At 40.9% G+C, this 57,671-nt stretch carries 56 protein-coding genes and 1 tRNA gene (2 of these 57 running past the window's edge); 6 read left to right on the plus strand and 51 right to left on the minus strand.

All coding sequences use genetic code 11. The features are described from left to right. Nucleotides 1–283: the 5' portion of an endo-beta-N-acetylglucosaminidase gene (locus tag QM419_RS05890; protein WP_414278198.1), read on the minus strand. Its footprint begins 4,718 nt before the window's first position; only the first 283 of its 5,001 coding nucleotides appear in the window; its start codon is at nucleotides 281–283; the stop codon falls past the left edge of the window. A gap of 299 nt (nucleotides 284–582) precedes the next feature. Here QM419_RS05890 and QM419_RS05895 point away from each other — a divergent pair, with 299 nt between their 5' ends. After that, a complete protein-coding gene (locus tag QM419_RS05895) occupies nucleotides 583–2,214 on the plus strand; it encodes a Na/Pi cotransporter family protein (RefSeq protein WP_414278199.1) in 1,632 nt (543 codons plus the stop codon). 28 nt (nucleotides 2,215–2,242) lie between these two features. Here the strand turns inward: QM419_RS05895 and QM419_RS05900 are convergent, their stop codons facing one another. The 12 genes from QM419_RS05900 to QM419_RS05955 form a co-directional block, all read right to left on the minus strand. After that, the gene (locus QM419_RS05900) at nucleotides 2,243–2,539 is read right to left on the minus strand and encodes a bacteriocin immunity protein (protein WP_414278200.1); all 297 of its coding nucleotides are present in this window, start codon (nucleotides 2,537–2,539) and stop codon (nucleotides 2,243–2,245) included. Nucleotides 2,540–2,563: 24 nt separating this feature from the next. Next, nucleotides 2,564–3,628: a glutamyl aminopeptidase gene (gene pepA / locus QM419_RS05905; RefSeq protein ID WP_414278201.1), complete on the minus strand. Its 1,065-nt coding sequence runs from the start codon at nucleotides 3,626–3,628 to the stop codon at nucleotides 2,564–2,566. Nucleotides 3,629–3,742: 114 nt separating this feature from the next. Then, on the minus strand, nucleotides 3,743–3,979 hold the full coding sequence (yidD, locus tag QM419_RS05910; protein ID WP_414254294.1) for a membrane protein insertion efficiency factor YidD: 237 nt from the start codon (nucleotides 3,977–3,979) through the stop codon (nucleotides 3,743–3,745). Beyond that, nucleotides 3,979–4,704, minus strand: a complete 726-nt coding sequence (locus QM419_RS05915) for a pseudouridine synthase (protein ID WP_414278202.1) — start codon at nucleotides 4,702–4,704, stop codon at nucleotides 3,979–3,981. Before QM419_RS05915 ends, yidD begins: the two co-directional genes overlap by 1 nt. Beyond that, entirely contained in the window at nucleotides 4,691–5,260 is a 570-nt protein-coding gene (scpB, locus tag QM419_RS05920) for an SMC-Scp complex subunit ScpB (protein WP_414278203.1), read from the minus strand. The genes QM419_RS05915 and scpB overlap by 14 nt, the downstream gene beginning before the upstream one ends. 12 nt (nucleotides 5,261–5,272) lie before the next feature. Beyond that, nucleotides 5,273–6,007, minus strand: a complete 735-nt coding sequence (locus QM419_RS05925; RefSeq protein ID WP_414278204.1) for a segregation/condensation protein A — start codon at nucleotides 6,005–6,007, stop codon at nucleotides 5,273–5,275. Beyond that, nucleotides 6,007–6,741, minus strand: coding sequence for a site-specific tyrosine recombinase XerD (xerD, locus tag QM419_RS05930; protein ID WP_414278205.1), 735 nt, complete (start codon nucleotides 6,739–6,741; stop codon nucleotides 6,007–6,009). The genes QM419_RS05925 and xerD overlap by 1 nt, the downstream gene beginning before the upstream one ends. Beyond that, nucleotides 6,738–7,199, minus strand: coding sequence for a cyclic-di-AMP-binding protein CbpB (gene cbpB, locus QM419_RS05935; protein WP_414278206.1), 462 nt, complete (start codon nucleotides 7,197–7,199; stop codon nucleotides 6,738–6,740). Before cbpB ends, xerD begins: the two co-directional genes overlap by 4 nt. Continuing rightward, entirely contained in the window at nucleotides 7,196–7,717 is a 522-nt protein-coding gene (locus QM419_RS05940; protein ID WP_414278207.1) for a metallophosphoesterase, read from the minus strand. Before QM419_RS05940 ends, cbpB begins: the two co-directional genes overlap by 4 nt. Continuing rightward, a complete protein-coding gene (locus QM419_RS05945) occupies nucleotides 7,693–8,703 on the minus strand; it encodes a nucleoside-triphosphate diphosphatase (RefSeq protein WP_414278208.1) in 1,011 nt (336 codons plus the stop codon). Before QM419_RS05945 ends, QM419_RS05940 begins: the two co-directional genes overlap by 25 nt. Further along, nucleotides 8,661–9,455: a glutamate racemase gene (gene racE, locus QM419_RS05950; RefSeq protein ID WP_414278209.1), complete on the minus strand. Its 795-nt coding sequence runs from the start codon at nucleotides 9,453–9,455 to the stop codon at nucleotides 8,661–8,663. Before racE ends, QM419_RS05945 begins: the two co-directional genes overlap by 43 nt. Before the next feature lie 208 nt (nucleotides 9,456–9,663). Beyond that, on the minus strand, nucleotides 9,664–9,909 hold the full coding sequence (locus QM419_RS05955) for a YneF family protein (RefSeq protein ID WP_004251708.1): 246 nt from the start codon (nucleotides 9,907–9,909) through the stop codon (nucleotides 9,664–9,666). 313 nt (nucleotides 9,910–10,222) lie between these two features. Between QM419_RS05955 and QM419_RS05960 the strand changes: the two genes are divergently transcribed. Continuing rightward, nucleotides 10,223–15,499 carry an SIALI-17 repeat-containing surface protein gene (locus tag QM419_RS05960; protein ID WP_414278210.1) on the plus strand — a complete coding sequence of 1,759 codons (5,277 nt, stop codon included), beginning with the start codon at nucleotides 10,223–10,225 and terminating at the stop codon, nucleotides 15,497–15,499. Between the two features lie 242 nt (nucleotides 15,500–15,741). Here QM419_RS05960 and QM419_RS05965 read toward each other — a convergent pair whose 3' ends face one another. From QM419_RS05965 to QM419_RS05990, 6 genes are all read right to left on the minus strand, one after another. Beyond that, entirely contained in the window at nucleotides 15,742–15,942 is a 201-nt protein-coding gene (locus tag QM419_RS05965) for a mechanosensitive ion channel protein MscL (RefSeq protein WP_414278211.1), read from the minus strand. A 153-nt stretch (nucleotides 15,943–16,095) separates the two neighbouring features. Then, nucleotides 16,096–17,022 carry an ATP-binding cassette domain-containing protein gene (locus QM419_RS05970; protein WP_414278212.1) on the minus strand — a complete coding sequence of 309 codons (927 nt, stop codon included), beginning with the start codon at nucleotides 17,020–17,022 and terminating at the stop codon, nucleotides 16,096–16,098. Between the two features lie 10 nt (nucleotides 17,023–17,032). Then, nucleotides 17,033–18,100, minus strand: coding sequence for an ABC transporter ATP-binding protein (locus tag QM419_RS05975; protein WP_414278213.1), 1,068 nt, complete (start codon nucleotides 18,098–18,100; stop codon nucleotides 17,033–17,035). A gap of 8 nt (nucleotides 18,101–18,108) precedes the next feature. Next, nucleotides 18,109–19,035 (minus strand): oligopeptide ABC transporter permease OppC, encoded by a 927-nt coding sequence (gene oppC / locus QM419_RS05980; RefSeq protein WP_006150281.1) that lies wholly within the window; start codon nucleotides 19,033–19,035, stop codon nucleotides 18,109–18,111. Continuing rightward, on the minus strand, nucleotides 19,035–20,531 hold the full coding sequence (locus QM419_RS05985) for an ABC transporter permease (protein ID WP_178895474.1): 1,497 nt from the start codon (nucleotides 20,529–20,531) through the stop codon (nucleotides 19,035–19,037). Before QM419_RS05985 ends, oppC begins: the two co-directional genes overlap by 1 nt. Before the next feature lie 65 nt (nucleotides 20,532–20,596). Further along, nucleotides 20,597–22,576, minus strand: coding sequence for a peptide ABC transporter substrate-binding protein (locus QM419_RS05990; protein WP_414278214.1), 1,980 nt, complete (start codon nucleotides 22,574–22,576; stop codon nucleotides 20,597–20,599). A gap of 179 nt (nucleotides 22,577–22,755) precedes the next feature. Between QM419_RS05990 and QM419_RS05995 the strand changes: the two genes are divergently transcribed. Then, nucleotides 22,756–22,826: transfer RNA gene (locus QM419_RS05995), tRNA-Cys, on the plus strand. Nucleotides 22,827–22,911: 85 nt separating this feature from the next. Here the strand turns inward: QM419_RS05995 and QM419_RS06000 are convergent. From QM419_RS06000 to QM419_RS06050, 11 genes are all read right to left on the minus strand, one after another. Next, nucleotides 22,912–24,243 (minus strand): hemolysin family protein, encoded by a 1,332-nt coding sequence (locus QM419_RS06000; RefSeq protein WP_178895475.1) that lies wholly within the window; start codon nucleotides 24,241–24,243, stop codon nucleotides 22,912–22,914. Between the two features lie 118 nt (nucleotides 24,244–24,361). Beyond that, nucleotides 24,362–25,189, minus strand: coding sequence for a DNA/RNA non-specific endonuclease (locus QM419_RS06005; RefSeq protein WP_414278215.1), 828 nt, complete (start codon nucleotides 25,187–25,189; stop codon nucleotides 24,362–24,364). Between the two features lie 46 nt (nucleotides 25,190–25,235). Further along, nucleotides 25,236–25,430 carry a DNA-directed RNA polymerase subunit beta gene (locus QM419_RS06010; RefSeq protein WP_414278216.1) on the minus strand — a complete coding sequence of 65 codons (195 nt, stop codon included), beginning with the start codon at nucleotides 25,428–25,430 and terminating at the stop codon, nucleotides 25,236–25,238. Further along, nucleotides 25,417–26,703, minus strand: coding sequence for a UDP-N-acetylglucosamine 1-carboxyvinyltransferase (gene murA / locus QM419_RS06015; protein ID WP_414254281.1), 1,287 nt, complete (start codon nucleotides 26,701–26,703; stop codon nucleotides 25,417–25,419). The genes QM419_RS06010 and murA overlap by 14 nt, the downstream gene beginning before the upstream one ends. Nucleotides 26,704–26,727: 24 nt before the next feature. Next, nucleotides 26,728–26,958, minus strand: coding sequence for a DUF1146 family protein (locus tag QM419_RS06020; RefSeq protein ID WP_033587493.1), 231 nt, complete (start codon nucleotides 26,956–26,958; stop codon nucleotides 26,728–26,730). A gap of 57 nt (nucleotides 26,959–27,015) precedes the next feature. Further along, complete coding sequence (locus tag QM419_RS06025) at nucleotides 27,016–28,053, minus strand: SepM family pheromone-processing serine protease (RefSeq protein WP_414278217.1); 1,038 nt, start codon at nucleotides 28,051–28,053, stop codon at nucleotides 27,016–27,018. Then, nucleotides 28,037–28,525: a pantetheine-phosphate adenylyltransferase gene (gene coaD / locus QM419_RS06030; RefSeq protein WP_414278218.1), complete on the minus strand. Its 489-nt coding sequence runs from the start codon at nucleotides 28,523–28,525 to the stop codon at nucleotides 28,037–28,039. Before coaD ends, QM419_RS06025 begins: the two co-directional genes overlap by 17 nt. Then, a complete protein-coding gene (gene rsmD / locus QM419_RS06035) occupies nucleotides 28,515–29,054 on the minus strand; it encodes a 16S rRNA (guanine(966)-N(2))-methyltransferase RsmD (RefSeq protein ID WP_414278219.1) in 540 nt (179 codons plus the stop codon). Before rsmD ends, coaD begins: the two co-directional genes overlap by 11 nt. 59 nt (nucleotides 29,055–29,113) lie before the next feature. Further along, complete coding sequence (asnA, locus tag QM419_RS06040) at nucleotides 29,114–30,106, minus strand: aspartate--ammonia ligase (protein WP_414278220.1); 993 nt, start codon at nucleotides 30,104–30,106, stop codon at nucleotides 29,114–29,116. A gap of 85 nt (nucleotides 30,107–30,191) precedes the next feature. Then, on the minus strand, nucleotides 30,192–30,875 hold the full coding sequence (locus tag QM419_RS06045; protein WP_178895485.1) for a Bax inhibitor-1 family protein: 684 nt from the start codon (nucleotides 30,873–30,875) through the stop codon (nucleotides 30,192–30,194). Between the two features lie 52 nt (nucleotides 30,876–30,927). Then, complete coding sequence (locus tag QM419_RS06050) at nucleotides 30,928–31,668, minus strand: TrmH family RNA methyltransferase (RefSeq protein ID WP_414278221.1); 741 nt, start codon at nucleotides 31,666–31,668, stop codon at nucleotides 30,928–30,930. 33 nt (nucleotides 31,669–31,701) lie between these two features. On the opposite strand from QM419_RS06050, the gene QM419_RS06055 reads away from it, so the two are divergent. Together QM419_RS06055 and yidC are read left to right on the plus strand one after the other, a co-directional pair. After that, entirely contained in the window at nucleotides 31,702–31,980 is a 279-nt protein-coding gene (locus tag QM419_RS06055) for an acylphosphatase (protein WP_001174501.1), read from the plus strand. A 77-nt stretch (nucleotides 31,981–32,057) separates the two neighbouring features. Beyond that, nucleotides 32,058–32,984, plus strand: coding sequence for a membrane protein insertase YidC (gene yidC / locus QM419_RS06060; protein WP_414278222.1), 927 nt, complete (start codon nucleotides 32,058–32,060; stop codon nucleotides 32,982–32,984). A gap of 75 nt (nucleotides 32,985–33,059) precedes the next feature. Here the strand turns inward: yidC and pflA are convergent, their stop codons facing one another. The 13 genes from pflA to QM419_RS06125 form a co-directional block, all read right to left on the minus strand. Then, the gene (gene pflA / locus QM419_RS06065) at nucleotides 33,060–33,854 is read right to left on the minus strand and encodes a pyruvate formate-lyase-activating protein (protein WP_004251620.1); all 795 of its coding nucleotides are present in this window, start codon (nucleotides 33,852–33,854) and stop codon (nucleotides 33,060–33,062) included. Between the two features lie 131 nt (nucleotides 33,855–33,985). Next, nucleotides 33,986–35,239 carry a diaminopimelate decarboxylase gene (locus QM419_RS06070; protein ID WP_414278223.1) on the minus strand — a complete coding sequence of 418 codons (1,254 nt, stop codon included), beginning with the start codon at nucleotides 35,237–35,239 and terminating at the stop codon, nucleotides 33,986–33,988. Between the two features lie 72 nt (nucleotides 35,240–35,311). After that, the gene (gene purR, locus QM419_RS06075) at nucleotides 35,312–36,136 is read right to left on the minus strand and encodes a pur operon repressor (RefSeq protein WP_006152187.1); all 825 of its coding nucleotides are present in this window, start codon (nucleotides 36,134–36,136) and stop codon (nucleotides 35,312–35,314) included. A gap of 101 nt (nucleotides 36,137–36,237) precedes the next feature. Beyond that, the gene (locus tag QM419_RS06080) at nucleotides 36,238–37,179 is read right to left on the minus strand and encodes a 3'-5' exoribonuclease YhaM family protein (RefSeq protein ID WP_006152067.1); all 942 of its coding nucleotides are present in this window, start codon (nucleotides 37,177–37,179) and stop codon (nucleotides 36,238–36,240) included. Further along, nucleotides 37,169–38,425: a DNA recombination protein RmuC gene (gene rmuC / locus QM419_RS06085; RefSeq protein ID WP_414278224.1), complete on the minus strand. Its 1,257-nt coding sequence runs from the start codon at nucleotides 38,423–38,425 to the stop codon at nucleotides 37,169–37,171. The genes QM419_RS06080 and rmuC overlap by 11 nt, the downstream gene beginning before the upstream one ends. Before the next feature lies 1 nt (nucleotide 38,426). Further along, nucleotides 38,427–39,089, minus strand: coding sequence for a thiamine diphosphokinase (locus QM419_RS06090; RefSeq protein ID WP_303407231.1), 663 nt, complete (start codon nucleotides 39,087–39,089; stop codon nucleotides 38,427–38,429). Continuing rightward, entirely contained in the window at nucleotides 39,052–39,708 is a 657-nt protein-coding gene (gene rpe, locus QM419_RS06095) for a ribulose-phosphate 3-epimerase (RefSeq protein WP_414278225.1), read from the minus strand. The genes QM419_RS06090 and rpe overlap by 38 nt, the downstream gene beginning before the upstream one ends. 10 nt (nucleotides 39,709–39,718) lie before the next feature. After that, nucleotides 39,719–40,597, minus strand: a complete 879-nt coding sequence (rsgA, locus tag QM419_RS06100) for a ribosome small subunit-dependent GTPase A (protein ID WP_414278244.1) — start codon at nucleotides 40,595–40,597, stop codon at nucleotides 39,719–39,721. A 1-nt stretch (nucleotide 40,598) separates the two neighbouring features. After that, nucleotides 40,599–41,471: a 16S rRNA (adenine(1518)-N(6)/adenine(1519)-N(6))-dimethyltransferase RsmA gene (gene rsmA / locus QM419_RS06105; protein ID WP_414278226.1), complete on the minus strand. Its 873-nt coding sequence runs from the start codon at nucleotides 41,469–41,471 to the stop codon at nucleotides 40,599–40,601. 12 nt (nucleotides 41,472–41,483) lie between these two features. Further along, nucleotides 41,484–42,200, minus strand: a complete 717-nt coding sequence (locus tag QM419_RS06110; protein ID WP_414278227.1) for a dimethyladenosine transferase — start codon at nucleotides 42,198–42,200, stop codon at nucleotides 41,484–41,486. A gap of 89 nt (nucleotides 42,201–42,289) precedes the next feature. Next, nucleotides 42,290–43,717 (minus strand): SseB family protein, encoded by a 1,428-nt coding sequence (locus QM419_RS06115; RefSeq protein ID WP_414278228.1) that lies wholly within the window; start codon nucleotides 43,715–43,717, stop codon nucleotides 42,290–42,292. Between the two features lie 133 nt (nucleotides 43,718–43,850). Further along, the gene (rnmV, locus tag QM419_RS06120; RefSeq protein ID WP_414278229.1) at nucleotides 43,851–44,414 is read right to left on the minus strand and encodes a ribonuclease M5; all 564 of its coding nucleotides are present in this window, start codon (nucleotides 44,412–44,414) and stop codon (nucleotides 43,851–43,853) included. Beyond that, the gene (locus tag QM419_RS06125; protein WP_414278230.1) at nucleotides 44,411–45,187 is read right to left on the minus strand and encodes a TatD family hydrolase; all 777 of its coding nucleotides are present in this window, start codon (nucleotides 45,185–45,187) and stop codon (nucleotides 44,411–44,413) included. Before QM419_RS06125 ends, rnmV begins: the two co-directional genes overlap by 4 nt. Before the next feature lie 155 nt (nucleotides 45,188–45,342). On the opposite strand from QM419_RS06125, the gene QM419_RS06130 reads away from it, so the two are divergent. Next, nucleotides 45,343–47,187: an APC family permease gene (locus QM419_RS06130; RefSeq protein ID WP_414278231.1), complete on the plus strand. Its 1,845-nt coding sequence runs from the start codon at nucleotides 45,343–45,345 to the stop codon at nucleotides 47,185–47,187. A 181-nt stretch (nucleotides 47,188–47,368) separates the two neighbouring features. Here the strand turns inward: QM419_RS06130 and rpmH are convergent, their stop codons facing one another. The 8 genes from rpmH to QM419_RS06170 form a co-directional block, all read right to left on the minus strand. Further along, nucleotides 47,369–47,503 carry a 50S ribosomal protein L34 gene (gene rpmH / locus QM419_RS06135; RefSeq protein ID WP_000831905.1) on the minus strand — a complete coding sequence of 45 codons (135 nt, stop codon included), beginning with the start codon at nucleotides 47,501–47,503 and terminating at the stop codon, nucleotides 47,369–47,371. A gap of 144 nt (nucleotides 47,504–47,647) precedes the next feature. Further along, nucleotides 47,648–48,862 (minus strand): pyridoxal phosphate-dependent aminotransferase, encoded by a 1,215-nt coding sequence (locus QM419_RS06140; protein WP_214262499.1) that lies wholly within the window; start codon nucleotides 48,860–48,862, stop codon nucleotides 47,648–47,650. A 473-nt stretch (nucleotides 48,863–49,335) separates the two neighbouring features. After that, entirely contained in the window at nucleotides 49,336–50,796 is a 1,461-nt protein-coding gene (gene gltX / locus QM419_RS06145; protein ID WP_414278232.1) for a glutamate--tRNA ligase, read from the minus strand. 131 nt (nucleotides 50,797–50,927) lie between these two features. Further along, nucleotides 50,928–52,277 (minus strand): glucose-6-phosphate isomerase, encoded by a 1,350-nt coding sequence (locus tag QM419_RS06150; protein WP_000018248.1) that lies wholly within the window; start codon nucleotides 52,275–52,277, stop codon nucleotides 50,928–50,930. 170 nt (nucleotides 52,278–52,447) lie between these two features. After that, nucleotides 52,448–53,137 (minus strand): gamma-glutamyl-gamma-aminobutyrate hydrolase family protein, encoded by a 690-nt coding sequence (locus QM419_RS06155; protein WP_414278233.1) that lies wholly within the window; start codon nucleotides 53,135–53,137, stop codon nucleotides 52,448–52,450. Between the two features lie 288 nt (nucleotides 53,138–53,425). Then, on the minus strand, nucleotides 53,426–55,192 hold the full coding sequence (locus tag QM419_RS06160; protein ID WP_414278234.1) for an ABC transporter ATP-binding protein: 1,767 nt from the start codon (nucleotides 55,190–55,192) through the stop codon (nucleotides 53,426–53,428). Nucleotide 55,193: 1 nt separating this feature from the next. Beyond that, nucleotides 55,194–56,900, minus strand: coding sequence for an ABC transporter ATP-binding protein (locus QM419_RS06165; RefSeq protein ID WP_414278235.1), 1,707 nt, complete (start codon nucleotides 56,898–56,900; stop codon nucleotides 55,194–55,196). Between the two features lie 176 nt (nucleotides 56,901–57,076). Beyond that, nucleotides 57,077–57,671, minus strand: partial view of a histidine phosphatase family protein gene (locus QM419_RS06170; RefSeq protein ID WP_414278236.1) — the 3' portion only. The gene runs 122 nt beyond the window's last position; 595 of the gene's 717 nt are visible here — the last part of the coding sequence; the start codon falls outside the window, past its right edge — the gene reads right to left on this strand; the stop codon is at nucleotides 57,077–57,079.

Consider the following 57,671-nt stretch of genomic DNA (forward strand, 5'->3'; position numbering starts at 1 on the left):
AGGTTGGTTTTTCTTCTGAAATAGGTTGCTCACTAACCTTGTTTTCTGTCTCTTCCAACTGCTTTAATACCTCAGGTGAAGCTGTAGTTGGTTGCTCTGATGTGGTTGGCGATGCTTGCTCTGTAGCCACGGCAGTAGTCGTTGTTTCATTCGCTGGGATTGCAACTTCTTCTGCTAGAGCTTGGTTGGCAAATAAAACCGAACCAATCATCAAAGAGCAGGCACCAACTGATAATTTTCGAATACTATAGCGGCAACGTTTCTCAAAAAATGGATTCTTCATTTTTTCTCCTTTCACTTCCAAAAGTAAGCGCTTTATTTTTGTTTAAAAAAAGTAACTGCCCTTAAAATAGCAGAACTGTTCATTTTCATTTTACGATATTTATAAGTAGAGTCAACAGTCATCCTAAAATATCTATAAAGGGGTGAATAAATGATATAAATTAGACAATCAACCGCCTTTTTTCTACATTTAAATGATATTTTTCTAAAAAAACTGTATTTACTACTTGTTAGATTGCTTAGAATCCTTTAAAATAGAATGGGAGAAATTCCGCGATTAGTTTTCGGAGGAAAAAGAAAATGTCCATTAATTGGCAGGAAATTGCATTTCACTTTTTAGGTGGTCTGGGACTATTCTTATATAGTATCAAGACCATGGGAGACGGTTTGCAACAAGCAGCTGGAGATCGTCTTCGATATTACATTGACAAATATACTAGCAATCCTTTCTTTGGAATTTTAGTTGGAATTGGGATGACTGCCCTGATTCAATCGAGTTCAGGTGTTACGGTTATTACAGTTGGTCTGGTTAGTGCCGGACTATTGACTTTACGTCAGGCTATTGGGATTGTTATGGGAGCCAATATTGGAACAACCGTCACATCCTTTATCATCGGTTTTAAACTGGGAGACTACGCTTTACCGATGCTCTTTCTCGGAGCAGTCTGTCTCTTCTTCACAAAAAATAGAACCATCAATAACATCGGACGAATCCTCTTTGGTGTTGGTGGTATCTTCTTTGCCCTCAATCTTATGAGTGGCGCTATGGAACCCCTTAAGGATTTACAAGTCTTTAAAGACTATATGGTAGAACTTAGTAAAAATCCAATCTTGGGTGTTCTTGTCGGAACAGGTCTAACCCTTCTGATTCAAGCCTCCTCCGCAACCATCGGGATCCTACAAAATCTCTATGCTAGCAATCTGATTGACCTTCAGGGGGCCCTACCAGTTCTCTTTGGAGATAACATCGGAACAACTATCACTGCTATTATCGCTTCCTTGGGTGCTAATATCGCAGCCAAACGTGTGGCCGCAGCCCATGTAGCCTTTAACGTTATCGGAACTGTTATCTGTATTATCTTCCTCGTTCCATTTACAGGCTTAATCCAATGGTTTGAGAGCTTCTTAAATCTAGCTCCAGAAATGACCATCGCCTTCGCCCACGGAACCTTCAACATTACCAATACAATCATTCAGTTTCCATTCATCGGAGCTCTTGCCTTCTTGGTAACCAAACTTATCCCTGGAGAAGACGAAGTTGTCAAATATGAGCCACTTTACCTTGATGAGCAACTGATCAAACAAGCTCCATCTATCGCTCTTGGAAATGCTAAAAAAGAACTTCTACACTTAGGTAATTATGCTGCGAAAGCCTTTGACCTCTCTTACGACTATATCATCAACTCTAATGAAAAAGTTGCAGAGAAGGGACATAAGACTGAAGAAGCTATCAATACCATTGATGAAAAATTGACTCGTTACCTCATTAGTTTATCTGGTGAAGCTTTGAGCCAAAAAGAGAGTGAAGTCTTAACAAATATCCTTGACTCTTCACGAGACTTGGAACGTATCGGAGACCACGCAGAAGCCCTGCTCAATCTTAACGATTACTTGCAACGCAAGAATGTTCAGTTCTCTGAGGCTGCCTTAGAAGAACTAGCAGAGATTTATCTTAAAACTAGTGAATTCGTCAAAGATGCTCTTGAGAGTGTGGAAAACAACGACCTCGAGAAAGCAGAAACTCTTATTGAACGTCATGAAGCTATCAATAAGATGGAACGTATCCTTCGTAAGACTCATATCAAACGTCTAAATAACGGAGAATGTTCTACCCAAGCAGGTGTCAACTTTATCGATATTATTTCACACTACACTCGTGTGTCAGACCACGCTATGAACCTTGCTGAAAAGGTTTTGGCAGAACAAATTTAAAACGAAAAAATGCTTTGATTCTTTCGAATCAAAGCATTTTAAATAACTCTCCAATCATAAAGGAAGAGGCAGCTGCACCCTTGTACCTAGCTTCTTCCTTTTGGATAAAGCGGGCCAGATTGACTAACTCAGGCGCTGGGGTCTTGGGATTCTTGAGAAGTTCAAGAGTGACCAGACCTGATAGCCGTACCGCTAGCAATCGCTCATTGGTACTGGGCAATTGCTTAGCCGTCTCTACAAGTGCAAGCACTAGGTCTTCACTCAGGTTTTGACGGGCATTATTGTAAAGATCCCGTATCAAGGTTCCTAGGTTTGGTTCTTCCATACCTATCACCTCCATCTTTTCTGTTTAATAGTTTTTGATCAAATCTACTGTAGAACGATCCAATTTTTTAACCAAGGCTTGTAAGAAAGCTTGAGCTTCAAGGAAATCGTCCATAGCATAGAGTGTTTGGTGAGAGTGGATATAACGGGCACAAACACCGATTGTTGTTGATGGGACACCACCATTTTTCAGATGAGCTGCACCTGCGTCAGTTCCACCTTTTCCACAGTAGTATTGATACTTGATTCCAGCTTCTTCAGCTGTCGTCAAAAGGAAGTCCTTCATGCCTGGGAGAAGCAAGTGACCTGGGTCGTAGAAACGAATCAAGGTTCCGTCACCAATCTTGCCTTGGCCACCATAGACATCACCTGCTGGTGAACAGTCTACAGCAAGGAATACTTCTGGATCAAATTTTGTTGTAGATGCGTGGGCACCACGAAGTCCAACTTCTTCTTGGACGTTAGCCCCAAGGTAAAGTTCATTTCCTAGTTTTTGACCTGACAAGTTTTCAGCCAACTCACTAACCATGAGAACACCATAACGGTTATCCCAAGCTTTTGAGATGATATTTTTTTCATTAGCAGTTAGGATAGCACTACTATCTGGAACGATGGTATCTCCTGGACGGATACCGAAACTTTCAGCTTCTGCCTTATCCGCAAAACCACCGTCAAAAACGATATCTGAAATAGCTGGCATAGTTGGTCCACCTGTGCCACGAGTCAAATGTGGAGGAACTGAACCTGAAATTACTGGGATTTCACGTCCTTGGCGTGTAAAGAGTTTGAAACGCTGGCTACTAACAACCATAGGGTTCCAACCACCAATGCTGACTACTCGGAAGGTCCCGTCTGCTTTGATTTCACTAACCATGAAACCAACTTCATCCATGTGAGAGGCTACTAAAACACGAGGTGCATTGACTGCTTCTGAGTGTTTAACCCCAAAAATACCCCCCAATCCATCAGTCACGACTTCATCCACATGAGGTGTTAATTTTTCACGAAGATAAGCACGTACAGGTGCTTCATGACCTGAGATAGCAGAAAGTTCTGTTACTTCTTTGATTTTAGAAAATAATGTTGTCATTTCTATCCCTTCTTTCTTTCAACCATTTTACCACTTTTTATAGGAGAAGGGTAGCGAAAATCATCAATCTATAGATCTATCTACACCAAAAAAGAATCACAGTCGTGATTCTTTTTATTTTGAATTTCTCTTTAAAGAAAAGTGATCTGGTACGGGGTCCTTACCTATTTCAGACCAAGGATGACATCGTAATATCCGTGCCAATCCCATCAGAACCCCCTTAAATCCATGCTTTTCAATAGCCTGAATCATGTAGTTTGAACAAGTAGGCTCAAATCTACAAGAAGGTGGGAATGCAGGGGATATAAAGCGTTGGTAAAAGCGCACAGGCGCAATTAAGATTTTTTTCATTATTTGTTAGTTGTTACAGCCATGGTGTGTAGCTGGCTAATTTCTTTTTTATTGAGACGGCGTGATTCGCCTGGACGAAGCCCTGTCAAGTCTAGATGGCCAAAACGTGTCCGCGACAACTTGTCCACTGGGAGACCCACAGCTTCAAACATCTTTTTAACCTGGTGGTTACGTCCTTCATGGATGGTTAACTGTACAACAGAACGGTTTTTAACCGGATCTACTTTAAGAATCTCATAAACCGCTGGCTTCGTTTTCTTACCATCAATCTCAAGACCACGAGTCAAGGGACGGAGATTTTCTTTGTTAGCAATTCCTTTCACACGCGCAACATAAACCTTGTCAATCTCATTACGAGGGTGAATCATCTCATCTGTAAAGTCACCATCGTTGGTCAAAATCAAGACTCCAGATGTATCCCAGTCCAAGCGACCTACAGGGTAAATCCGTTCTTTGACATTGGGTAAGAGATCGACAACCGTCTTACGTCCCTTGTCATCTGTCACACTGGAAATCACTCCACGTGGTTTGTTAAGCAAATAGTAGACCTTTTCTTCGTTGTAGATGGGTTGACCTTCAACCTCAACCTTATCGCCAGACTTAATGGTTGTCGCTAGTTCACGTACTACCTGTCCATTGACGGTTACCAAGCCTTGTTTGATCAACTCTTCTGCTTTTCTCCTACTGGCCACACCTGCGTGGGCAATATATTTATTGATTCTCATCTTCTTCTATCCTTTCACCAAATAATTGGCTTTCTTGCGCTTGAATTTCAAGCTCGTCAATCACAGGCAATTCTTCCAAATGGTTAATACCCATGTAATCTAGAAAATAATCCGTCGTTACATAGAGATTAGGGCGACCAAGAACTTCTTTCTTTCCATCTTCTCGTATCAAGTCAAAGGCCTGTAACTTAGCTAAGGCCCCACTCGAATTAACCCCACGAATAGCATCGATTTCTATACGTGTGATAGGTTGCTTATAAGCAATGATGGACAAGGTTTCAAGGGCGGCCCGAGATAGGCTCTGGTTGATGGGCGCCTTAGAATATTCCTTCAAAACACCCGCAAATTGAGCCTTCGTCACCAATCTATAAGCACCACCTGTCTCAATCAAATCTAGACTAGAATCCTGATCTTTTTTATACTTTTTGGCTAATTTTTCTAAGCTTTGCTGAATTCCTGTTGGTGGAAGCGATAGAACCTCCGCCAGCTGGCGGACTCTAATGCCATCCTCCCCCGCTACAAACAGGAGCGCTTCTATTTTTGCTAAAGTACTCATACTTCCTCTCTATCAAGCCTTACTTTGCTCTGCTTGATTTTCGTCTTTCTTTTTCATGAGATAGATATCTCCAAAACTCTCTTTTTGAATCAAGAGAATTTCTTGGGTTTTAATCAACTCCAGGGTCGCTAAAAAGAGTGTAATAACCTCTTGCAAATCCTTGGTTTCTTTAAACAAATCCTGCAAGCATAATTGTTGACCTTCAACCAAGGCTTCTCGAACGATGACCATCATATCTTCAATCTTATACTCATCTCGTAAGATTGTTGTGTGACTTTTCGAGAATTCTTCCTTTTTCTTGGTCAGTAAGGTTGAAAAGGCTAAGAAAAGATCAATCGTCGTCTTATCATGCACAAGTTCTGCATCCTCATAGATCAACTCTGTAGGTGCTTTTGAGTAATATTGAGCTCGTTCCTGGTGCTTCACTTCCAACTGCTCTCCCAAAAGTTTAAATTTACGGTATTCCTCAATCTGAGAAAGGAGATCCTGCTCTAGGTCATCCTCTAAATCCGTCACTTCTGCAACCTTTGGCAAGAGCTTGCGACTCTTAATCAGCATCAGTTGGCTAGCCATCACCATGTATTCGCCTGCAACTTCTAAACGCATCGCTTGTAATGTCGAGATATAGGCTAGATATTGCTCGATAACCTCTGTGATCGGCACATCATAGATATCCATCTGATACTTTGAAACCAAGTGTAGGAGCAAGTCCAAAGGTCCTTCAAAATCTTTTAATTTAATATCCATTATCTATATTTTTCTAAGGTCATGACTGTCTTTAATCCTAATTTTTTAGCGATTTCGTACAAGTCAACCTTTTCTTCGATTTGTCTTAATATAAACTGTTCTCTCAATCCTTGGGCAGATAAATCTGAAAATCCTTTTTCCTTTAAAAAAGCTTCCAACTGACGAAAAGCCCATTGACGGGAGTACGGTTTCCCAGCTTTTTCAAAGAGATAGGTCTGCACCATCAAGGGCTCTAACTCCGCAAGCAAATTTGTGGGAAGGCTCAAGATTCTTTGTTGAGAAGCTTTATTGACTCTCAAAACTTGAAAATCCAGGTTCACATCACCTGTTTTTAAGGCTAGAATTTCACTCGGCAAGAGGCCCAATTCTACTATTAACAAGGCTAGCAAGCGTCCTTCTGGATAAGCACTTTCTTGCCAGAAAGAACTGAGGTCTAAAAGCTCTGACTTGACTTGTTTTTTCTCAGCCTGTTTCGGCAATTCTAAACGATAAAAGGTGCCAATCTTTCCTTTCTGGTATAAAAAGTAAAGAAATTGGTTGCAAGCAGAAACTTTGCGCTTTTGGGCACTAATCTTAAAATTTGATAGTTGAGCTTGGTAGATTTTTAAACTTGTCTCAGAAATTCGTTCTCCAATAAGATCTAAAAACTGCTCCAAGTCATATTTATAAGACTGTTTAGAATTACTAGATAGATTTTTCTTTTCTTCTAAAAATGTTAAAATCCATTCTCTCATTTGCTTCGAATCTCATATTCCTTACTAAAATCATGCAGGAGAGCATTGACAGCCTTGAGGATTGACTTCCGCGTGATAATCCCTTGGAAAAGACCATCCTTACCAACGACTGGCAGGAAAGACTCATCCACTAGCTTATGTAAAACATCTGTCAGTGTATAATCTGGAGCCACCACTGCAACATCCTTCTTTGTCATGTGAACGATATCCATATCTGCCATGACTTCCTGACTCAAACCCTGTTCCATTTGGTATGCAAAAATATCTCTAAGACCAATGGTCCCAACAAATTTTTTCTCAGCAGTCACTACCGGCACTCTGGTATAGGTCATCTGGCTAAGGAGGAGAATTGCATGATCTGCATTGTGAGTATCAATGAGCACAGCCAAATTTTCAGCAGGAGTTAAAAAGGTTTCCTCTTGCTCCAGTAAAAACTGTTCAAATTCTTTGGCAATCATCGAGCAAACTCCTTGGACAAACCTGGATAGATCTCATGGTCACGTGTCAAAAAGTCTACTTTAAAGTAGCTATCATCAATCTCCACACGAGCGTAGAGACATTCTCTGATAGTTCCACGTGGTTGACTGATAGAACCTGGATTTAGAAAGAGAGTCTTCCCTTCCATCCAAGCACTTGGAACATGCAAGTGCCCATAAAGGCAGATATCTGCGTCTTCCTCTTGAGCCCAGAAATCAAGCTTTTGGAAGTTGAAGTTAATATCAAATAAGTGTCCATGAGTCTGGATAATCTTGGTAGGACCCAGTTGAGTCACTAAGCGTTCTGGATAATCTGAATAGAAATCCATATTCCCTCTAACTACCTGAATCCCTTCCCAGAGTGGTGAATCTGGGCGAAGCTCCGAGTCACCATCGTGAAAAATAGCATCGACTTTCCCCAGATAGCGATCACGTATTTCTTCTACAATCAAGCTATCTCCGTGGGAGTCACTCATTACAATGATGGTTTGCTTTGCCATGATGGAAATACCTCCAAAAGTTTCTTAACGGCTAAGGCACGGTGGGATTGACTATTTTTTTCTTCAAGGGTTAATTCGGCTGATGATTTACCAGTTTCTCCTACTAGGAAGAGTGGATCATAACCAAAACCATTTTCACCCTTAGGTTCAAAGTTAATGTAGCCTGGCCAATCAGCTTCGACCACCAAGCTTTCCTTACCTGGGCTAGCCACAACCAAAGTGGTGTGAAATTGTGCCGAACGGTCCTTGAGTTCAAAGACCATGGCTAATTCATGCAAAAGCTTAGCATTGTTTTCCTGGTCAGTGGCTCCCACTCCTGCAAAACGAGCTGACCAGACACCTGGCAATCCACCGAGGACATCGACTTTAAGACCTGAGTCGTCTGCCAAAACCATCTTGCCTGTTAATTTGGAGATGGTTTCAGCCTTAAGACGAGCATTTTCTTCAAAGGTCATACCGGTTTCAGCAACTTCAGGCAGATCTGGATAATCATTGAGATTCTCCACATCATAGCCAAGTTTGTCAAAGATAGCACGAAATTCCTTGGTTTTACCCTCGTTACGAGTCGCAATCAGCAAAGTTTCTCTGACCTTGTTTGTCTCAAAGAAGGCTTCCACATCGACTCCTTCTTTAGGTAATTCAACATGCAAGAGTTGTCCATTTTCAACTAAGAGCAAGGCACCTTGGCGTTGAATGACTTCCAAGTTTCGACCTGCTTCTGCATTTAAAATCTCAACGATAAAAGATAGCAAGCGGAAGTTGGAAGACCAGCGCATTACCGTAATCGTGATTGGAAAACCATTTTCCTCATCACGGAAAATGCGAGCAAAATCCATAAAACCAAGATCAAGAGGATCTTTTATGAGACTATAAATTCCACCGTAGACGTCCCAGACACCTACATACCAGTCCTGGTCATCCTTGTATTCATAAATTTTGTTTGTCATAATGTTACATGCTCCACATGAATCTCTTTTTCTAGCCATTCGACTCCAATTTGGGCAAAACTATGGCTATTTGCAGTCGTATAAAAACGGTGTTGTAGAGGACCAGCGTCACGCCCACGATTAATCTCGAAATAATTAAGTAAGACAGAGATATCCCGCACGCACTCTGCACCACTATCAATCAGTTTTACGTCAGGCCCCATCACATTCTGGATAATAGGTCTGAGAAGCGGATAATGGGTACAACCCAAAATCAAGCTGTCTACCTTGCCCACTAATGGACGCAAGGTTTCATAAACTACTTTCTTGGTCACACTGGTTGAAAGAGCTCCAGATTCAACCAAGGGGGCAAACTTGGGACAAGCCAAACTTTCCACCTGCAAATTTGGATCTAGGTCATGAATTTTTTGACGATAGATATCTGATTGTACTGTCATCGGTGTTCCAATCACACCGATTCTCCCACCCTGACTTGCTTTGATAGCAGCTGAAGCGCCCGGTAAAATCACTCCAAGAACAGGAATATCTAACTGGGCTTTAATCTCTTCCCAGACGACTGCCGTTGCTGTATTACAGGCAATGACAATCATCTTGACATCCTTGGTCAAAAGAAAGTTGACCAACTGCCAAGTATATTCACGAATTTGCTCAGCAGGACGAGGCCCGTAAGGCGCTCGTGCCGAATCTCCAATATAGACGATTTCTTCATGAGGAAGCTGGCGCATGAGCTCACGTACAACGGTCAAGCCCCCAACACCCGAATCCAAAAAACCAATTGGTCGATTATCCATACAGTCTTCTTTCTAGTCTCATTTTTCTGATTGATAGTTCATTATCATTACATTTCTTACTGAAATTTCTGACAGTCTGGTAAAGTTCCAGTTGTCTCCTTCTTAATCATAATCAAATATCAATAGAATGCAAGGAAAAAGTCTTAGTTCTAAATATCAGTTGAACATAGTGAGAAGTCTGGAACTTTCATCCCAGACTTTTCCTATTTTATTTCTTTTTATTGTTAGCAAGGGCTGCTTTTTGTTGGCGAATGATTTGGTGGTACACTTGTTGTACCTTAGCTTCGCTTGGTTTTTGACCATTTGCACTCAACAGAGTACGAACTGCTTCTGCATTCAAACGTGGGTTATCAGCAAATTCTTTTTCGATTTGCTTGCGCACCAAGTACATTCCTCCAAGTGCTCCACCAAGAAAAGCTAAAACAATCAAGACAATTGCTAAAATAAGGTCCATAATATTTCTCCTGTTTCTTTTTGAATCTTCTATATTATACCATAAAGTCCCACGCCTGACTAGTTTGATTTACGCTTTCAAAAGGGTAGGGCATTACTCAAATTCTTTTTCTACTCTAATCTTTTTTAATTCAATAAAATAAAAAAAAAGAACTAAAATTTGGTAAAATAATTCAGTTTTTCCGAAAAAACCTTGCAATGGTTGGATTTATTTGCTATATTAAGATTATACAAATCAAAGGAAACATCTTTCTGCAAGGCTTATTTTTTTACCAAAAAATGTATGCGCTTACAGAATTGAGAAAGGAGTTTTTATGGAGAAGAGCTATTGGGAAAAATCCTGTAAGTATAGCATCCGAAAGTTGACCGTTGGAACTGCTTCTGTTCTACTGGGAGCTGTTTTTCTAGCGACACAGAATGTAGCTGCTGAAAGCCTCGAAGTGAAGGACAATCAAACGAATGTTAGTGAGACGACGGTTCAAGTGGATACAAAAGTTGAGGAACCAAGTCAAGCAAAGACGGAGAATCAGCCAAGCACAGACACTCATCCTTCTACTGAATTAGCTGACAAAGAGGTAAAACCTGAAAAGGAATTACCTCAAACACATCATCAATCAGAGACTAACGCTGTAGTTGAACCTTCTGAAAATAAGGAGAGTGAAAAGCCAGAACTTCCTATGACTAAGCAAGAAAACTATCAACTTCATTACGACCAACCAACTGCTCCTTCTTATGACGGCTGGGAAAAACAAGCCTTGCCTGTCGGAAACGGTGAAATGGGGGCTAAGGTTTTTGGATTAATCGGTGAAGAAAGAATCCAATACAATGAAAAAACTCTCTGGTCTGGTGGGCCACATCCTGATAGCACTGACTACAATGGAGGGAACTATCAGGACCGCTATAAGGTTTTGGCAGAAATTCGTAAAGCCTTGGAAGAAGGAAACCGCCAAAAAGCCAAACAATTGGCAGAGCGCAACCTAGTGGGTCCAAATAATGCTCAGTATGGTCGTTACTTATCTTTTGGTGATATCTTCATGGTCTTTAACAACCAAAAGAAAGGCTTGGAGAACGTTACCGACTATCGTCGTGACTTAGATATTTCTGAAGCTATCACAACTACCTCTTATACTCAAGATGGGACAAGTTTCAAACGAGAAACCTTCTCTAGTTTTCCAGATGACGTCACTGTTACCCATTTGACTAAAAAGGGAGATAAGACGCTTGATTTTACACTTTGGAATAGCTTGACTGAAGATTTGATTGCTAATGGAGATTATTCTTGGGAGAATTCTAAATACAAACAAGGTACTGTAAGCGTTGATTCTAATGGTATTTTACTCAAGGGAACTGTCAAAGACAACGGTCTTAAATTTGCCTCTTATCTTGGTATCAAGACAGATGGACAAGTCACTGCTCAAGATGGTTATTTGACAGTTACAGGAGCCAGTTATGCAACACTGCTACTCAGCGCCAAGACTAATTTTGCTCAAAATCCGAAAACCAACTATCGCAAGGATATTGATGTAGAAAAGACTGTCAAATCTATCGTAGAAGCTGCCAAAGCCGAAGACTATGAGACTCTGAAAAATGACCACATCAAGGATTACCAAAGTCTTTTCAATCGTGTTCAACTAAACCTCGGCGGTAGCAAGTCTAATCAAACTACAAAAGAAGCTCTTCAAACCTATAATCCAACAAAAGGACAAAAACTAGAAGAACTCTTCTTCCAATACGGACGTTACCTACTGATCAGTTCTTCTCGTAACCGGACAGATGCCCTCCCTGCCAACTTGCAAGGAGTCTGGAATGCTGTAGATAATCCACCTTGGAACTCAGACTACCACCTCAATGTCAACCTACAAATGAACTATTGGCCTGCCTACATGAGTAATCTCGCAGAAACAGCTAAGCCAATGATCAATTATATCGATGACATGCGCTATTATGGTCGTATCGCTGCTAAAGAATACGCAGGTATCGAATCCAAAGAAGGTCAAGAAAACGGTTGGTTGGTTCATACTCAGGCGACACCATTTGGCTGGACTACTCCTGGCTGGAACTACTATTGGGGCTGGTCTCCAGCTGCCAATGCTTGGATGATGCAGAACGTCTATGACTACTACAAATTCACCAAGGATGAAACTTATCTCAAAGAAAAGATTTATCCAATGCTCAAGGAAACAGCCAAGTTCTGGAACTCCTTCTTACACTACGACAAGGCCAGTGACCGTTGGGTTTCTTCTCCATCATACTCGCCAGAGCATGGAACCATTACGATTGGGAATACCTTTGACCAATCTCTAGTTTGGCAGTTATTCCATGATTATATGGAAGCAGCCAATCATCTCAATGTCGACCAAGATTTGGTGACAGAAGTGAAGGCTAAATTTGACAAGCTCAAACCACTTCATATCAACCAAGACGGTCGTATCAAGGAATGGTACGAGGAAGACAGCCCTCAATTCACTAATGAAGGAATTGAAAACCATCACCGCCACGTTTCTCATCTGGTTGGACTCTTCCCAGGTACTCTATTTGGCAAGGATCAGCCTGAATATCTAGAAGCTGCACGCGCAACCCTAAACCACCGTGGAGATGGTGGAACTGGTTGGTCTAAGGCCAATAAAATCAACCTCTGGGCTCGCCTCCTAGATGGAAATCGTGCCCACCGTTTGTTGGCTGAACAGCTCAAGTCTTCAACTCTAGAAAACCTCTGGGATACGCACGCGCCTTTCCAAATTGATGGAAACTTTGGTGCAACCAGCGGTATGGCAGAAATGCTCCTTCAGTCTCATACCGGCTACATTGCTCCATTACCAGCCCTTCCAGATGCATGGAAAGATGGTCAAGTCTCAGGTCTAGTAGCTCGTGGTAACTTTGAAGTCAGCATGAAATGGAAAGAAAAGAATCTTGAAACGCTATCTTTCATTTCTAATGTTGGTGGGGATTTAGTCGTAGACTATCCAAATATCGAAGCTAGCCTTGTCAAGGTAAACGGTAAGGAAGTACAAGCTACCCGCATCAAAGACAACCGCATTCAACTTGCAACTCAAAAGGGTGATGTCATTACCTTTGAAAACTTCTCTGGTCGTATTACTCGTCTGACTGCCCAACGAAAAGATTCAACAACTGCTGAACTCAACTTTAATGCAGTCGAGGGAGCAACTCACTATATTATCCGTCGAGAAAGCACGGATGAAAATAGTCAAAACTCTACCGTCCGTGAGTTTACAACCAACCAAACTCACTTCATCGATCGTTCTATTGATTCAAGCCACGCTTATACATATACAGTCCAGGCAGTTTTGGGAGAACGCTCAACACCTGTTTCTGTTGCTACTTCAATCTCAGCTTTTAGTGAGCTAATGGACGATCGTGATTCTCGTATTCAATATGGTGCTGCCTTTAGAGATTGGTCTGACTCAGAACTCTTTGGCGGAACAGAAAAATACGCCGATATCTCAAATGGGAATTATTCCGATAAGGATGCAACAGCAACCATTCCTTTCAATGGACCTGGTATTGAAATTTACGGACTCAAGTCTTCTCAATTAGGACTTGCTGAGGTTACAATCGATGGCAAATCTGTTGGTGAGCTAGATTTCTATACGGCTGGAGCTACTGAAAAGGGTGTCCTAATCGGTCGTTATACAAATCTTTCTTCAGGCCCTCACCTTATGACTATCACTGTTAAGCGTGAACATAAGGGACGCGGAAGTGAACGCTCAAAAATTTCCTTAGATTACTTCAAGGTCTTCCCAGGACAAGGAGAAACAGTTGAGAAAATAGATGATCGTGATTCTCGTATCCAATACGGCTCAGCATTTAAAGACTGGACTGATGCGGAACTCTATGCTTCTACAGAGAAATATGCGGATATCAATGCAGACGATAGTCTTGCTCCTGAAGCAACTGCAAGAATTCCATTCTCTGGAACAGGTATCCGTATCTATGGACTGAAAACTTCAGCTCTTGGCAAGGCCCTTGTGACACTCGATGGAAAAGAAATGCCAAGCCTTGACTTCTACACTGCCGGAGCTACCGAAAAAGGAGCATTGATTGGCGAATTCACTAATCTAACAGATGGCGAACATGTCTTAACTTTGAAAGTGGACCAAGATTCTCCAGACGGTCGAAAGAAAATCTCCCTGGACTCATTCGATATTCTAAAAGCTCCATCAGTATCATTAGATACCCCAAGCCTCGAACCTATAAAGGTAGAAGATAAGAAAGTAACACTAACTTTACCAACTGGTAATTGGGATGCTGTTGCTGTGACATTCCCTGGTGTTACAGATCCCCTACTCCTAAGAAAAGTCGATGAAGATCCTCTTGTAACTTCTGGCGAGCAAACTGTATTAAGCATAAAGGATAACAAGGTAGAAATCGACATCCCTGAAACTACGGACCGTAAATCCGGCAATCCAATAGAAGCTTATGCTGTCCTAGGAGAAACACGAAGCAGTACTATTGTAACAGTCTTTCCAAAAGGGGAAACTGCCCCTGTAGAAGAAAAAGTTGTTACAAGCAAAGGTGATGAGCCTGCTCCAGTAGTAACCATTCCTGAATATACTGACCCAATTGGAACTGCGGGAGAACAGGAACCTCCTATCGTGGATATTCCTGAATACACTGAGCCTATCGGTACTGCAGGGGAACAAGAAGCGCCTATTGTAGATATTCCTGAATACACTGAGCCTATCGGTACTGCGAGCGACCAAGCGGCTCCTAGCGTGGATATTCCTGAATACACTGGACCTATCGGTACTGCGAGCGACCAGGCTGCGCCTACTGTAGATATTCCTGAATACACTGGATCTATCGGTACTGCGGGAGAACAGGGAGCGCCTATCGTGAATATTCCTGAATACACTGGACCTATCGGTACTGCGAGCGACCAGGCTACGCCTAGCGTAGATATTCCTGAATACACTGGACCTATCGGTACTGCAAGCGATCAGGCTGCGCCTAGCGTAGATATCCCTGAATACACTGGACCTATCGGTACTGCGAGTGACCAAGCGGCTCCTAGCATCTCTCTTCCTGAGTTTAAACTCAAAGCCTTAAAAGACCAGGCTACCGGAGTTCAAGTCATCAGTGGAGCAAATGAGCTAGGTGAAGCAAGTTATCTTGAAATCCAGAAAGTAGACAAGCAAGAACTCTTGGGCAAGAAATATGATGCCTACAACATTCAACTCAAGAATGAAAATGGTCAACCAATCCAAGCAAAAGGTGCTGTACTGGTTCGATTACCAATTTCTGGTAAAGTCCAAGGATTCTATCGTTTCAGTTCAGAAAAAGACTTGAAAGCACAAGATTTCACCATTCGTGATGGCAAGCTTGAGTTTCTAACCCTTGATTTGACTACTTATGCTATCGTCTACAAGACTGAAACAGAAGTCCAACAACCAAGCTCAAGTCAAATCAAAGAAGCTAGTCCATTAGCAAATAAAAACCAGCTTAATGGTGAAAATTCTACAAATGACAAACAGCTTCCTGCCACTGGAGAAGAGTCTAGCCCACTCCTCTTCATGGCAAGTCTCAGTCTAGCTTTAACTTCTGCCTTCTTGATTAAAGGGGAAAAAGAGTGATCCCAATAAATCTATAAAGATTTAGATAAATAGAAAAAGGATGAGTAAATTACTCATCCTTTTGATTTATTTCAGAGTATTTTAAAATAAACTAAAAAGCCAGTTATAAATCCAGTTAAAAATCGAATATAACAAATTCAAAAGGAATTCATAAAAAATTAAACAAATGTGATACCAAATGAATTCTAGAATGGCGATTAGTGGCTTGACTATGATATAAAATAAAATATCCCAAATAAATTTCATTTTTTATCTTCCTTTCTAGGAAGTCCCGCAATCCAAGGCAGAGTTGATAGCATTTTATAAGCCGTAAGAAATTTAGCAACCTCTATGACTTTTGGCTCAGATCCCTTCTTCTCAGTCAATACTTCCATTCCTTTTACCCAAAGACATGTTCCAATCACTCTTGCCATGTTGGTAAAAAAATTTGGTTGGTTGTCCATATGATTCTCCCTTAGTTCATATCGTTTCTAACAAATTAGTTCTTGTTGTATTCAGTATATCAAGTTTATGTAGATTATCAAGTTTTTATCTGCAAAATAAAAAAGTTTCATAACCTTTCTAGAATAATACTAGGAAGATTATAAAACTTTTCATTATTTAATTTCTTTTTTATATCGTTCCAATTCTGCTTGGTTAGCCCAAACATAATGTCCTGGACGAATTTCAACCATAGAGGGTTTGTCAGTTTCGTAGTCATGTTGATTAGGATCATAGACTTTCAAAACTTTCTTACGTTCCAAGATTGGATCTGGAATCGGCACAGCTGATAAAAGTGCTTGTGTGTATGGATGAACTGGATTGTTAAACAATTCTTCAGTTTCAGCCACTTCAACAATGACACCCTTATAAATTACCGCGATACGATCAGAGATGAAACGAACTACTGACAAATCGTGGGCGATAAAGAGATAGGTCAAGCCCAATTCTTTTTGAAATTTCTTGAGCAAGTTCAAAACTTGGGCACGCACTGAAACGTCCAAGGCTGAAATTGGCTCATCCGCGATCACGAAGTCAGGTTGCATAACCAAGGCACGAGCAATCCCGATACGTTGACGTTGTCCACCTGAGAACTCATGAGGGTAACGTGTCAAGTGTTCAGCCAAAAGTCCTACTTCACGAATGATGTTTTGAACTTTTTCTTTTCTTTCTTCTTCGTCTTTAAATAAATGGTGGTTGTAAAGACCTTCTGAGATGATATAGTCAACTGTTGCACGTTCATTCAAACTTGCGGCTGGGTCTTGGAAAATCATTTGAATGCGACGGATTAATTCCGCTGCTTGTTCACGTGATTTTTTACCATTGATTTTTTGCCCATCAAAGATGATATCCCCTTTGCTGGTATCATTAAGGCCAATAATGGCACGACCAATTGTTGTCTTACCACTACCAGATTCTCCAACGAGTGAGAACGTTTCACCTTTGTTGATAAAGAAGTTTGCATTTTTAACGGCTACAAACTTTTTGCTTCCTTCTCCGAAGGAAATCTCTAAGTCTTTAACTTCTACTAATTTTTCAGACATTTCCTTCCTCCTAGTCCTCAAGATGAGCAAAGCCCATCTTTTCACGAATCTTATCGTGTAAATCTGCAATTACTGCTGGTTTTGCAACTTTTGGAGCTTGTTCATCAAGCAACCATGTTTTAGCCCAGTGAGTATCAGATACTGCAAACTGAGGAGCTTTTTCTTCGAAATCAATCTTCATCGCATAATCTGAACGAAGAGCAAAAGCATCTCCCTTCAATTCAGTATACAGTGATGGAGGTGTTCCCGGAATTGAATACAATTCTCCTTTATCGTCAGCCAGCTGTGGCAAACTTGATAAGAGGCTCCATGTGTATGGGTGACGTGGATCGTAGAAAATTTCTTCAACTGTACCATACTCAACGATTTCACCAGCATACATAACTGCAACTTTATCAGCAATACTTGCTACAACACCAAGGTCGTGTGTGATAAAGATCGTTGTAAAGTGGTATTCTTGTTGAAGTGTTTTCAACAAGTCAATAATCTGAGCTTGGATGGTCACATCAAGGGCTGTTGTTGGTTCATCACAAATCAAAACATCTGGACGACACGCAAGGGCAATCGCAATAACAATACGTTGACGCATTCCTCCAGAATACTGGAATGGATATTCATTAAAACGTCTCTCAGCGTCAGGGATACCAACCTTATTCATATAGTCAATCGCCAAGTCTTTTGCTTCTTGAGCCGTTTTTCCTTGGTGTTTAACAATAACTTCTGTGATTTGACTTCCGATTGTTTTGATTGGGTCAAGACTGGTCATCGGATCCTGGAAGATCGTTGCAATCTTCGCACCACGAATTTGCTCCCAATCTTTATGAGAAGAAAATTCAGTCAAATCTTGGTCACGGTAAATAATACTACCTTTGGCAATACGACCATTTTCTTCCAACATTCCTGTAAAAGTTTTTGTTAAAACAGATTTCCCTGAACCAGACTCTCCAACGAGTGCAAGCACTTCGCCCTCAATCAACTCCAGAGATACTCCACGAATAGCTGTCAAAATTTTGTCACGAACATCAAATTCCACGACAATATCTTGAGCAGTCAAAATTACATTTTTTTCTTTTGTCATGTCTACTCCTATCTATGTGTACGTGGATCACTAGCATCCGCTAGGTTTTGACCAACTACGAAAAGCGACAAGGATACCAAAACCAAAGTTGTCAATGGAATCCAGAAGAGGTATGCATTTGTCGTTACGTTCTGTGAGTAATCTGAAATCAATCGACCTAAACTTGGTACTGTAATTGGTAGTCCAAGTCCAAAGAATGATAGAAAGGCTTCATATGAGATAAATGCTGGAAGCATTTGTGATGTAGTCGTAACAATAACAGATACCAATTGTGGCATGATATTTTTAATGACAATTTTGTATGTTGGAGTTCCGAGTGTGCGTGAAGCAAGGTTGTACTCTAAGTCACGGTAACGCATGATTTGGATACGAATTGAGTAGGCAATCCCAATCCAAGTCGTTACACTCATGGCAAAAATCAAATTCCAGAAACCTGCTCCGATTGAGTATGTTAGGACGATAACAATCAATAAGTGTGGGATGTTGGAAATAACGTTATAAACTTCCATCATGACGCGGTCAACTGATTTTGAAATACCCCAGATACCGCCGACAATAACACCAATTACAATATTGATAAAGGTCGCAATAACGGAAATCAAGATAGAGTTACGGGCTCCAAACCAGACACCATCAAAAAGAGACTTACCATTACTATCTGTACCGAACCAATGTTCCGCATTTGGTTTAATGTAGCGAGCGCTAAAATCATTTACCTTACTTACATCATTGAAGTCGAAATCAGAAAACATTGGGTAGATGAAACTCATCAAAACGATTGAAATCAAAATACCAAGCATGATGATGGTTGATTTCTTTTTCAAAAATTGTCTAAAAACAGAACCCCAATATGAGTAGGCAGGAGCATCAATTGCTTCAGAGGCAAAGTCATCGCGTTTTACAAACTGAAATTTATCATTACTAATTGTAGACATTATTTGCCTCCTTTCTCTGTCAACTTAATACGTGGGTCAATAATTGTCATCCAAATATCCCCAATTAAGTAAGAGAAGATTGAGACGCAAGTAAAGATGAAAACTAGACCAACAACCATGTTATTATTTGACGCTTTTACAGAGTCAATCAACATTTTACCCATACCTGGGAAGGCGAAGACTGTTTCAGTAAGAGTAGCTCCACCAATAACACCGATAATAGAACCTGGAATACCTGAAACGAGCGGTACCATAGCATTTTTAAAGATGTGTTTGTTTGAAATTTCTTTCTCAGAAAGACCTTTTGCACGTGCAAAACGAACAAAGTCTTGTGATTGTAAGTCAATCATGTAACGACGAATCCAGATAGCCAAACCAGGAGCACCAAGTAAACCAAGAATAACTGCAGGTAGTACATATGAACGCCAGTCTCCAGCACCCAAGATAGGGAATGAATCAGGGAGTCCAATTGAAGAACCAATCAAACGAATGATATAGACAAGAGCGATAGTTGGAAGAGCAAGTAAGAATGTTAAAGCTCCTGTAGAGAAACTATCAATCCAAGTATTCTTGTAACGAGCCATTGCAGAACCAAGTGGAACCGCAATCGCATACGAAATTGCAAGGCCAATCAAACCAGCAATAGCAGAACTGGTAATCATAGATGGATACTGATAGTTGCTTTCAGTAGCTGTATATGGATCACCTTTACCGTAGTTAGCTACTTCACGTGCATCCGCCTGACTTGGTGATTTATAAGTTCTTGTGTAAATGTTGACTGATGAAGTTTTCTTCCCAGTTGGGAATTGAACTTCAGAAGTCTTGGTTTGTCCTTGACCTTGTGTGATAACTTGAAGAACAGGAGTATTGGCATAAGTTGGGTAAGAATCTCCTAGATTTAAGTTCACAAAGTTCTGATGAACAAATGGGAACTGACTGTTGAAGTACAAGAGGTATTTATGTTTAGTCCCTGAACCTACCAAAGACCATCCAATCGCTGGATCGTTTTCAAAACGCAAATAACGCTCTAAGTTAGGATTTTCTGGGTCTTGAATCTTGTTTGTATGGTCAATATCAAGCAAGTTTGCATAGAATTTGAACACACGCTCGAAAATAGGGATTTCACGAGTAGCATAGAATTGACCGCTCTCTGTAAACTCACCTAAAGTCCAACCGTTCCCAAGTTGTTGGATGTATTTTTCATAGATAGCTTTATTTGTATCATTTGCATCTACTGTAACAGAAGGGTCAATGCTACTAGCTTTTTCCTGCAACTCTTTTGTATCGTAATATTCGATATAACCCATACGCTCATAAACGGTATTTTCATAGTTATCGCGTTTATCAGCTGTAGTTGCAATTTTATTGTAGTTAGTATCTTGTTTGAAGATCAACTTCCGTGGAACCATCGTATAGATGATTGTGTAAATCAAGGTCGTTACTAAAAAGATAGAAACTAACGACCGCAAGATACGCATAAAAACATATTTTTTCATATTATTTCCTTTAAAATCCCAAAAGAACCTTCTCCTTTTGGAGAGAAAGTTCTAATGAGCATTATTTATTTCACGTGGCTCGCTAATTCTTTTTGAGCTTTCTCGTTTGATTCAGCTTTTTCTTTGAGCCATTTTTCACGAGCTTCTTTGTACTCTTTAGCAGTTACAGTGTTCGCTTGCAATTTAAGATATTTGAAGTAAACATCTGAACCTTTATCACCAGATTGAGTATAAGATGCTGAGAATGGTACTACGCGAGAAATGATTGGTGCTGCTCCTGAAGAAGACATAGCTGGAAGGAAGAGTGAGCTATCTGTCAACCAAGCTTGAGCTGCTGCATATTTCTCATAACGTTTATTAAGATCGGTTGTTTCACTAGCTGCATCATCAACTAATTTGTCATAATCATTCAAACCAACTTGAGCAACCGCTGGGTTTGATGGATTATCATAGCCCATGTAGGACTTAGTTGTTTCACTATTAGTTGTTTTCAAGATGTCAAGGTATGTTGATGGATCATCATAGTCTGGATTCCATCCAACAGCACCTGAAAGGTCCCAATCTTCTGCTGCCGCACTAGCTGCGTAGTATGTAGCATTTTGTAATTCATCTGTAGTGATTTGTTGAATATCGATAACTACATTATCTGTACCCAAAGCCGTCTCAACAGATTGTTTAAATGATTGGATACGAGCGATATAGTTTTTAGATGTTTGGTCAACTGGAATATCCAAGTGGATTGGGAATTTTACACCATCTGCTTCAAGGACTTTTTTAGCTTTAGCTAGTTCTGCTTTAGCCTTATCAGCATTGTAAAGACCATCTTGAGCATCCGCAAAGTTTACGTCTTTCCATTCATCACCATAAGAAACAACTTTCTCAGTAACCAAGTCACCAAATGTCTTATCTCCAGCAGAAACAAAGTCAGGTTTGACAAAGAGGTTACGAACAGCAAGGGCGGCTCCATCCTTACCATTTAGCTGAGCTGAATAAGCAGTGCGGTCAAAAGCAAAGTTCAAAGCTTGACGGAAGTCTTTGTTAAGAAGAGCTTTCTTAGTAGAAGTCTTTTCCTCGTCAGTTGTTTTTGATGTATATTTATAACTTTGACGGTCAATGTTAACACCTAAACCAGCAATACCAGCTCCCTGTGGGGTATAGTAGATATTATCTTTATATGTTTCTGCTACTTTAGAATAGTTTGAGCTAGTAGGGAAGAGACGTGCATAACTATATGCACCATTTGTAAAGTTACGCTCAAGTGACTCTTGGTCTGAACCATCATAGTAAGAAAGTGTTACAGTATCGATGTGAACATTGTCTTTATCCCAATACTGTTCATTCTTCGCAAACTCGATAGAAGACTTCGCTGTCAATCCTTTAAGCAAGAAAGGACCATTGTAAAGCAATGATGTTGGATCTGTCGCCTTACCAAAGTCTTTACCTTTTGATTTTTCAAACTCTGCATTCAAAGGCCAGAAGATCCCATAAGATAATTTAGAGTTCCAGTATGGTTCAGGTTGGTTCAATGTATATTGAAGAGTGTAATCATCAACAGCTTTAATACCTACTGCAGAAAAGTCTGTATTAGTCCCTGATAAATAGTCAGCCAATCCCTTTACAGAATTTTGTGCTAGGTAAAGAGCAGCTGATTTATTGTCGGCTGCGTGTTTCAAACCTGTAACAAAGTCATTTGCAGTTACTTCTGCATATTCTTCACCATCAGATGTGAACCATTTTACACCTTTACGAATCTTGTATGTATATGTCAATCCATCTTGAGATACTGACCAGTCTTCAGCGACTGCAGGAGTTAGATTTCCATATTGGTCATTTGTAAAGAGACCATCGATACCATTTGAAGTAGCAACTTTTGTACTTTGTTTACCAGAAATTAGGTAGTCCAATGTTTCTGGGTCAGCAGTATAAGTATAGCCATAAGCCTTTGGTGCTTCAGCATTTGATGATTTTGAAGAACCGCAAGCTGCAAGAACGCCTGTAGCAAGTAGCGCAACACCCGCTACCGCAAGAATCCGACTTTTTTTCATATTTTTAAACTCCTCGTTTTAAATTGTGGATATTGAAGATTATACCACAGTTTTTTTAAAAAGTAAACGAATTTTCAGAATATTTTGTCGCATGTTTTTTTAAACATTTGAATCTTATGTTTTCAGAAAAGAAAACTATTGACGAGAAACAATTTTCAAGGTATAATAATAAAAGTTAAGGCGGTATAGCCAAGTGGTAAGGCACGGCTCTGCAAAAGCTTGATCGTCGGTTCAAATCCGTCTACCGCCTCTATTTAAACAAAGACTCCTAACGGAGTCTTTTCTTTTTAACGCTTAAAAAAGCTCTATCAGTTTTCTCTGATAAAGCTTTTGTTTTATTCAGTTTCTTCTTCTGATTCAAGTTCTTGAATTTGAACCTTAAGCTTGGTGACACGACCATTTTTTACCTTGTCATTTGTCAAGGTGATATGCTTGTTGCCACTATCTAACTCATAACTGAGTTTTTCTGATGTTGGAATAGTCCCCACACCAGTCAAATAATAACCAGCAATGGTATCTACATCGTCACTTTCAAGCTCGACATCAAAATAATCATTGAAATCGTTCAAATTCATTGTCCCTTGGACAATATGAGTGCCCTCGCCGATAGTATGAACATAGACTTCAGCACGGTCAGTCTCATCATCAATCTCACCAACAATCTCTTCAAGGAGGTCCTCGAGTGTTACCAAACCAGCCATTCCTCCGTATTCATCAAGAAGAATAGCCATCTGTCTTTGTGAATTTCTCAGTTCTTTTAACAAATCATCAACAAAAATAGTTTCAGGTACAAAGAGAGGTTCCTGTAATATCTTTTTCAATACAATATTATCAAAACCATCGGTAAAACCCGCTTTTAGCAGACTCTTGGTGTGAATCAAACCAATCACGTTGTCCTTGTCATCATCATAGACAGGAATTCGAGAAAAGTTTTGTTTTAAGATACTTTCGATAATGGTCTGAGTGTCATCTTGGATATCTACCATGAAGGCATCTGTTCGAGGAACCATGACTTCACGTGCCATGAGCTCATCTAGTGAGAAAATTCCTTGCAACATTTCGATTTCATCCGCATCCAAAGTTTCTTCACTATTGGTAAGCATATACTCAATCTCATCCCGAGTCATTTTTTCGTCAGCATCGTCAAATGTCATCGGCGTCAAACGGCTCAAAAGATTGGTTGATGCAGATAGCATCCAAACAAAGGGACTCACAATCTTACCGAGAGCAATAATAAATGGTACAGTTCGGATTGCCAAGGCATCCTTAAGATTTAGAGCAATGCGTTTAGGATAAAGTTCACCAAAAACGATTGAAATATAGGTCAAAAAAGCAAGTGACAGGAAGCTTGCGATTGCATGCGCAGTTTCGCTATTCCCCATCCATGAGGCTATCAATTGTCCAAGAGAGTCTGCAAGTTTAGCCCCTGACAAGATTGTAATTAAAGTAATCCCAACTTGAATGGTTGATAAAAAGTGATTTGGGTTTTCAAGTACCTTTAGCAAACGGATATAACGTTTATCACCTTCTTCAGCCTTTTGTTCAACACGTGAACGACTAAGGGAAACCATAGCCATCTCTGTCGCAGAGAAAAAAGCATTTAAAAAGGTCAAAACAACTAATAATACAAATTGCAGTAACAAATCCTGACTGCTCGGGTCTTCCATTTTCCTTCTCCTAAAAAGTATAATTGAGACTATTATACCACATTTTTTAACTTCTACACATTAATTTTCGATTTCTATAGTAAATCCCCTATCGAAACGATAAGGGACTGTCTCTCTATTAATCTTTTGTAACGGTTACTTTTCCTGTTCGGTAATCTAACTGAATCCCCTTTTGAACATTTGGAATCACAACGTTAAACTCTAATTCACCATCAGAAGATTTGGCTTCTATCTGAGAAGCAGATGGTACTAAATCATCTTCAGTTGCATACAATAGCGTAACACGGTAACGCACTCGTTTATTCTTATCTAGAGCTTTTCGTACTAGACTTTCATAGTAGTTTTGTCCAGTCGAATCTTCAGCTCGTGCTTGGTTGGCCCAGGCTGTTTGTACAGCAATATTTTTTGGATTGCTAGTAGATGCATCAAAACCATCCAAACCACCAATCAAGGCATAGCCTAATAAATGCCCTCTATCTACTGCGTGATTGTAGGTTCCTTTTAGATTCTTAACTTGATGCCATCCTGCTGGTGTCCAAGAAGTTGAACCATTCCCCGTCTCTTCACGGTCTTTGTACTGTCGAGTTGCCTTTGACATGAGCGCATTGGCTACGGTAGGAACGGTCTCACCACCTACAGTTTTTGTTTTATTATCAGCATAGGGTTTACTTGATACCTTAGCATCTAGATTGGTTTTGTTCCCATTAACAATAAAGGCACCTGCTCCATTCCACTCAAGGGATCCCTTTATTTGTTTTTTGACCGAATCAGTCAATACACTCTCAGCCAATTCTTGACTAGGAGTATCAGGTGACTCTGACTTTTGCTGTACCTGTGTTTGTGGTGTAGCATTGGAAGCCTGCATTTCTCTCATGTAGTAACTTCCTGCCGACAAAAGTAGAAAAATCAGGAGACCTATGAGAGCCTGTCTGGTTTTTTTATTCATGTTTCCTCCTTATTTTTTATCCTTAGAAAAAGGCCGGTTCCCCAGCCTATTTCCCTGTAAATTTTGCAATCAGTTCATGCCATTTATCGGGTGTCAAAATTGCCCACGGATCTTGACCTTTTCCTACGATACCATAGCCAATCATCAAGCCAATTCCAAGCGCCAAAATCCCTAGAAGCAAAACAGTAATGACCAATAGAAATCGACGTAGCACATAAGATACTTCTTTATTCATCTTCATCAGCTTCCACACTTACCCGTTCAATATTAGCCCCTAACTGAGCTAATTTTTCATGGAAACGATAATAACCTCTATCCAAATGGACAAGTTTCCCAACAACAGTCTCACCTTCAGCTATTAAACCTGTCAGGATCAAGGCTGCACTGGCACGAAGGTCCGTAGACAGCACTTCTGCCCCTTGGAGAGGTTGCCCGCCAACGATACGAGCAGTGTCACGGATGATCTCAGAATGCAAGCCCATGCGACGCATTTCTTCTAGATGTTGGAAGCGATTCTCAAAGACTGTCTCAATCATAGTCGATTCTCCTTGAGCAACCGTCATAAGAGCAGTAAACTGCGCCTGCATGTCTGTAGGAAACCCTGGATGTGGTAAGGTCTTGACATGAACTGCTTTTAGTTTGTCTCGTTGAGAACGGATGCGGATTCCTTCATCTTCGTCGATGACTTCAACACCCATTTCCTGTAATTTCGCCAACAAGGGACGGTTGTGTTCCCAGATGGCATCTTGAATCAGGACATCTCCACCTGTCATTGCAGCAGCAACCATGAACGTCCCTGCTTCAATACGGTCTTGAACAACGTTATGGGTTGCACCATGCAAGTTTTCAACACCAGTTATGGTAATGCTCTCTGTTCCCGCGCCTTTGACCTTAGCCCCCATTTTGTTTAAAAGAACAGCTAAATCTACAATTTCAGGTTCACGCGCGGCATTTTCGATAACAGTTACGCCATCAGCTAGGGTTGCAGCCATCATCAAGTTTTGAGTTGCCCCAACACTAGGAAAGTCCATATAGATATGGGCTCCATGCAAGCGTTCTGCCTTAGCTTCGATATAACCAGCCGTTTGGGTGATCTTAGCTCCCATTGCTTCCAAACCTTTAAGGTGAAGGTCGATAGGACGACTACCAATCGTACATCCACCAGGCATCGAAACTTTAGCGTGACCAACTCTAGCTAGGATTGGACCCAAGACTACAATAGACGCACGCATCTTGCTGACATACTTATAAGGAGCTTCTTCTGTGATATCATCTGTTGCATCCACTTCAACAATGTGTGCATCTTGATCAAAATTAACTTTCGCATTTAATCCACGAACTACCTGATTCATGGTAAAGACATCTGACAAGATAGGAACATTTTTTAAAACTGTTTTTCCTTCGCTTGCTAAAATCGTCGCCGCAAGTAGTGGCAAAACTGCATTTTTCGCACCCTCAATGGTGACACTTCCGACTAGGCGATTATCGCCACCTCGAACTACAATTTTTTCCATAAATATTTTCCTTTACTTTCGAGTTTAGAATAATGTCCGTACAGCTTCTTGCCATAATTGGTAGAGATTTAGGAAAAAAGAACTAATCAGATACCCTAAACCGATACTACACAATACTACTAAAAGTCGTACCTTCCTCGCATTGTCCTTAGTTACCTTCAAAATTTGATCCCATTTGACCAAATCTTTCAACAGTTGAAAAACTAGGTAGACAAAAAACATATGACTACTGAGGGTAAAAAACAATTGAATCATCTGCCTATTATACCATCTTCTCTTTTTCTACGCTAGTCTATGGACTTGCACTATATTTTATGGGTTGTTTTTCAAGTAGTCAATTGCATCCTGAAGTGTTTTTACAGGAACAATCTTCATGTCTGTTTTAATCATTTCAGCAGCTTCTACAGCCGTGTCATAATTACTTTTAGCATTAGGATTGGCCTTTTTAGCTTCTTCAGTTACTGGATTGTTAGGAGCAAAGAAAACAGTAGCTCCTTTTTTGGCAGCAGCAACAACTTTTTTGTCAATTCCACCAATATCACCAACATTTCCATCTCTGTCGATACTTCCTGTACCAGCAATGATACGTCCATTTCGAAGAGTAGGGTCTGCAATTTGCGTATAGATGGATAAACTAAACATCATTCCAGCACTCGGACCACCAATGCCAGCAGTTGAAAACTTGATTGGCACATCACTTGACACTTCTGTGCGGTCAATCAAGCCGATTCCGATACCATTTTTCCCATTTTCCAGAGTAATGATTTTTCCTTCAGCAGTTTTGACTTTCCCGTCCTCTTGATAAGTAACCTTAACCTTGTCACCTAGCGTTTGAGAGTTGACGTAGTCGACCATCTCCTTGGAACTTTCAAAAGTCTTATCATTCACAGCTGTTACAGTGTCAGCAATATTGAGAATTCCCTTGAAGGTTGAGTTGTCTGTTACGGTCAAAACATAGACTCCTAGGTATTTGAGCTCTATTTCCTTACCGGCAGTTTTCAGGCCTTGATATTTGGCCATATTTTGCGAAGTTTCCATGTAAAACTGATTGATTCGCATAAATTCTGTATCTGATGAACCACCAGTCATCTCTTTGGCACTATGTATGTCCGTGAAAGGTGTCAGCCAAGCATAAACCAAGTCAACCAGTCTAGCGTGCTTAACTCCAACTGTTACAAATTGGTAAGAACCTTCCTCTTGGTCAGTTTGATTATTGACTTGTAAGACTTTTCGAATATCTTCTGAAGTCCCTGGAACCTCAATGTAATAAGGCAGGGGCACTGTAAAAGCTATAAATGTGATAATAAGCCCAATAATTAGATATATGGGCCATCTAGTTTTTTTCTTCATGTTTTAACTCCTCTAAGACAGCGCTTGGTACATACTCACTGATGTCTTGACCAAATTTCAATAGTTCTCTCACAGCTGAAGAGCTGATGTAAATATGCTCTAGTCGAGCATGGAGATAGACTGTCTCAATTTCTCCTGCTAATTGATGGTTATAAAAATCAAAACTGGCTTCGTACTGAAGATCAGTCGCATTACGCAAGCCACGCACCAAAACCTCTACACCTAGTTTTCTAGCAACATCAACGACTAATTCATCATGAGAGGATATGACCTGAACATTTTTTAGATGTGCCACTGCTTTTTCAACAGTCTTCAACCGACTCTCTATCGGTAAGAAGCCATTTTTGTGTGGATTATAAAAAATTCCTACATACAATGTATCAAAGAGTTTACTTGCACGCTCAATGAGGTCCAAATGACCTTTCGTTATCGGATCAAACGAACCTGTGAATAGCCCAATTTTATCTGACATAAACCGTCACCTTACTAATCCCATATATTTTTTCCTTCCAGATACCCAAACAGGCAATTTCTTCTGGAAGTTCTACTGATTTATCGGTCTCGCAGACCACCATGACATCTTCTGAAAAAAGGTTTCTCTCCGCCATTTTTTCAATGTCGGATACGATCTGTTCCTTTGCATAGGGAGGATCTAAAAAGATGAGATCGAAGACACCATCTACCTGCTCCAATGCACGACTGGACTCCATTTTCAATAATTGAAACTTTGAGGTTTCTTTGGTCATCTGGATATTTTCTGCCACAATATTCTGGGCCCGTCTGTCCCTCTCGACCAGAACAGCACTTGACATACCCCTTGAAACTGCTTCGATGGATAAACCACCACTGCCAGCATAGAGATCTAGTACACGTCCTCCTTCAAAGTAGGGACCAATCATATTGAAAATAGCTCCTCGGACCTTGTTAGATGTTGGTCTCGTTGTTTTTCCGTCTAGCGTCTTTAAAGGACGTCCCCCGTAGATTCCTGATACGATTTTCATAAGGTATATTATACCAAATTCTGATGAAATAAGAAAATCGAACCTCTCGGTTCGATTGATTAAAGAATATTGTCGTAAGTATCTCTGACTTCTTGTGGCCAAACACTAGTTTGAACTTCACCGATGTGTTTCTTACGAAGTAGGAACATAGCCATACGTGATTGACCAATCCCACCACCGATTGTCAATGGGAAGAGACCATTTAAGAGAGCTTTGTGCCATTCCAAAGAAAGGCGGTCTTCATCTCCTGTAATAGCTACTTGTCGACGCAGAGTATCTTCATCGACACGAATTCCCATTGAAGATAATTCAAAGGCTGCACCCAAGTTATCATTCCAGACAAGGATATCTCCATTCAAGCCATGATAACCATTTTCAGATTCAGTTGTCCAGTCATCATAGTCTGGTGCACGTCCATCATGAGGTTTTCCATCCGACAATACACCGCCAATACCAATCAAGAAGACAGCACCGAATTCCTTACAGATAGCATTTTCACGTTCTTTCGGTGTCAAGTCTGGATAGCGTTCAACCAATTCTTCTGTATGGATAAAGGTAATTTGCTTAGGCAAGATTGACTCAATATCATAGCGGGCTTCAACTGCCAACTCTGTCAAACGAATGGCCTTATAAATCTTTTCAACTGTTTCTTTAAGATAAGCTAGGTTGCGATGGCCGTTTGGAATGACCTTTTCCCAGTCCCACTGGTCAACATAAACAGAGTGAGTCGCATCTAATGAATCTTCGTCTGGGCGAAGAGCTTTCATGTGAACGAAGAGACCTTCTCCTTCACCAAACCCAAAACGAGCTAGAGTGTGACGTTTCCACTTAGCAAGCGAGTGCACCACTTCATAGGTTTCATTTGGAATTTGTAAAACCTTAACAGATACTGGGTTTTCAATACCTGAAAGGTTATCCTGCATCCCATCCCCAACCTTACTCAAGATTGGTCCTTGTACTTCTACTACTTCTAACTTATCTTTTAAATACTGGGTAAAGGTATTTTTTACAAATGAAATCTCTTCCTGCTGGTGAATAAAACTTTTTTTCATATGCCCCTCCTTTTGAATAATAAAGATTATACCTTTTTATCAGTAAAAATAAAAGAAAAAAGAGCTCATTTGAGCTCTAAAAGTATTAATCGTCACGTCCAAAGATACGCAAGAAGCTAAGGAAGAGGTTGATAAAGTCAAGGTAGAGGCTAAGTGCCAAAGAAATTGCCCAACCTGTAGCAACCTGACCGTCTGACTCTTCGTAAACATAACGTATTTTTTGGTTATCCCAAGCGATTAAACCTGCAAAAACAAGCACCATAACAATACTAATAATGTAGTCCATTAGGCCACTATTTAAGAAGATATTGACAACCATGGCCAGTATCAGACCAAATAAGGCTGCAATCAAAGCACGTCCGATACCACTCAAATCCTTTTTGATGACGACTCCTATGATAGCCATGACAAAGAAGAGGGCTGCACTAGAGATAAAGGCTGTCAAAACTGTTCCTGGAAGATAGAGCGATACGATGAAACTCAGCGAAAAACCGTTCACTACTGAATAGATGAGAAACATAGGAAGAGCTGCTGGGCTATTTTTATAAGCCATATTACTAGCTGCAATGACAAGAGCAACTTCAACTACTCCTGTTACGATTAGCCATATGCGGGCATTAAGCATCAACTGAACAAGTAAATCTTGGAAGGTTGTTAACATTAAGGCTGAGACAATTGCAGATAAGGCAATCCCAATCCCTACAAAAGCATAAACTTTTGCATAAAATTGATTCAAACCAGAACGTTCTTGAATAATTGTTTGATTCATATTTCTTCTCCTTATGAAATCTTTTTACTGATTATAACAAAAATTAACTATTTTAACTCAAATAAAACATGAGTATGCCTGCAGCGATGGCAACATTGAGACTCTCTGCTCGCCCTTTCATGCTGATATGAACCAGTTGATCTGCTTGATCTGCCATGAAGGGACTAATGCCTTGCCCTTCATTTCCCATAACCAAAGCAAAATCCTCTAACCGATCCAGTTCACGATAATCTTTAGAGTTCTGGGACAAGGTAGTTGCTAGAATCGGCAAATGACTCTTTTTCGCCTCTTCAACAAATATTTCAACAGGCATCCGATAAATTGGTAAATGGAAATGGCTACCCTGCATGGAGCGAAGAGTCTTGAGACTGTATATATCAGCCGACTTGCTGGAAACGATGACCCCAGAAAATCCTGCAGCATCTGCCGTCCGAATCATGGTCCCCACATTTCCTGGATCTTGAACATCTTCTAAGAAAAGGTATTTCCCCTGACTCAAATCCGGCAACTGTTCCTCTTCCTTTTGAACAATGGCTACAATGCCCTGAGGAGTTTGTGAATCTGCCAAATCAAACAAGATTTCTTCGGCCACAAATACAGTCTGAGGATAGTCAGCTAATTTTCCCCCATGTTCTGCCAAGGCAAAAATTTTCTCAATCTTAGCACCTGCCTGAATAGCTTCTTCAAACAAATGCCAACCCTCAATTAAATAAGAAGATTTGCGATATTTTTTTTGATGCAATTTCTTGGCATTTTTTACCACAGAATTAGCTTTAGAGGTTATAATAGTCATAGAAGTATTATAACACAATCAAGGAGGTTTGGTATGCAAAAGGTCAAAATGATCGCCCAAGGTCGCGTCCAAGGAGTGGGCTTCCGATGGGGTGTCTATACCCTAGCTCTAGAACTAGGTGGCATTACGGGTCGTGTCTGGAATAACGATGACGGAACCGTTGAAATCCTTGCCCAAGCAGAGTCTTCAGCTATCATGGCTAAGTTCATCCAAGAAATCCGAAAAGGTCCTACTCCCTTCTCAAAAGTAACTTATCTAGATGTTCAATTGAGCAACTTTCCATCCTATTCAGATTTCAAAGTCGCAAATTAGGTCTCTAGAACTATTGTATATTTTCAAAAAAAACAGTAGAATAGAAAGGTATAATTTTTAAAGAAGGAATAAAAACAGTGAAATCAATTAAACGAATCGCCCTCTCAGTCATGGGAGTGGCTATGCTATTAGTCTTGACAGGCTGTGTCCAGGTTGATAAAACGACTGGACAACCAACAGGATTTATTTGGAATACAATTGGAGCACCTATGGCTGAAGCTATCAAGTACTTTGCTACTGATAAAGGGCTAGGCTTCGGGGTCGCTATTATTATCGTAACCATTATCGTCCGCTTGATTATTTTGCCACTTGGTATCTACCAATCATGGAAGGCTACCCTTCACTCTGAGAAGATGAACGCCCTCAAGCATGTCCTTGAGCCACATCAGACTCGTCTGAAAGAAGCAACGACTCAAGAAGAAAAACTAGAAGCCCAACAAGCTCTCTTTGCTGCTCAAAAAGAGCATGGTATTAGTATGTTTGGTGGTGTAGGATGTTTCCCTATCCTCATTCAAATGCCTTTCTTCTCTGCTATCTACTTTGCTGCTCAACACACAGAAGGTGTTTCTGAAGCTAGCTTCTTAGGTATTGCACTGGGTTCTCCAAGTTGGATTCTCATTGCCTGCGCAGGTATTCTCTACTACATCCAATCACTCCTTTCTCTACACGGAGTTGAAGACGAGACTCAAAGAGAACAACTCAAGAAGATGATTTACATGAGTCCAATGATGATCGTCATGTTCTCAATCTTCTCACCAGCTAGTGTAACGCTTTACTGGGTTGTCGGTGGTTTCATGATGATCCTTCAACAATTCATCGTCAACTACATGATTCGTCCAAAACTTCGTAAAAAAGTACGTGAAGAATATGCCAAGAACCCACCAAAAGCAAGTAAAACTTCAGCTGCTCGTAAAGATGTAACCCCTGAAGCAGCTGCAGTTATCTCCACTTCTGCTAAGAAGAAAAATAAAAAACGCAATTCTGGAAAACAACATTCTAGATAAAAAAGAAAAGGCTTAGCATCCGAGCTAAGCTTTTTTTATATCAGAAAAGCCCGATGTTCCCATCAGGCTTCTTTTTTATCCATGTACACGTTTCATGTAATCTTGATAGCTTTCTGTATCCATTAGTTCCTTAGCGTTCTTGACTCGATCTGCTGTTGGAGGTTTAACGCCTTCAAGCGAATACGGAATGCCAAGTTCACGCCATTTAAATTCTCCCATAGTGTGGTAAGGTAGGATTTCAAACTTATCAACGTTTTTAAGAGTTTTCACGAACTTACCAAGTTCAATCAAATCCTCATCTCTATCTGTCAAACCAGGTACGAGAACGTGACGAATCCAGACAGGTTTCCCAATATCTGACAAGTACTGCGCACATGCCAAGATATTTTTATTGGTTTGACTGGTTACAATCTTGTGCTGTGCTTCGTTGATTTCCTTAATATCAAGAAGAACCAAGTCAGTCACAGCCATAAGCTTGTTGAATTTTTCAAGATAGCGTGGTTTATTACGGAACGGAAGGGCACAAGTATCCAAGGTACAGTGGATGCCTTTTTCTTTCGCCTTGGTAAAGAGGGCAATCAAGAAATCAATCTGTAAGAGAGCTTCTCCTCCGCTGACTGTGATACCTCCCTTGTCTCCCCAGAAACCACGATAGCGAAGCGCTTCTTCCAAGACATCATCTACTGTTCGTACACGAGATTTATTGGTTTCCATAGCCCATGTATCCGGGTTATGGCAATACTGGCAACGCATCTGACAGCCCTGCAAAAAGACAATGAAACGGATTCCGGGACCATCTACCGCCCCAAAACTCTCTGTCGAATGCACCATTCCTGTCACTTGTCCATAGTCAATTGTTTCTTCTGACATCACGTCACCTTCCTTGAAACCGTTTTATAATTTTATTATATCACGCTTGAAAGGAAAAACAATAGATTTTGTCTATTTTTTAGAAAACAATCTGTTTTTCACTTTCAACTTTCATGATTTTCAAAATTCCTCTATTCCTTGTCAAAGTCAAAGCCATAGAGAGTCGCAAAATAGTCCTCAGGTCGCTCTGCTCTACGGATTAGTCGAGCACCACCGTCCTCTGTGTAGAGAATCTCTGCCGAACGAAGTTTCGCATTGTACTGGTATCCCATAGAGAAGCCATGGGCACCTGTATCATGAATCACTAACAAATCACCAATTTCTGTTTGAGGCAACTCACGATTTACTGCAAACTTGTCGTTGTTTTCACAAAGAGAACCAACAACATCAACCATTTCAGTCTGACCATCAGGATGCATCATGTTAGTAATATGATGGTAAGCACCGTACATAGCTGGTCTCATAAGATTGACAGCTGACGCATCTACTCCTAGATAAGTACGGTAGGTTTTCTTTTTATGAGTAACTTTTGTAACGAGAATGCCATGAGGTGCCAACATAAAGCGACCTAGTTCTGTAAAGATTTTAACCTGACCAAGATCTGCTGGCGTAAGAACTTCTTCATAAACCTGACGAACTCCCTCACCAATCAAGGCGATGTCATTTGGCTCTTGATCTGGACGATAGTTGACTCCGATACCTCCAGAAAGGTTGATAAAGTCCAGCGAAATACCCAACTTTTCCTTGATTTCTACTGCTAACTCAAAGAGCTGACGTGCTAATTCTGGATAGTAGAGGTGGGTCACAGTATTGGAAGCTAGGAAGGAATGAATCCCAAAGGTTTTAGCTCCCTTTTCTTTCAGGATAGCAAAGGCTTCAAAGAGTTGCTCCTTAGTCATCCCGAACTTAGCTTCACCAGGATTATCCATAATGTCTGTCCCTAGTTCAAATACGCCACCAGGATTATAACGGCAAGAGATAATCTCAGGGATGCCTGCTGCACGTTCCAAATGCTCTATATCTTCAAAGGCATCTAAATTAATCGTCGCACCTAATTCACGGGCATAAGCGTACTCTTTTTCTGGAGTATTGTTAGATGAAAACATCATATCAGAACCAGCAAATTCTAGCTTATGACTCATCAAGAGTTCTACATAACTAGAACAATCCACTCCACATCCTTCTTCTTGCAAAATCTTCAAGATAGCAGGGGTTGGGGTTGCTTTTACTGCGAAGTATTCTTTAAATCCTTTATTCCAAGAAAAAGCTTGATTAACTGCGCGTGCTTTCTCGCGAATCCCTTTTTCATCGTAGAGGTGGAAAGGGGTTGGAAACTCTTCGACGATTTTTTCTAAGGCTTCACGTTTAATAAATGGTGTTTTCATAGGGCTCCTTTATATTCATTATCAAAGAAAGGCTGGGACGAAAGTTCCAACCTTTAAGTATCATATTCTCTCTTATTTTTCTGTTTCGAAGATGTTCCCAACTTCAACTTCAATTTGTTGGTTCTTCACATCAATATTAGTAACCTTCAAGAGTGATTTATAGTCAAACTGCTGTTCACGGTCTTCTTGCGCATTATCAGCAAAGACGGCTACTCCAGCCAACTCTGAATCAAACTCTGTTAAAAGGCTAATCATACCATTAATAGTCCCTCCACCCTTCAAGAAGTCATCAACAATCAAGACACGACTTCCTGCCTTAAGACTACGTTTTGAAAGGAACATTTTTTCAATACGGTCACTAGATCCTGAGACGTAGTTGACACTAACAGTTGAACCCTCAGTGATTTTCAAGTCACGCCGGACAATGACAAAAGGTACGTTGAGAACATTGGCTACTGCATTTGCAAGCGGAACCCCTTTGGTCGCTACCGTCATAACAGCATCAATCTTTTGGTCCATAAAGCTCTTAGCAATAATACGACCGATATTTTTCAAAATAGCTGGAGTGCTAAGGAGATCAGACAAATAAATATAGCCACCTGGAAGAATGCGGTCGCTCTCTGAAAGTTTATCACGAAGCTCTTCGATGATTGTTTTAGACTCAAGGGTAGAGATAGATGGTGTGAAAATAACCCCACCACCAGCGCCTGTCACAGTTTGGATATGACCAATTTCAATTTCTTCAAAGGCGCGCTTAATAATGACAATATCTTCTGAAATAGAAGATTTGGCAGATTCATACTTTTCCGCAAAGGTATTGAGACTGGTTAATTTGTATGGATTGTTAATCAAATAATTGGAAATAACAACCATCCGATCACTTCTTCTTAATTTCATTAGTTATTCACCATTCTTTTTAATTAGTCTTTTTCTCATTATATCACAATAAAGCAAAAAAACGAACTTTATTGTCTAAATAAAGCTCATTTTTTTAGTTTCTAGTCTAATTTTGGCTTGTAGAAGGAACGATTGTCCATTGCAAAGACTTTATTGGTCATTTCACCCTCATCAACAAGAGCGAGAGCTGTTGACATCATCATCATACTCGCATCTAAATTATCAATCATATGAATAATTTCAGCTTCCATCACACGAGGACGAACAGGACTACCATACTCGAGTAATCCATGGTGGCTGAGAATCACATGGCGCAGAAGCACCACTTCTTCTCGAGTGTCATCAATGCCAAGTTCCATAACCGCTTTAGTAATCTCGCTATCAATCAAGGCAATATGGCCGATAAGATTGCCTCTGACTGTGTACTCTGTCTGGTCGGGACCTGTCAACTCGATAACCTTAGCCAGGTCATGAAGCATTATTCCCGCGTAGAGCAAGCTCTTATTAAGCTGTGGGTAGACATCTGCAATTGCCTCTGCTAAACGCACCATAGTCGCTGTATGATAAGCAAGCCCTGTTTCAAAGGCATGGTGGTTGGTTTTTGCAGCTGGATAAGAATAAAATTCTTTATCATATTTGGTATAGAGGGCCCGAACGATTCGTTGCCAGATAGGATTTTCGATTTTGAAAATCATCTGCGCCATATACTCACGGATTTCCTTAACATCAACTGGTGATTTTACCTTAAAATCTGCTGGGTCATTTGGTTCGCCAGGCTGAGGTAAGCGTAGAGTGATTTGATTTACCTGAGGCGTATTGTTGTACACTTCACGGCGACCTTGCATGTGAACAACCTTCCCTGCCGTAAAGGCCTCAACATTATGAGGTTGGGCATCCCAGAGTTTTCCTTCGATTTCCCCACTGTCATCTTGGAAAGTGAAAGCCAGGTAATTCTTCCCAGCACGTGTCTGTCTTAGGTCAGCTGACTTGATTAGGTAAAAGCCCTCAAAAAGCTCATCTTTCTTCATGTGACTAATCTTCATATTCTTCCTCATCTTCTTGGAACTGGAGTAGATCAAGCGCAGGCTCACCTTCTGATAACTCAATGTGACGGAGCGTTCGCTCGATAGCTGTAGTACGACGGTTTAATAAATCATCAATATTGCCAGAGGCATGTTGGAGATGTTTTTGTGCCTTGACCAAAATCCCCCCAAACTTGCCAAACTCGGTCTTGACACTGGCAAGAGTTTGGCTAATATGATCAGCACTCTTTTGGATATTGAGAGTTTTGAAGCCAACTGATAGAGAGTTAAGAAGGGCTGATAAGGTACTTGGCCCTGCAACGATAATCTGCTCCTCCCGTCTCAAATCATCAAAGAAAATCGGATTGCGAACAATCTCTGAATAGAGACCTTCTGTCGGGACAAACAATACTCCAAAATTGGTTGTTCGAGGTGGCGCCAGATACTTACTCTTGATATCCTTTGCAAAACGCTTAACACTCGTTAAGAGTGACTTACGGCAGCGCTCAATCTCGTCCTTGTCACCTGATTCATAGGCTTCTTCTAGGCGGTAATAATCCGCCAATGGAAACTTAGAGTCAATCGGTAGATAAACATATTCTTGGTCGCCTTGCCCAGGCAACTTGATGGCGTACTCGACTCGCTCACTCGAATTTTCAACCGTTGCAAATTCTCGTTCATACTGGGCAGGTGTCATGATATCTTCAATAATCTGTCCCAGTTGTAATTCACCCAGAATTCCTCGGGTCTTGGTTCCAGATAAGACCTTATTAAGCGCACCGACATCTCGCGCCACCGTCTGCATTTCACCTAGGCCACGATTGACAGATTCTAGTTGCTTGGAAACTGTCTCAAAAGAGGCCTGCAAGCGTGTTTGCAAAGTCTTTTCTAACTTTTCCTCGACCGTTTGGCGCATTTGTTCTAAGCGTTGTTCATTTGATTCCTGCAAGGCCTGTAGTCTTTGGTCAGTCTTATCCCTGGTTTGGAGGAGGTTCTCATTCATGTCCTGCCGAACTTGAGTCAGGCCTTGGTGTAACTCGATTCGCACTTCCTGCAAGCGATCACTGACAGCCACTTCAAGATTTTTTTGATCCAGCTGACTGGCCTGTCGAGCTTGTTCGAAGCGATAATCCAGCTGGTCTGAGAGATTATCTGCCTGATCTTCTAGACTCTTGGTCAAATATTGCTCCTGCTTATCCTGCCTTTGCCAAATGAGAAAGAGGCTGACTAGGTTAGCAATTAATAACAGTAGTAATACAATCTCCATCCTATCTCCTGTCCTTACTATGCAGTACGACCACATAGCCATCCGGGCATGTTACCGAAACTTCCCTATCTATATATTCGTTAGAAGCATAGACTTTCTTAAAGAAAAAGTTCTCTTCTGTCAATTCGTACTTGGCACCGGTAATGGTCAGCTGACTATCCCTCACAGGCATAAAAGCAAGATAATCATAGTCTGACCGTGGTTCAAGTTGACTGGTCCCTTCTGGACAGTAACGAATCAAATTTTGTCCATCCTCAATCTCTATCTGACGCATATAGGGCGCCAATTTAGGATTGCTAGGCAGAAACACATTAGCCAACATATGATCAATACGACCACCTAGGGCACCAAAAATGGTCACCTGAGCTTGAGGATTTTTTTCAAAAATCGTTAAAAGTGCTAGTTCCAGATCGGTATCATCTTTTTCTGGTTGGGCTTGAACAAAATGCTGGGCACATTTTTGAATCAAATGACGTTCTTCTGCAGTCACAGAATCAAAATCCCCAACGGCTAAAGCAAGAGGAAGTTTTTCCTCCAGTACCCAAAGTGAGCCTCGATCCACACCGACAAAGCAGTCAAAACCTGTCCGATAGTGACCGCGGTCTCCGCCTGCAAAAACTGCAACTTTAGTCCAGTTGTTTTCTGAGAGCTTGCACTCGTTCATTGACATCTCCCTTAAAGACATAGGACCCTGCTACAAAGACTGTTGCACCAGCTTCTTTGGCTTGAGCTATGGTCTGATCATCAATCCCACCATCCACTTCAATTTCAAAATTCAATCCTTTTTCCTCACGAAGGGCAGCCAATTCACGTACCTTATCCATGGTTTCTGGCAGAAAGGCTTGCCCACCAAATCCAGGGTTAACGGTCATGACTAATACTTGGTCAACTAAGTGTAGCACATGCTTAATCGCCTCAACAGGTGTACCAGGATTAATGACGACTGAAGGTTTGACACCAAGAGAACGAATTTTTTGAAGAGCCCCATGGATATGAGGTGTTGCTTCTGCATGGATGCTGATGATGTCTGCACCTGCACGCGCAAAGTCTTCTAAATGATGTTCGGGATTTGATACCATCAAATGGCAATCAAAGACCATCTTGCTATGAGGACGAAGACTTTCGACTACACCTGCACCAAAGCTGATCTGAGGTACAAAGTGACCATCCATGATATCGATATGGGCGTATTCTGCCCCAGTTGCTTCTAGGCGTTTAATTTCACGTTCAAAGTTGGCATAATCTGCTGCCAGAATTGACGGAGCAATCTTGTATTGAGACATAGGTTTCTCCTTATTTTGGAATTTTTTTGCTGACTTTTTTATAGGTTTCTCTACGTTTTTCAATCTCACTGAGGAATTGCAGGTAGTTGTCAAAACGGAAGGTAGCAATGATGCCCTCTTCTACTGCTGGTTTTACAGCGCAAGATGGCTCATGGGTATGGGTACAAGTGCGGAATTTACAATCACGACTGACACTAGCAATCTCTGGAAAAGCCTGATTCAGATCTTCTGCTGTTGTTACTTCGTAATCCAGCGATGAAAAACCTGGTGTGTCTGCGATTTTCCCACCATTGAGATTGTAAAAACTAACCGCTCGAGTAGTGTGACGACCACGACCCAGACTGTCTGAGATTTCTCCCGTTTCTAAATTGAGATCAGGTGCGATTTTATTGAGCAAAGTTGACTTTCCAACACCCGTCTGCCCCATAAAGACCGTAACCTTATCTGTCAACAAGGGTAAAAGTTCTTCTTTACTCGTCACAAAATCGTAACCAATAGCACGATAGGTTTTCTCGTAGAAATCCAGTTCTCTCCCATCTTTCAGTAAGTCCATTTTGGAAATATAGACGATGGGATGAATGCCCTTGTGCTCTAAAAGAACCAAGAAACGATCCAGCAAGTTGCTATTAAAGTCAGGCTCTTTGACCGACATGATCACCACAGCTTGATCAATATTGACGATCGGTGGGCGAACCAGACTATTTTTCCGTTCATGAATCTTGAGAATATAACCTTCGGAATTTTCCTCCGCAGAAAAATCTACCCAATCTCCAACATAAGGCGTATGACCCTTTTTACGAAAATTTCCACGCGCGCGTGTTTGATAAACCTGACCATCACTTTCCACATAGTAGAAGCCGGCCAAAGCTTTAATGATTTGTCCCTGCATCTTAGAGTCCTTGTCCTTTAAGCGCATCTGCTAGACTAGCAAATTCTTCTAAGCCAAGAGCTTCACCGCGTACACTTGGGGATAGTCCTGCCTGGTCCAAAGCCTTAGTCAATTTATCCTTGATTTCATCAGTTTTGCCAAAGTATCCTGTTAAGTTGTTCCACAAAGTTTTGCGACGATGGGTGAAACTAGCCTTGGAAACCTTAAAGAAGAAGTTCTCATCTTTTACTGCTACAGCCGGTTCTGGGCGACGTACCATTTTTAGGATAGCTGAATCCACATTTGGTGCTGGCACAAAGACCGTACGAGGTACGATAAAGGCAACCTTGGCTGTCATGTAATACTGAACGGCAATCGACAAGCTGCCGTAAGCCTTGGTATTTGGCTTAGCAGAGATACGATCTGCCACTTCTTTTTGCATCATGACCACAAACTCACTAAAAGGAATGCCACTTTCAATCAAGTGCATGAGAATAGGCGTCGTGATATAGTATGGCAAGTTGGCTACTACCTTGATTGGCAAATCAGGATTTTTGAAATTCTGGATGTGCTGCGCCAAGTCAACTTTTAGTATGTCTTCGTTTACTACAGTCACATTGTCAAAATCCCGCAAGGTATCCGCTAGGATTGGTACCAAGCGGTGGTCAATTTCAAAAGCCATGACTTGAGCTGCACGCTCAGCCAAAAACTCCGTCAAGGCACCAATCCCTGGCCCAATCTCAATGACATTGACTTGGTCGTCAATTTCAGCTGTATCCACGATTTTTTGAAGGATATTGGTATCCGTCAAGAAATTTTGCCCGAAGGACTTTTTAAAGGTAAAACCGTGACGCTCCAGCACTGCCTTGGTCACGCTATAATCTGCAATTCTCATTTATTCTCTTTTCTATCTCTTAACCATCATATAAAAAATCAACCTAATTACTAGTGCAAGTATGAGCAAATATACTATACCATTCCTCCACTTGTTCGCTTTTGTATCGGCTCCAGTCATATCGTCCCCTTGCTTATCATCTTGAGGGTTCATTTTATTTAGTTCATCCTGATAGGCAACCGAATCTAGAATATTGTCTTCTGGCAATAATTCTGAAGCATAATAGTCAGGAAAGCCCATAGCAAGACCAATTAGGTTCTTATCCGTTAGAGAAAAGTCCAAATCTTTTGGTTGATTTTCCCGAATAGCTCGGATATTTTTTAACAGTTTATCAGCGACTACAGAGACTTGGTCCATAAAAACTACATCCAAAAGATCAAATCCTAACACATCACCATCTTTTACGTTTGCAAGAATATAGCGAACAAAGGCATCATATAGTTGCAAGGCTTGCGGGGCATTTTCTTCTAAAAAAGAGCGATTTTGGAGGGCATGTTGCTGGAATTTTTCAATAGAAAGCAAGATATCTACATTCTGCTCTTGATAAAACTTTTCTGCTTGCTCTTCATCTTCTTCGAGTTTTTCTGCTGTTTTCCAGAGAGCAATAGGAGCTCTTAAATCTTCTTCATCCCAAAACAATTGCCAAAAATAAGGTATCGTGTAGATGCCTTCTGTTAAGATACGAGCTTCATCTCCGTTTTTCAAGTAAATATAACTTCTATTTGCCATATGGTTTCCTTTCACCATTTTTGAAAAAGGTTAGTGGTTCAAGTAGGATGTAGATAAAACTGTATAGTTTCCCAATGTAAAGAAACTCTCTAATCTTTAGCTCTGCCTTCTAGTTCCTCACTACACTTTTGCATTTCTTTAAAAGCTGTTAGGCTAACATAAGCACCCGCTTCATAATACTCCGTTGGATTAATGGCATAGTCAAAAACTTCAATCATGCCTCCAGCTTCTTCAATCATCCCATTCCATTTTTCATCAAAGACCATTCTCAGACGTTTCCAATCTGTAAATACTGGAACAGAGTTTCGCCCATCTTTTCCTTCTTTAACTGGAATGTTGAAACTAGAATCTTTTTCCAAGACAAAGGAGCTTACTTCCTGACTATCGTCCTTAAATTCCGAAGTAGCATCTAAAGGAATTAGGAACTTTGCTTTCGGCATAGCTTCCGAAAAGAACTTATAATAGAGCTTATAAATTACTTCTTCATCTTCTGTTGTCGGGCTATCCAATTGTCCCATCAACAACATCCATCTTACTAAATCAGGATTCATTACAGGAACTTGTATTTCTGGCAAATTAGAATAATCTGGTTTTTGAACCAAGGCCGAGGCACTGATGCTGACTTCCTTGGAATTAAAGATTGCTCCCAAGGCACCATTTAAGTAAAAGGCTGTCCCAAGGAAATTCTCAATCCCTTTTTTATCTTCCGTATTTTCAATCAGTTTTACGACTGAGTTTGGTCGACTGTCAATGGTTTCCTTGAATTGGCGATACCAAGATGGCGTCAACAGCATAATCATGGGATCCGTACACAGATAACCTTCCTCGCCTCTGTCATAGGTGGTTGAGAAAAGATAGGGTTCGCCTGTTTTTTCCGAATACACTGCATAAACAGAATCTGCTACTAACAACTTGTCCTTGACGATTTCCGCTAGACGTTCCAACTTGCGAGTGTTGGATTGATAGCTTTCTTCACTCTCGTTATCCTGATTTTGACGGCATTTCCATAAAAAGAGACGTAAAATCTCTACGCTATCATCAAGGCTAGCTGCCAAATAATCCTCATTGGTCAACTGACCCTCTTGGATGGCTACGAAAGCACGATATAGAGCATCTGAGTAGCTAGATAATTTTTGTTCTTCATCAACACCTGAACTAAAGAGCACACTTCCCTTTTTAAGTTTAGTCAAGGAAGAATCCATATCAACCACTAGATGTGCAAGAACTTCATCAGTTAGACTATCTACATCTTTGTTTTGACTGCTGAGTTTTTTAACCTCTACAATGCCAAGAGCCTTCATTCCTTGGTCAGGATTGCAAAACTGCAGCTGATCCCCAACCTTGAGAGTCCCTTCTAAACTCCCAACAATCAATAATTGATTCGTTTCCTTCATTGGAAACAAATCTAGAACGCCAACGCAAGCATTGCCTTTCGCCTCTTCTGCTTCCTTATTGGATTCAGTTGTTTCAGTTGTTTTTGTTGTTTCTGTCTTTTTTAAAAAATCAAAGATTCCCATAAATTTTCCTCATTATCTCCACTCAACACAAATTCTATGGAGTCATTTTTCTAATGCTTGCAGCCAAGCCTGATTAAACCGTATATGATTACTTCTATTGTATCATATTCCCTTGGTATTTTGGGGTGGTTTCTCAATTCTCATAAGATTTCATGGCATCTTCCACTTCAGCCAAGCTAATCCCAAATAATTCCAAACGCTTGAGGAGTTGTTTGCCATTGGAATAGCCGATACGAAGGCTTTCTCCTAGATATTCTCTGCGTTTTCGGCTATCCGCTCCCGCTAGAAAACCAAGCCGAATCAAGTCACTGCGGCTAATGTCAAAGTCACTTTCTACCTCAAACTGCTCTGTTACTTGAGCCAGTGCTGTTTTCAGGTCCTCGTAGCTGGCATGTTCGATTCCTAGAGAACGTCCCTTGGTCTTAGACTTAGGCACTGCCTCGTCTCGTTTGAGAAAGGCGTGTTGAACTGTCGGAATAGCCGTCATTATCATCCGACGAATCCGCTCCCCATTAAAATCAGGATCTGTAAAGACAATCACCCCATGACGTTCATGTAGACGTTGGATACGCTCCAGGTCCTGCTCATTAATAGCCGATCCACGAGTCTCATAGGTCTCCACATCAAAGTAGCGTTTTAGATTTGCCGTATCATCACGCCCTTCGACTACGATGACTTGGGAAATTTTCTCTTTCATGATTTATGTTCCAATCCAAAGATGCCTTCTGCATTAGCACTTGTCACAGCAGCTAATTCTTCTGTCGTCATGTCGCGCAAGTTGGCGATAAAGTCCACTACATAGCGCGTGTAAGCTGTCTTATTTTCACGACCACGTTTGGGAACGGGCGCCAAGTAAGGGGCATCTGTCTCTACCAAAATCTTGTCCAAAGGTAACTCTCTAGCTGCTTCCTGAATGTCTGTTGCCTTTTTGAAAGTCACCACCCCAGAAAAGGAAATAGTCATACCTAGCTCCACAAACTTTTCAGCCCACTCCAGAGAACCTGAGAAAGAGTGCATGATGCCGCCACGGGGACCGACTCCTTCGCTCTTGATAATCTCATAGGTATCTTCGAGCGCATCACGGGTGTGAACTACAAAAGGTAAGTCCAATTCCTTTGATAGCTGAATCTGACGACGGAAAACCTTCTCTTGAACTTCTTTAGGCGCTGTCATCCAGTGATAGTCCAAACCAATCTCACCTAGGGCAACAACTTTTGGATGTTTTAGTTTTTCTAGCAAGTAATTCTCAATATCCTCTGTATAATCTCCTGCTTCTGTTGGATGCCATCCAATTGTCGCATAGAGTTGGTCATATTCTTCCACCAACTCTAGGGCGCGCTTAATCGTCGGTTTGTCAAAACCAACAATATTCATCCGAGTTACACCCATTTCCGCTGCTAAGGCAAGCTCTTCTTCTTCACGTCCCAAAAATTCCTCTATATTTAAATGTGTATGAGTATCAAAAATCATTTATATTTCCTCGTTTTTTCTACTTTCTATTATACCAAAAAACTAGTCGCATCCTTATAGGAAAAAAATATTTTGAAATCAATGATTTTCCCTTGACGGTATTTTTTCATAGCAGTATAATAGCTCTTGTTGAAAATTTCAAAAAAGGAAAGAAAATGTTTACAAAACTAAAATATACCTTTATCGGTCGTCCTCTCAAGTCCTTAACTGAAGGCGAAGGAGGGCTACTTGGAAAAACACAGGCACTTGCAATGCTCTCAAGCGATGCCCTTTCATCTATCGCCTATGGACCTGAGCAGGTCGTCCTTGTCTTGGCTAGCCTATCTCCGCTTGCTATTTGGTGGAGCCTCCCTATCGGCATTTTTGTCCTCTTGCTACTTGCTAGTCTAACCATTTCTTACCGACAAATCATTCACGCCTACCCTCAAGGTGGGGGTGCCTATATGGTAACACGAGAAAATCTTTCTCCTGAGCTCGGTTTGATTGCTGGGGGAAGTCTGCTTGTTGACTACATGCTGACAGTAGCCGTATCCGTGGCTGCAGGAGCTGATGCTATCACAGCAGCACTTCCTGCTCTCCATCCCTACAACCTCCACATTTCCATTTTTCTGGTCTGTTTACTCATGCTTTTGAATCTGCGAGGCTTGAGGGAATCTGCTAGTTCGCTGATGATCCCTGTCTATCTCTTTATCTTTAGCACGGTCTTCCTCTTATTGTTTGGCCTCTTCCAACTATTGACAGGTTCTCTCAGCTATCATGCAACTTCTGCAATTGGTCAAACTGTCCCAAGTCTCTCAATCGTCCTGATTTTAAGAGCCTTTACCAGCGGTTCAGCTTCATTAACCGGGGTTGAAGCCATCTCAAATGCTGTTCCATTTTTCAAAACTCCTAAAGAGAAGAACGCTGCTCAGACACTGACCATCATGTCTCTGATTCTTGGATTTCTATTTGCAGGAATTACCTTCCTAAACTACTGGATGGGGATTACTCCTCAACACGGAGAAACAATCCTTTCACAGATGGCTAAAGGAATTTTAGGGGATTCAGCTCTCGGTCAAGTTGTTTATTATCTCTTCCAATTTTCAACAGCTCTTATCCTTGCCGTAGCTGCAAATACTGGTTTTTCTGCCTTTCCGATGTTGGCTTACAATATGGCTAAAAACAAGTACATGCCCCATCTTTTTATGGAAAAAGGAGATCGTCTAGGTTACTCAAACGGTATTTTGACCTTGGCCTTTGGCGCTATGATCCTTCTGCTCATTTTTAACGGAAATACGGAACGCTTGATTCCTCTCTATACTATCGGAGTTTTCGTTCCTTTTGCACTTTCTCAAACAGGAATGATTCGCCACTGGAAAAAAGAAAAAGGTTCTCATTTCTTAAAATCTGCCTTTGCAAATATCCTCGGAGCCATCATTTGTTACGCTATCGTTCTTATCCTACTCTTCTTCAGACTTGGAGATATCTGGCCCTTCTTCCCAATTATCCTAGTCTTAACCTTCCTCTTTTTGTCCATCCACAATCATTACCAAAAGGTGGCCAAACAACTTCGACTTTATGAAGGAATTCAAAAGAAAACCTACGATGGTAATGTCGTCCTTGTCTTAGTAGGAAATGTTACTCGAGTCAGCGTTGGAGCGATTAACTACGCTCAAAGTATTGGAGATGAGGTTTTGGCCATGCACATTTCCACCAAAGAAACTGAAGCAAAAGACCAAGAAATCCTCCAAGAATTTGCCGACTACTTCCCAAATATCACTCTCAAAAATATTACTACTAGCTATCGCGATATCATCACACCTACAGTTCGATATGTTCGAAAAATCTCTCAAGAAGCCAAGAAAAAGAACTACACAGTTACAGTTCTAGTACCTCAATTTATCCCTAACAAACCTTGGCAAAATATCCTCCACAATCAAATGAGCCTCAAATTGAAATACGCTCTCAGATGGCACGAAGATGTCGTCGTTGCTAGCTACTCTTATCATTTGAAAGAATAAAGAAAAGCTCAAAACCAGAAAACTTAACCTCTGGTTTTGAGCTTTTTTCTATATATCAGCTTTCCAATACATCTTCTAAAGTTTTCAGACTAAATCAATCACCTTAGAACATTCTCTTTTAGATAACAGAAAAGTCAGTAGGCTCGAGTTCCTACTGACTTCTTTGTTTAATTCGTTTGGATTATGCAGCCAAAACTTTGCGTCCTTTGCGACGACGAGCTGCCAATACGCGACGACCGTTTTTAGTTGACATACGGTTACGGAATCCGTGTTTGCGCGCACGACGAAGTTTACTTGGTTGATAAGTACGTTTCACGATGAATACCTCCTCATAGATTTTGTATTCGTTTAGCCGGCTATAAAGTGATCAGTTACTAAACATACTTTACTATTCTATCTGATTCTTACTTATTTGTCAATAGCTCTGACAAATGTTTCCAGCTTTTTTGCTATGAAAGCCTTATCTACGATACTGCTTCAAGAAACGAGTCATCTTTTCTTGGATTTGGGCCAACTCATCGACACGTGGAAGATAAACAATACGGAAGTGGTCTGGATCTTTCCAGTTAAAGCCACGCCCATGTACTAAAAGCACCTTTTCTTGTTTCAAGAAATTAAGGACAAATTGTTCATCATCGTCGATACGGTACATATTACGATCAATTTTAGGGAAGATATAAAGACCTGCTTTTGGTTTAACAGCAGACAAACCAGGAATATCTTGAATGGCATTATAAATGAAGTTTCTTTGCTCGTAGATGCGACCACCTGGTAAGAGCAATTCATCCACCGACTGATGACCACCAAGGGAGGTTTGAACTACCTGCTGGGCAAGTACATTCGAACAGAGGCGCATGTTTGAGAGCATATTGAGACCTTCAATGTAGCCTTTTACGTGATGTTTAGGTCCAGACAAGACCATCCAACCAACACGGAAACCAGCGATACGGTGAGATTTAGATAGACCATTCATGCTAACACAGAAAAGGTCTGGAGCCAAACTTGCTACTGGTGTGTGGACATTGCCGTCCATAACCATACGATCGTAGATTTCATCCGCAAAGATAATCAAGTCATTTTGGCGAGCAATCTCAATAATATCTAGCAAGAGTTCTTTGGGATAGAGGGCCCCCGTTGGATTATTCGGATTGATCAACACAATGGCCTTGGTATTTGAACTAATCTTAGACTTGATATCATCTAGGTCTGGATACCATTCAGCTTCTTCATCACAGATGTAGTGCACGGCATTTCCTCCGGCCAAGCTGACAGCAGCCGTCCAGAGAGGATAGTCAGGCATAGGAACTAAGACTTCATCGCCATTGTCCAAAAGCCCCTGCATAGACATTACAATCAGCTCACTAACTCCATTTCCAAGGTAGATATCATCGATACCTACATTTGGGAAATTTTTCAGTTGGCAATATTGCATGATCGCTTTACGAGCTGAAAAGATTCCTTTTGAATCTGAATAACCTTCGCTATCACGCGCATTCATAATTAGGTCATGAATCACCTCATCTGGTGCTGTAAAACCAAACTCAGCTGGGTTTCCTGTATTCAAACGGAGAATTTTTTCTCCATTTGCACGCATGCGCATAGCTTCTTCCAAAACTGGACCACGAATATCATAAGCCACATGTTCTAATTTGATTGATTTATTAAATTCTTTCATTTGAATTCCTCTATTCATCAGGATAGTTAATATTATACCACTCCAAAACGAAATCGTAAATTTCCTAGCGCTTTTCCTCAAAAAAACCTTGCTTAACGCAAGGTAACAGAGCAAGGTCGATTTCTTTCTATATTTGGAGAAGAAAGAGTAGATAGGTGCTCTAAAAGCTGGCCAATAGCGACCAACATCCTTATAGAAAAACTCTCATAATCGAAAACAAAGTCTTTGTAATGGATGGTATCTGCATGGCCGAAAGAATCTCTCCTCCCTTCCAGCAAAACGCAAAGAAAAAATAAGTAGACTCACCAACATTAAATGTAATGTCTGGGCTAATACGAGTCTCATTGTAAAGAATGTACCATCGCATTACTTTATTTTCCTTGCCCTGTCACCTTATATTATACACTAAAATCTTTGCATTTTCAAATAAGTATACACAAAAAAGAACTCAATATATGAGTTCTTTTCATCTTCTATTTCGCAATTTCAGCCAACATTTTTTCAATGTGTTGGATTGATTTTTCACGACCAAGCAAGTAAATAGTATCTGGCAATTCAGGACCATGCATTTCACCTGAAACGGCGATACGGATAGGCATGAAGAGGTTCTTCCCTTTGATACCTGTTTCTTTTTGGACTGCTTTGATTTGTGGGAAGATATTTTCTACCACAAACTCGTCATCTGACATAGCTTCAAGCTTAGCCTTGAAGGCTTCAAGAACCGTTGGCACAGTTTCACCAGCCATGACTTCTTTCTCAGCTTCGGTTAATTCTGGGAAGTCTGAGAAGAAGAGATCTGTCAATGGAACGATTTCGTCAACTGACTTCATTTGTGGTTTGTAGAGTTCCACCAATTTTTTAGCCTTGTCTGTCAAACGTCCTGCTTCTTCAAGGAATGGTTTCGCCATTTCAAAAATAGTCTCAAGGTCTGCATTCTTGATATAGTCATTGCTCATCCAGTCCATTTTCTTTTGGTCAAAGGCTGCTGGAGACTTGCTGAGACGGTTTTCATCAAAGAGTTGAATGAGTTCTTCGCGAGAGAAGATTTCGTCTTCCCCACCAGGATTCCAACCAAGAAGGGCGATAAAGTTAAAGACTGCTTCTGGAAGGTAGCCTTTCTTCCGGTAATCTTCGATAAATTGAAGGGTATTAGTGTCGCGTTTAGACAACTTCTTACCAGTTTCAGAGTTGATGATCAAGGTCATGTGACCAAATTCTGGTGCTTCCCAACCAAGAGCTTCATAGACCATGAGCTGTTTTGGTGTATTAGCAATGTGGTCATCTCCACGAATGACGTGAGAGATTTGCATATCATGGTCATCAATGACAACGGCAAAGTTGTAAGTTGGGTAGCCATCTTTCTTTTGGATAACCCAGTCCCCACCGATATTGCCACCTTCAAATTCGATATCGCCTTTAACCATATCATGCCATTTGTAGATACCAGATTCATTAACAGCCAAACGAACCGTTGGGATGATTCCTGCTGCTTCACGTTCCGCGATATAAGCTGCTTTCTCTTCTTCGCTCATACCAAGGTATTCGTTAATGTAGCGAGGTGTTTCGCCAGCTGCTTCTTGGCGTTCGCGCTCAGCCGCCAACTCTTCTTCTGTAACGTAAGATTTGTAGGCTTTTCCTTCGGCTAGCAATTGATCGATGTATTTTTGATAGAGTTCCAAACGCTCTGATTGGCGGTAGTTTTCATGAGTCTCTGGACTTTCATCCCAGTCCATACCCAACCAACGAAGATTTTCAAGCTGGGAACGTTCTCCGTCTTCGACGTGACGCTTGCGGTCCGTATCTTCGATACGGATGATAAAAGTTCCACCATGGTGGCGTGCATACAAGTAGTTAAACAATGCTGTACGGGCATTTCCGATGTGTAGTAGTCCTGTTGGACTTGGTGCATAACGCACACGAATATCTTTTGACATATCTTCTCCTATAAAGTATCTAGGCGTCTGCCTTTTTGCTCTCTATATTATATCACAAGTCGTGCCAGAGTCCAATTTCTCTTTTCGAGAAATAGTAAAAAGAGTGGTAAAACCACTCTTTATTAAATCTATTATAGACGAGCGTTGAGTTCTTTGCTCAATTCTTCAAATCCTGGTTTACCAAGAAGGGCAAACATGTTACGTTTGTAAGCTTCAACACCTGGTTGGTCAAATGGGTTGATAGCATTCAAGTAACCTGAAAGGGCGATAGCCAATTCGAAGAAGTAGATAGTGTATCCAAGAGTGAAAGCATCTTGCTCAGGAAGAGTCACGTACATGTTTGGTACGTCACCGTCAGTGTGGGCAAGAAGAACACCGTCAGTTGCTTTTTTGTTAACGAAGTCAACGTCTTTTCCTTGAAGGTAACCAAGTCCGTCAAGGTCTTCTTCCAAAGTAGGGATGATCACATTCTTACGAGGTTTGTCAACGCGGACAACTGTTTCAAACATGATACGAGTTCCTTCTTGGATAAATTGACCCAATGAGTGCAAGTCTGTTGAGAAGTTAGCTGAAGTTGGGTAAATACCTTTTTGGTCTTTCCCTTCTGACTCACCAGCCAATTGTTTCCACCATTCTGAGAAGTATTGAAGAGATGGCTCGTAGTTTACCAAGATTTCAGTTGCATAACCTTTACGGTAAAGGATGTTACGAACAGCTGCATATTGGTAAGCTTCGTTTTCTGAAAGTTTGTCTGAAGTGTAGTCTTTTCGGGCAGCATTCGCACCTTCCATAAGGGCTTTGATGTCTGCACCTGATGCAGCGATTGGAAGCAATCCAACTGCAGTCAATACTGAGAAGCGTCCACCGATATCATCTGGAACTACAAAAGTTTCCCAACCGTTAGCATCTGCTTCAACCTTAACAGCACCTTTTTGGCGGTCAGTTGTTGCATAGATCCGTTTGTTAGCTTCTTCTTGACCGTATTTCTTCACCAAGAGTTCTTTGAAGACACGGAAAGCGATAGCTGGTTCAGTAGTTGTACCTGATTTAGAAATCACGTTAACTGAGAAGTCTTTGTCTGCTACGTACTCTACCAAGTCAGCAAGGTAAGTTGATGAGATTGAGTTCCCAGCATAAAGGATTTGTGGCGCTTTGCGTTCTTCTTTTGTTTGCAAGTTTGCAAAGTGGTGGTTCAAGAAGTCAATGGCTGCTTTCGCACCAAGGTATGATCCACCGATACCGATCACGACCAAAACATCGCTGTCTGATTTGATTTGTTCAGCAGCTTTTAAGATGCGGTCAAATTCTTCGCGGTCGTAGTTTTCAGGAAGGTCCAACCAACCCAAGAAGTCGCTACCCGCACCAGTTCCTTTACGGATCAATTCGTCTGCTGCTGTAACTTGTGCTTGCATGTATTCCACTTCATGTGGTGCAACAAATTTGTCTAATACTTTTGAATAATCAAATTTAATATGTGACATAGTATTCCTCCAAAATTTCTTCTTTTCTATCATAACGCTTACCTTGGATTTTTTCAAGTTTTTATACTGAATTTTTCCAAATTTTATCATAATTCAAACGTTTGCGTAAAAAATGTTACAATATTAAAATTTGAAGAAGCAAAACAAAAAAACGACTAGGTTTCTAGTCGTTACAATTCATTCAATAAATACTCAAATAATTCTAAATTTCCATCTTCTTCATTGACTAGAAACTCTGGATGCCACTGGAGACCAATAATACGGTGTTCATCAATGGATTCAATTGCTTCAACAGTTTGGTCACGTGGATCCACAGCCGTCACACGGAAATTAGGTGCCAAATCTTTAATACTTTGACGATGAACTGAGTTAACTTGACTTTCTTTACCAAACAATTTTGACACAACACTGCCATCAACTGTCTCAATGGAATGTGAAGTTCCAAAAGGTAGACCTTGCCAGTGACCTTCAATCTCCTGATTGAGCGTACCACCAAAAGCAACGTTAACTAGCTGGACACCACGGCAAATGGCTAAGATTGGCTTATTCTGACGCAATGCTTCTTGTAGAAGAGCGAGCTCAAACTCATCACGATCTAGGTTATAATCATCACTATCAATCGTTTTTTCCTCACCATAGAACTGTGGATGAACATTTTGTCCTCCAGTCAAGATAAGCTTATCAATCATTTCTACGTAGTCGTGGACAACTGACTCATCACCAACTGGAATCACCAAAGGAAGTCCGCCAACCTGACGAATACTCTCAGCGAATTTACAAGAGACAGATGAATGAATATTTTTTCCTTCTGCGTCCACGGGACATAGATTTGCCGCAACTCCAACAACTGTTCTTGCCATTACTGATTTCCTTTCGTTTTCGATTGATAATCTTATCTTATCATCCTTCCCCACACCTGTCTAATATGTTTTTTTAAAGTCCGTGATAAATTTTTTTTATCAGAAAAAGTTGCCCCAGACTAGGACAACTTTTTTGCTTATACTCAATGAAAATCAAAGAGCAAACTAGGAAGCTAGCCGCAGGTTGCTCAAAACACAGTTTTGAGGTTGTGGATAGAACTGACGAAGTCAGTAACACATAAACGGCAAAGGGACGCTGACGTGGTTTGAAGAGATGTTCGAAGAGTATTATTCAAAGACAAATTGATTGTGATACAGTTCGGAGTAGAATCCTCCAAGCTTGAGTAATTCGTGATGGTTTCCTTGCTCGATAACCTCACCATCCTTAAGGACAATGATCTGATCAGCATTGAGAATGGTTTTCAAGCGGTGAGCAATTACAAAACTAGTTCTTCCAGCTACAATTGCCTCCATGGCATTTTGAATCTTACTTTCTGTTACAGTATCAACGTTTGATGTTGCCTCATCCAAGATTAAGACCTGTGGATCTGTCATCAAGGTACGAGCGATAGAAATCAACTGCTTCTGACCGGTTGAGAATACGCTCTGATCATCATTAATCAGAGTATCGTACTTATCTGGTAGACTTTCGATATATTCATGGATATGTGTAGCTTTGGCAGCTGCTTCTACCATCTCCTGACTAGCATCTGGGACACCGAATCGAATATTGTCCCGAATGGTTCCGCTAAACAAAACAGAATCCTGTAGGACAATTCCTACCTTACTTCGCAAACTATCTAAATCAAACTCGCGGATATCTGTTCCATCAAAGCTGATACTACCAGCATCCACATCATAAAAACGATTGATGAGGTTCATGATGGTTGTTTTCCCTGAACCTGTCGGACCAACAACCGCAATCATTTTTCCTTTTGGTGCCGAAATGCTAACATCTTTCAGAATTGGTTTGCCTGGAAGGTAGGAGAAGTCTACATTACGAATCTCCACACCATCTTTTAATTCGTTAAAGACTGGAGCATCTTGAGGACGAATTTCTTCTTCTGCATCAAACATTTCTTGGATACGATCTGCACCTGTAAAGGCCAGTTGCAAACTTCCCCAGCTCGCCGCTAATTGGATAATAGGCTGGTAATATTGCTGAGAAAACTGGGTAAACATGACAATCAAACCCAGAGCAGTTGCTGTCTCGATGTTCTTATCATTCAGTAAGACAGCTGATCCTACAAAAATAACGACTGCTGTGTTGACCAAGCTCATTCCGTTCATGACAGGAAAGAGAATTCCTGAGAACATTCTTCCCTTAAAAGTGGCTTTTCGAACCCGTTCATTTTGCTCAACAAAACCAGTAATCACATCCTCTTGGATACCTTGAACGATAACTGCTTTTTGCCCAGAGATACTCTCATCCATATAAGCATTGAGCTTCCCAACTTCCTTTTGTTGGAGGTTGGTGTATTTCCGCGCTAGCTTTAAGATAAAGAACAACATGACAACTGCTATCGGAGTGCTAGCAGTCGTAATCAACGCCAAGGTAACATTTTTTGCAAACATGACAATCAGCAAGCCAATATAAAGAGCAATGTTGGTCATAACAGACACTAGACTTTCGTTGAAAGCCTGGAGGATGTTGTCCAAGTCACTGGTAAAACGAGACAGAATATCCCCATCTTGATGACGGTCAAAGAAGGAAACGGTCAAGCGAGAAAGCTTGCCAAAAAGCCCCTTACGCATTTCATTTGTCGATTCGGCAATAATGCGACTCATCAAGACCATATAGATGAGACTAGACACTACTAAAACAATCAAAATATAGGCAAGATTGACCAGGAGTCCAAAGAGACTTTGCCAAACCATATCAGGATTCCCATTTTGATAGGCTATAACCAAATTAGCCAGTTCTGTGACTGTTTGACCTGCAAATACTGGAAAGAGGGCTTGTGCTACCGTTGCAATGATAATCATAGTGATAACAACGACAAAGGATATCTTGTAAACTTTAAAATAGTTCCAAAAAAATCGAAATGTCTTCATCCTACTCCTCCTTTCCTTTTTGCGTTTCGTAAATTTCTCGATAAACGGGATTCGTTGCGACCAAGTCAGCATGTTTACCTTGACCAATCAAGCGACCTTGATCCAGCACTAAAATTTTATCCGCATGCACAACAGAGCTTATTTTTTGGGCGATGATAATCGTAGTTGTCCCCTTCAAATCCTTGTTAAGGGCTTCTTGGACCAAACGTTCTGATTTAGCATCAAGGGCAGAGGTTGAATCATCAAAAATCAATATCTTAGGATTGCTGACAATCCCACGCGCAATCGACATTCTTTGTTTTTGTCCACCAGAAAAGTTAGTCCCACGTTCCTCAACCGGACTTTCAAAGGCCAAGTCCATGCGACTGATAAATTCACTAGCTTGTGCGATACGAGCTGCGCGTTCCATTTCTGAAACCGTCGCATCTCCCTTACCTTGTCTGAGGTTATCTGCGATGGTTCCACTAAAAAGAATGGCTCTCTGTAAGACGATAGAAACTGTTTTGCGAAGTGTCCCTTCACTAACTGTACGAATGTCCTTTCCGCCAATTTTGATAGTACCTTGCTGAGGATCAAACAGTCGTGGAATCAACTGAGCCAAGGTTGATTTCCCTGCACCAGTTGCTCCGACAACCCCAACCATCTCACCAGCTGCAATATCGAAGGATACATCTTTTAGGATAGGTTCTTCATCATTTGGATAGGTAAAGGTCACATTTTCAAAACTGAGACTTCCTTCCAAATCTTCATCTTCCACATTCTTAAAGGTCATAGCTGGTTCTGTATCCAGGATTTCACGAATACGACGGAGGGAAATCATGGCACGAGTAACTGAATTCCCCAAAAATCCGACCATAACGATGGTAAAGATAATCTGACTCAAGTAGCTTACAAAGGAAGCAATGGAACCAACCACTGAAGGATCTGACTCTGCCATACCTGCTACAAGCCAGATTGAAAGAAAGACAGCACCGTAAGAAATCAACATCATTGCAGGTTGAACAATAGAAAAAGCATAGCCGATATAAAGGTTTTCTCCCAGCAACTCATCTGACACTTGCGTAAACTTATTAAATTGATCTTTTTCTCGGACAAAAGACTTAACCACGCGCACACCACGTAAATTTTCTTTAGCAATGGCATTGATACGCTCCAATAAGGTCTGGAATTTTGCAAAGCGTGGTCCCATCATCCCCATCATAAGACCTGTCATAGCAACGATCAAAACGACCATAAGAACCAGCACCCACCACAACGAAGGCAAGGTGACAACAGCTAATATAAAGGAACCAATAAATAAAATCGGTAGTCGAAAGAGGATTTGGAAGGTCATCATAACGACGTTTTGAATCTGATTGATATCGTTGGTCATACGCACAACGAGATTCCCTGCATTAAACTTCTCAATATTGGCGTATGAAAAAGTTTGAATCTTACGAAAGGCATCTTCCCTTAGGTCAGAAGAAACTCCTTGCGCAATATAGGCCGCTAACACAACATTGATACCACCTGCGACCAAACCAATCAAGGCAACAAGAATCAACCAAAAACCAATATTATAAATAGCTTCATTATCACCTGTTAGCAGTGCCTCTAAAACCTCCTGCAAATAACGTGGCTGCAGGAGTGAACTCGTTACCATTAGACCTGTCATAATTAAGGAAGCCAGAGCCTGCCATTTATAGGCTTTTATTTTCTGAAACAGCATATTTCCCCCTTATAAGATAGACAAAAGGGAACGACAGCTCTGTCAGTCCCTTCTTATGCTTTCATGTTGATGCTATTCTAACAAAAAAGAATGCTATTGTCAAAGCACTCAGCTCTCGCAAGCTTGTGAATCAAGACATTAGCATCCTATTAATCATTTTCATTTAGTACTGAATTTTATTGTTCTGAACTAGCTTGTTCTGAACTAGCTTGTTCTTCTAACTTAGCTCGACCAATTTCACGGTAGCTACGGTCCCCAACAATCTCAACTGAGAACTGACCATCTTGGTACTCGAGAATTGTGACACTACCATTATCAAGACCATGCGGATGCATGCCGTTAATTAAATAAACAATGGTACCAATAGTCATTCCATGGCTGACTACCAGTGCATTTCCTCCACCATTGGCTTCCATTTCCTTGGCAATGGCTTCAAAGCCTTCCCAGATACGACCACTTAGCTTTTCCCATCCTTCAGCCCAGCCTGCAGTATCCACTTCAACTAAGCCTTCAGCTAGTTCCGCATAGGACAAACGATGCACATGGTCGACATTAAAGATACGAGGAATAATCCCCATAAATAAGTCCCCATCATAAGCACCATCAAAACTACCAAAGCACCATTCACGGATTCGCTTATCCATACGATAAGGAATTTGCCCTGTTAAACCTAGTTCCTCAAGGATAATTCCCATAGTCTGGATGGTACGTCCTGAGTCACTCGAGTAAGCACGCTCAAACTTTAAGCCTGACTCACGCAAACCAATTCCC

This window comes from Streptococcus infantis (genome assembly GCF_047464715.1).
GTDB lineage: Bacteria > Bacillota > Bacilli > Lactobacillales > Streptococcaceae > Streptococcus > Streptococcus infantis_S.

Excerpts from the sequence above, each read along its gene's own strand:
- xerD (WP_414278205.1), bottom strand. The coding sequence starts at position 6,741 with ATGAGAGAATGGATTTTAACATTTTTAGAAGAAAAGAAAAATCTATCT.
- QM419_RS05955 (WP_004251708.1), bottom strand. The coding sequence starts at position 9,909 with ATGGACCTTATTTTAGCAATTGTCTTGATTGTTTTAGCTTTTCTTGGT.
- QM419_RS06080 (WP_006152067.1), bottom strand. The coding sequence starts at position 37,179 with ATGAAGATTAGTCACATGAAGAAAGATGAGCTTTTTGAGGGCTTTTAC.
- rmuC (WP_414278224.1), bottom strand. The coding sequence starts at position 38,425 with ATGGAGATTGTATTACTACTGTTATTAATTGCTAACCTAGTCAGCCTC.
- QM419_RS05975 (WP_414278213.1), bottom strand. The coding sequence starts at position 18,100 with ATGACAAAAGAAAAAAATGTAATTTTGACTGCTCAAGATATTGTCGTG.
- QM419_RS06140 (WP_214262499.1), bottom strand. The coding sequence starts at position 48,862 with ATGAAAGAATTTAATAAATCAATCAAATTAGAACATGTGGCTTATGAT.
- pflA (WP_004251620.1), bottom strand. The coding sequence starts at position 33,854 with ATGTCAGAAGAAACAATTGACTATGGACAAGTGACAGGAATGGTGCAT.
- QM419_RS06050 (WP_414278221.1), bottom strand. The coding sequence starts at position 31,668 with ATGACTATTATAACCTCTAAAGCTAATTCTGTGGTAAAAAATGCCAAG.
- QM419_RS05900 (WP_414278200.1), bottom strand. The coding sequence starts at position 2,539 with ATGGAAGAACCAAACCTAGGAACCTTGATACGGGATCTTTACAATAAT.
- rpe (WP_414278225.1), bottom strand. The coding sequence starts at position 39,708 with ATGTCTCAATACAAGATTGCTCCGTCAATTCTGGCAGCAGATTATGCC.
- QM419_RS06005 (WP_414278215.1), bottom strand. The coding sequence starts at position 25,189 with ATGAATAAAAAAACCAGACAGGCTCTCATAGGTCTCCTGATTTTTCTA.
- rnmV (WP_414278229.1), bottom strand. The coding sequence starts at position 44,414 with ATGAAAGAGAAAATTTCCCAAGTCATCGTAGTCGAAGGGCGTGATGAT.
- QM419_RS05990 (WP_414278214.1), bottom strand. The coding sequence starts at position 22,576 with ATGAAAAAAAGTCGGATTCTTGCGGTAGCGGGTGTTGCGCTACTTGCT.
- QM419_RS06090 (WP_303407231.1), bottom strand. The coding sequence starts at position 39,089 with ATGAACGAGTGCAAGCTCTCAGAAAACAACTGGACTAAAGTTGCAGTT.
- QM419_RS06025 (WP_414278217.1), bottom strand. The coding sequence starts at position 28,053 with ATGAAGAAAAAAACTAGATGGCCCATATATCTAATTATTGGGCTTATT.
- rsmA (WP_414278226.1), bottom strand. The coding sequence starts at position 41,471 with ATGAGAATTGCAGATTATAGCGTGACCAAGGCAGTGCTGGAGCGTCAC.
- asnA (WP_414278220.1), bottom strand. The coding sequence starts at position 30,106 with ATGAAAAAAAGTTTTATTCACCAGCAGGAAGAGATTTCATTTGTAAAA.
- rsmD (WP_414278219.1), bottom strand. The coding sequence starts at position 29,054 with ATGAAAATCGTATCAGGAATCTACGGGGGACGTCCTTTAAAGACGCTA.
- purR (WP_006152187.1), bottom strand. The coding sequence starts at position 36,136 with ATGAAATTAAGAAGAAGTGATCGGATGGTTGTTATTTCCAATTATTTG.
- scpB (WP_414278203.1), bottom strand. The coding sequence starts at position 5,260 with ATGAGTACTTTAGCAAAAATAGAAGCGCTCCTGTTTGTAGCGGGGGAG.
- yidD (WP_414254294.1), bottom strand. The coding sequence starts at position 3,979 with ATGAAAAAAATCTTAATTGCGCCTGTGCGCTTTTACCAACGCTTTATA.
- cbpB (WP_414278206.1), bottom strand. The coding sequence starts at position 7,199 with ATGATTGCCAAAGAATTTGAACAGTTTTTACTGGAGCAAGAGGAAACC.
- murA (WP_414254281.1), bottom strand. The coding sequence starts at position 26,703 with ATGGAAAAAATTGTAGTTCGAGGTGGCGATAATCGCCTAGTCGGAAGT.
- QM419_RS06045 (WP_178895485.1), bottom strand. The coding sequence starts at position 30,875 with ATGAATCAAACAATTATTCAAGAACGTTCTGGTTTGAATCAATTTTAT.
- QM419_RS05940 (WP_414278207.1), bottom strand. The coding sequence starts at position 7,717 with ATGGCAAAGCAAACCATCATTGTAATGAGTGACTCCCACGGAGATAGC.
- QM419_RS06155 (WP_414278233.1), bottom strand. The coding sequence starts at position 53,137 with ATGGCAAGAACAGTTGTTGGAGTTGCGGCAAATCTATGTCCCGTGGAC.
- QM419_RS05985 (WP_178895474.1), bottom strand. The coding sequence starts at position 20,531 with ATGAAAAAATATGTTTTTATGCGTATCTTGCGGTCGTTAGTTTCTATC.
- QM419_RS06010 (WP_414278216.1), bottom strand. The coding sequence starts at position 25,430 with ATGAAGATGAATAAAGAAGTATCTTATGTGCTACGTCGATTTCTATTG.
- QM419_RS06110 (WP_414278227.1), bottom strand. The coding sequence starts at position 42,200 with ATGGCAAATAGAAGTTATATTTACTTGAAAAACGGAGATGAAGCTCGT.
- QM419_RS06125 (WP_414278230.1), bottom strand. The coding sequence starts at position 45,187 with ATGATTTTTGATACTCATACACATTTAAATATAGAGGAATTTTTGGGA.
- rsgA (WP_414278244.1), bottom strand. The coding sequence starts at position 40,597 with ATGCAGGGACAAATCATTAAAGCTTTGGCCGGCTTCTACTATGTGGAA.
- QM419_RS06160 (WP_414278234.1), bottom strand. The coding sequence starts at position 55,192 with ATGAAGACATTTCGATTTTTTTGGAACTATTTTAAAGTTTACAAGATA.
- QM419_RS06055 (WP_001174501.1), top strand. The coding sequence starts at position 31,702 with ATGCAAAAGGTCAAAATGATCGCCCAAGGTCGCGTCCAAGGAGTGGGC.
- QM419_RS05925 (WP_414278204.1), bottom strand. The coding sequence starts at position 6,007 with ATGGATATTAAATTAAAAGATTTTGAAGGACCTTTGGACTTGCTCCTA.
- pepA (WP_414278201.1), bottom strand. The coding sequence starts at position 3,628 with ATGACAACATTATTTTCTAAAATCAAAGAAGTAACAGAACTTTCTGCT.
- QM419_RS05970 (WP_414278212.1), bottom strand. The coding sequence starts at position 17,022 with ATGTCTGAAAAATTAGTAGAAGTTAAAGACTTAGAGATTTCCTTCGGA.
- gltX (WP_414278232.1), bottom strand. The coding sequence starts at position 50,796 with ATGTCAAAAGATATTCGTGTGCGTTATGCACCAAGTCCAACAGGACTA.
- racE (WP_414278209.1), bottom strand. The coding sequence starts at position 9,455 with ATGGATAATCGACCAATTGGTTTTTTGGATTCGGGTGTTGGGGGCTTG.
- coaD (WP_414278218.1), bottom strand. The coding sequence starts at position 28,525 with ATGTCAGATAAAATTGGGCTATTCACAGGTTCGTTTGATCCGATAACG.
- QM419_RS05915 (WP_414278202.1), bottom strand. The coding sequence starts at position 4,704 with ATGAGAATCAATAAATATATTGCCCACGCAGGTGTGGCCAGTAGGAGA.
- QM419_RS06020 (WP_033587493.1), bottom strand. The coding sequence starts at position 26,958 with ATGATTCAATTGTTTTTTACCCTCAGTAGTCATATGTTTTTTGTCTAC.
- QM419_RS05945 (WP_414278208.1), bottom strand. The coding sequence starts at position 8,703 with ATGGCTAGAAAAAGAGATTCATGTGGAGCATGTAACATTATGACAAAC.
- QM419_RS06070 (WP_414278223.1), bottom strand. The coding sequence starts at position 35,239 with ATGAAAACACCATTTATTAAACGTGAAGCCTTAGAAAAAATCGTCGAA.
- QM419_RS06000 (WP_178895475.1), bottom strand. The coding sequence starts at position 24,243 with ATGGAAGACCCGAGCAGTCAGGATTTGTTACTGCAATTTGTATTATTA.
- QM419_RS05895 (WP_414278199.1), top strand. The coding sequence starts at position 583 with ATGTCCATTAATTGGCAGGAAATTGCATTTCACTTTTTAGGTGGTCTG.
- QM419_RS06130 (WP_414278231.1), top strand. The coding sequence starts at position 45,343 with ATGTTTACAAAACTAAAATATACCTTTATCGGTCGTCCTCTCAAGTCC.
- oppC (WP_006150281.1), bottom strand. The coding sequence starts at position 19,035 with ATGTCTACAATTAGTAATGATAAATTTCAGTTTGTAAAACGCGATGAC.
- QM419_RS06115 (WP_414278228.1), bottom strand. The coding sequence starts at position 43,717 with ATGGGAATCTTTGATTTTTTAAAAAAGACAGAAACAACAAAAACAACT.
- QM419_RS06165 (WP_414278235.1), bottom strand. The coding sequence starts at position 56,900 with ATGCTGTTTCAGAAAATAAAAGCCTATAAATGGCAGGCTCTGGCTTCC.
- QM419_RS05960 (WP_414278210.1), top strand. The coding sequence starts at position 10,223 with ATGGAGAAGAGCTATTGGGAAAAATCCTGTAAGTATAGCATCCGAAAG.
- QM419_RS06150 (WP_000018248.1), bottom strand. The coding sequence starts at position 52,277 with ATGTCACATATTAAATTTGATTATTCAAAAGTATTAGACAAATTTGTT.
- QM419_RS05965 (WP_414278211.1), bottom strand. The coding sequence starts at position 15,942 with ATGGACAACCAACCAAATTTTTTTACCAACATGGCAAGAGTGATTGGA.